Annotated in this window: 47 protein-coding genes and 1 pseudogene (2 of these 48 only partly in view); 17 read left to right on the top strand and 31 right to left on the bottom strand. The window is 71.2% G+C overall.

All coding sequences use genetic code 11. The features are described 5' to 3' along the window. Both ACIBO8_RS27155 and ACIBO8_RS27150 read right to left on the bottom strand, forming a co-directional pair. Positions 1 to 1,009, bottom strand: the 5' portion of a protein-coding gene (locus ACIBO8_RS27155) for an aspartate aminotransferase family protein (RefSeq protein WP_396118130.1). It extends 293 nt beyond the left edge of the window; the window shows 1,009 of its 1,302 coding nt (coding positions 1–1,009); the start codon lies at positions 1,007 to 1,009; its stop codon lies beyond the left edge, outside the window. A 16-nt stretch (positions 1,010 to 1,025) separates the two neighbouring features. Then, positions 1,026 to 2,402 (bottom strand): PLP-dependent aminotransferase family protein, encoded by a 1,377-nt coding sequence (locus ACIBO8_RS27150; protein WP_396118129.1) that lies wholly within the window; start codon positions 2,400 to 2,402, stop codon positions 1,026 to 1,028. Positions 2,403 to 2,640: 238 nt separating this feature from the next. Here ACIBO8_RS27150 and ACIBO8_RS27145 point away from each other — a divergent pair, with 238 nt between their 5' ends. Genes ACIBO8_RS27145 through ACIBO8_RS27110 form a run of 8 tightly spaced genes read left to right on the top strand, consistent with a single transcriptional unit; the run spans position 2,641 to position 10,873 of the window. After that, positions 2,641 to 3,480: a nitrilase-related carbon-nitrogen hydrolase gene (locus ACIBO8_RS27145; protein ID WP_396118128.1), complete on the top strand. Its 840-nt coding sequence runs from the start codon at positions 2,641 to 2,643 to the stop codon at positions 3,478 to 3,480. Then, on the top strand, positions 3,477 to 4,877 hold the full coding sequence (hydA, locus tag ACIBO8_RS27140) for a dihydropyrimidinase (RefSeq protein ID WP_396118127.1): 1,401 nt from the start codon (positions 3,477 to 3,479) through the stop codon (positions 4,875 to 4,877). The genes ACIBO8_RS27145 and hydA overlap by 4 nt, the downstream gene beginning before the upstream one ends. A gap of 8 nt (positions 4,878 to 4,885) precedes the next feature. Next, positions 4,886 to 6,370 (top strand): CoA-acylating methylmalonate-semialdehyde dehydrogenase, encoded by a 1,485-nt coding sequence (locus ACIBO8_RS27135; protein ID WP_396118126.1) that lies wholly within the window; start codon positions 4,886 to 4,888, stop codon positions 6,368 to 6,370. 4 nt (positions 6,371 to 6,374) lie between these two features. After that, positions 6,375 to 7,370, top strand: coding sequence for a TIGR03842 family LLM class F420-dependent oxidoreductase (locus tag ACIBO8_RS27130; protein WP_396118125.1), 996 nt, complete (start codon positions 6,375 to 6,377; stop codon positions 7,368 to 7,370). Next, positions 7,367 to 8,227, top strand: a complete 861-nt coding sequence (locus ACIBO8_RS27125) for an ABC transporter permease (protein WP_396118124.1) — start codon at positions 7,367 to 7,369, stop codon at positions 8,225 to 8,227. Before ACIBO8_RS27130 ends, ACIBO8_RS27125 begins: the two co-directional genes overlap by 4 nt. After that, a complete protein-coding gene (locus ACIBO8_RS27120; RefSeq protein ID WP_396118123.1) occupies positions 8,224 to 8,988 on the top strand; it encodes an ABC transporter ATP-binding protein in 765 nt (254 codons plus the stop codon). Before ACIBO8_RS27125 ends, ACIBO8_RS27120 begins: the two co-directional genes overlap by 4 nt. Beyond that, the gene (locus ACIBO8_RS27115) at positions 8,985 to 9,740 is read left to right on the top strand and encodes an ABC transporter permease (RefSeq protein ID WP_396118122.1); all 756 of its coding nucleotides are present in this window, start codon (positions 8,985 to 8,987) and stop codon (positions 9,738 to 9,740) included. Before ACIBO8_RS27120 ends, ACIBO8_RS27115 begins: the two co-directional genes overlap by 4 nt. Before the next feature lie 8 nt (positions 9,741 to 9,748). Then, positions 9,749 to 10,873: an ABC transporter substrate-binding protein gene (locus ACIBO8_RS27110; protein WP_396118121.1), complete on the top strand. Its 1,125-nt coding sequence runs from the start codon at positions 9,749 to 9,751 to the stop codon at positions 10,871 to 10,873. 10 nt (positions 10,874 to 10,883) lie between these two features. On the opposite strand, the gene ACIBO8_RS27105 is transcribed toward ACIBO8_RS27110, so the two are convergent. The 6 genes from ACIBO8_RS27105 to ACIBO8_RS27080 all read right to left on the bottom strand — a co-directional run bounded on the left by ACIBO8_RS27105 (position 10,884) and on the right by ACIBO8_RS27080 (position 19,044). After that, on the bottom strand, positions 10,884 to 11,861 hold the full coding sequence (locus tag ACIBO8_RS27105; protein ID WP_396118120.1) for an AraC family transcriptional regulator: 978 nt from the start codon (positions 11,859 to 11,861) through the stop codon (positions 10,884 to 10,886). A gap of 51 nt (positions 11,862 to 11,912) precedes the next feature. Further along, positions 11,913 to 12,476 carry a GAF domain-containing protein gene (locus tag ACIBO8_RS27100; protein WP_396118119.1) on the bottom strand — a complete coding sequence of 188 codons (564 nt, stop codon included), beginning with the start codon at positions 12,474 to 12,476 and terminating at the stop codon, positions 11,913 to 11,915. Between the two features lie 123 nt (positions 12,477 to 12,599). Continuing rightward, positions 12,600 to 13,367 (bottom strand): hypothetical protein, encoded by a 768-nt coding sequence (locus ACIBO8_RS27095; protein ID WP_396118118.1) that lies wholly within the window; start codon positions 13,365 to 13,367, stop codon positions 12,600 to 12,602. A gap of 89 nt (positions 13,368 to 13,456) precedes the next feature. After that, on the bottom strand, positions 13,457 to 15,538 hold the full coding sequence (locus ACIBO8_RS27090) for a PQQ-dependent sugar dehydrogenase (RefSeq protein WP_396118117.1): 2,082 nt from the start codon (positions 15,536 to 15,538) through the stop codon (positions 13,457 to 13,459). 9 nt (positions 15,539 to 15,547) lie between these two features. Then, a complete protein-coding gene (locus tag ACIBO8_RS27085; RefSeq protein ID WP_396118116.1) occupies positions 15,548 to 16,468 on the bottom strand; it encodes a sugar phosphate isomerase/epimerase family protein in 921 nt (306 codons plus the stop codon). 272 nt (positions 16,469 to 16,740) lie between these two features. Beyond that, positions 16,741 to 19,044 (bottom strand): putative bifunctional diguanylate cyclase/phosphodiesterase, encoded by a 2,304-nt coding sequence (locus tag ACIBO8_RS27080; RefSeq protein WP_396118115.1) that lies wholly within the window; start codon positions 19,042 to 19,044, stop codon positions 16,741 to 16,743. A 166-nt stretch (positions 19,045 to 19,210) separates the two neighbouring features. Here ACIBO8_RS27080 and ACIBO8_RS27075 point away from each other — a divergent pair, with 166 nt between their 5' ends. Beyond that, a complete protein-coding gene (locus ACIBO8_RS27075) occupies positions 19,211 to 19,837 on the top strand; it encodes an HAAS signaling domain-containing protein (RefSeq protein ID WP_396118114.1) in 627 nt (208 codons plus the stop codon). Here ACIBO8_RS27075 and ACIBO8_RS27070 read toward each other — a convergent pair. The 9 genes from ACIBO8_RS27070 to ACIBO8_RS27030 form a co-directional block, all read right to left on the bottom strand. Beyond that, positions 19,831 to 20,223 carry a hypothetical protein gene (locus ACIBO8_RS27070; protein ID WP_396118113.1) on the bottom strand — a complete coding sequence of 131 codons (393 nt, stop codon included), beginning with the start codon at positions 20,221 to 20,223 and terminating at the stop codon, positions 19,831 to 19,833. The two genes, ACIBO8_RS27075 and ACIBO8_RS27070, sit on opposite strands and share 7 nt — an antisense overlap. A 37-nt stretch (positions 20,224 to 20,260) precedes the next feature. Continuing rightward, positions 20,261 to 21,454 carry an ROK family protein gene (locus tag ACIBO8_RS27065; protein WP_396118222.1) on the bottom strand — a complete coding sequence of 398 codons (1,194 nt, stop codon included), beginning with the start codon at positions 21,452 to 21,454 and terminating at the stop codon, positions 20,261 to 20,263. A 103-nt stretch (positions 21,455 to 21,557) separates the two neighbouring features. Then, the gene (locus ACIBO8_RS27060; RefSeq protein ID WP_396118112.1) at positions 21,558 to 22,661 is read right to left on the bottom strand and encodes a substrate-binding domain-containing protein; all 1,104 of its coding nucleotides are present in this window, start codon (positions 22,659 to 22,661) and stop codon (positions 21,558 to 21,560) included. A 59-nt stretch (positions 22,662 to 22,720) separates the two neighbouring features. After that, positions 22,721 to 24,046, bottom strand: a complete 1,326-nt coding sequence (gene mmsB, locus ACIBO8_RS27055) for a multiple monosaccharide ABC transporter permease (RefSeq protein WP_396118111.1) — start codon at positions 24,044 to 24,046, stop codon at positions 22,721 to 22,723. Beyond that, positions 24,043 to 25,593 carry a multiple monosaccharide ABC transporter ATP-binding protein gene (gene mmsA / locus ACIBO8_RS27050; RefSeq protein WP_396118110.1) on the bottom strand — a complete coding sequence of 517 codons (1,551 nt, stop codon included), beginning with the start codon at positions 25,591 to 25,593 and terminating at the stop codon, positions 24,043 to 24,045. Before mmsA ends, mmsB begins: the two co-directional genes overlap by 4 nt. A 184-nt stretch (positions 25,594 to 25,777) precedes the next feature. Continuing rightward, a complete protein-coding gene (locus ACIBO8_RS27045) occupies positions 25,778 to 27,952 on the bottom strand; it encodes an MMPL family transporter (protein WP_396118109.1) in 2,175 nt (724 codons plus the stop codon). 8 nt (positions 27,953 to 27,960) lie between these two features. Then, entirely contained in the window at positions 27,961 to 28,503 is a 543-nt protein-coding gene (locus ACIBO8_RS27040) for a TetR/AcrR family transcriptional regulator (RefSeq protein ID WP_396118108.1), read from the bottom strand. Positions 28,504 to 28,548: 45 nt separating this feature from the next. Then, on the bottom strand, positions 28,549 to 29,463 hold the full coding sequence (locus ACIBO8_RS27035) for a phosphatase PAP2 family protein (RefSeq protein ID WP_396118107.1): 915 nt from the start codon (positions 29,461 to 29,463) through the stop codon (positions 28,549 to 28,551). A 131-nt stretch (positions 29,464 to 29,594) separates the two neighbouring features. Further along, a complete protein-coding gene (locus ACIBO8_RS27030) occupies positions 29,595 to 30,002 on the bottom strand; it encodes a MarR family winged helix-turn-helix transcriptional regulator (protein ID WP_396118106.1) in 408 nt (135 codons plus the stop codon). A gap of 77 nt (positions 30,003 to 30,079) precedes the next feature. On the opposite strand from ACIBO8_RS27030, the gene ACIBO8_RS27025 reads away from it, so the two are divergent. Next, positions 30,080 to 31,831 (top strand): ABC transporter ATP-binding protein, encoded by a 1,752-nt coding sequence (locus ACIBO8_RS27025; protein ID WP_396118105.1) that lies wholly within the window; start codon positions 30,080 to 30,082, stop codon positions 31,829 to 31,831. A 21-nt stretch (positions 31,832 to 31,852) separates the two neighbouring features. Here the strand turns inward: ACIBO8_RS27025 and ACIBO8_RS27020 are convergent. Together ACIBO8_RS27020 and ACIBO8_RS27015 are read right to left on the bottom strand one after the other, a co-directional pair. Next, a pseudogene (locus ACIBO8_RS27020) lies at positions 31,853 to 32,428 on the bottom strand (phosphatase PAP2 family protein); the annotation flags it as partial. A gap of 431 nt (positions 32,429 to 32,859) precedes the next feature. After that, on the bottom strand, positions 32,860 to 34,221 hold the full coding sequence (locus tag ACIBO8_RS27015) for an NAD(P)/FAD-dependent oxidoreductase (RefSeq protein WP_396118104.1): 1,362 nt from the start codon (positions 34,219 to 34,221) through the stop codon (positions 32,860 to 32,862). 139 nt (positions 34,222 to 34,360) lie between these two features. Between ACIBO8_RS27015 and ACIBO8_RS27010 the strand changes: the two genes are divergently transcribed. Then, positions 34,361 to 35,662 (top strand): ferric reductase-like transmembrane domain-containing protein, encoded by a 1,302-nt coding sequence (locus ACIBO8_RS27010; RefSeq protein ID WP_396118103.1) that lies wholly within the window; start codon positions 34,361 to 34,363, stop codon positions 35,660 to 35,662. Between the two features lies 1 nt (position 35,663). Here ACIBO8_RS27010 and ACIBO8_RS27005 read toward each other — a convergent pair whose 3' ends face one another. Next, positions 35,664 to 36,242: a hypothetical protein gene (locus ACIBO8_RS27005; RefSeq protein ID WP_396118101.1), complete on the bottom strand. Its 579-nt coding sequence runs from the start codon at positions 36,240 to 36,242 to the stop codon at positions 35,664 to 35,666. 91 nt (positions 36,243 to 36,333) lie between these two features. Here ACIBO8_RS27005 and ACIBO8_RS27000 point away from each other — a divergent pair, with 91 nt between their 5' ends. The 3 genes from ACIBO8_RS27000 to ACIBO8_RS26990 all read left to right on the top strand — a co-directional run bounded on the left by ACIBO8_RS27000 (position 36,334) and on the right by ACIBO8_RS26990 (position 38,561). Then, entirely contained in the window at positions 36,334 to 37,320 is a 987-nt protein-coding gene (locus ACIBO8_RS27000; protein WP_396118100.1) for an LLM class flavin-dependent oxidoreductase, read from the top strand. Positions 37,321 to 37,620: 300 nt separating this feature from the next. After that, positions 37,621 to 38,055: a hypothetical protein gene (locus tag ACIBO8_RS26995; protein ID WP_396118099.1), complete on the top strand. Its 435-nt coding sequence runs from the start codon at positions 37,621 to 37,623 to the stop codon at positions 38,053 to 38,055. A gap of 146 nt (positions 38,056 to 38,201) precedes the next feature. Continuing rightward, entirely contained in the window at positions 38,202 to 38,561 is a 360-nt protein-coding gene (locus ACIBO8_RS26990) for a response regulator (protein ID WP_396118098.1), read from the top strand. On the opposite strand, the gene pulA is transcribed toward ACIBO8_RS26990, so the two are convergent. The 3 genes from pulA to ACIBO8_RS26975 all read right to left on the bottom strand — a co-directional run bounded on the left by pulA (position 38,558) and on the right by ACIBO8_RS26975 (position 44,550). After that, on the bottom strand, positions 38,558 to 43,915 hold the full coding sequence (pulA, locus tag ACIBO8_RS26985) for a pullulanase-type alpha-1,6-glucosidase (protein ID WP_396118097.1): 5,358 nt from the start codon (positions 43,913 to 43,915) through the stop codon (positions 38,558 to 38,560). The two genes, ACIBO8_RS26990 and pulA, sit on opposite strands and share 4 nt — an antisense overlap. Positions 43,916 to 44,083: 168 nt before the next feature. Continuing rightward, positions 44,084 to 44,350, bottom strand: a complete 267-nt coding sequence (locus ACIBO8_RS26980) for a hypothetical protein (RefSeq protein WP_396118096.1) — start codon at positions 44,348 to 44,350, stop codon at positions 44,084 to 44,086. Positions 44,351 to 44,355: 5 nt separating this feature from the next. Beyond that, the gene (locus tag ACIBO8_RS26975) at positions 44,356 to 44,550 is read right to left on the bottom strand and encodes a hypothetical protein (protein ID WP_396118095.1); all 195 of its coding nucleotides are present in this window, start codon (positions 44,548 to 44,550) and stop codon (positions 44,356 to 44,358) included. Positions 44,551 to 44,874: 324 nt separating this feature from the next. On the opposite strand from ACIBO8_RS26975, the gene ACIBO8_RS26970 reads away from it, so the two are divergent. Next, positions 44,875 to 45,051, top strand: coding sequence for a hypothetical protein (locus ACIBO8_RS26970; protein ID WP_396118094.1), 177 nt, complete (start codon positions 44,875 to 44,877; stop codon positions 45,049 to 45,051). Positions 45,052 to 45,084: 33 nt separating this feature from the next. Here the strand turns inward: ACIBO8_RS26970 and ACIBO8_RS26965 are convergent, their stop codons facing one another. The 6 genes from ACIBO8_RS26965 to ACIBO8_RS26940 all read right to left on the bottom strand — a co-directional run bounded on the left by ACIBO8_RS26965 (position 45,085) and on the right by ACIBO8_RS26940 (position 53,853). After that, the gene (locus ACIBO8_RS26965; RefSeq protein ID WP_396118093.1) at positions 45,085 to 45,900 is read right to left on the bottom strand and encodes a siderophore-interacting protein; all 816 of its coding nucleotides are present in this window, start codon (positions 45,898 to 45,900) and stop codon (positions 45,085 to 45,087) included. 32 nt (positions 45,901 to 45,932) lie between these two features. Next, positions 45,933 to 46,523: a hypothetical protein gene (locus ACIBO8_RS26960; RefSeq protein WP_396118092.1), complete on the bottom strand. Its 591-nt coding sequence runs from the start codon at positions 46,521 to 46,523 to the stop codon at positions 45,933 to 45,935. Between the two features lie 32 nt (positions 46,524 to 46,555). Continuing rightward, the gene (locus tag ACIBO8_RS26955) at positions 46,556 to 49,753 is read right to left on the bottom strand and encodes a DUF4062 domain-containing protein (RefSeq protein ID WP_396118091.1); all 3,198 of its coding nucleotides are present in this window, start codon (positions 49,751 to 49,753) and stop codon (positions 46,556 to 46,558) included. Between the two features lie 281 nt (positions 49,754 to 50,034). After that, a complete protein-coding gene (locus ACIBO8_RS26950; protein WP_396118090.1) occupies positions 50,035 to 51,579 on the bottom strand; it encodes a glycoside hydrolase family 13 protein in 1,545 nt (514 codons plus the stop codon). Between the two features lie 6 nt (positions 51,580 to 51,585). After that, the gene (locus ACIBO8_RS26945; protein WP_396118089.1) at positions 51,586 to 52,770 is read right to left on the bottom strand and encodes a fatty acid desaturase family protein; all 1,185 of its coding nucleotides are present in this window, start codon (positions 52,768 to 52,770) and stop codon (positions 51,586 to 51,588) included. 9 nt (positions 52,771 to 52,779) lie between these two features. Next, entirely contained in the window at positions 52,780 to 53,853 is a 1,074-nt protein-coding gene (locus ACIBO8_RS26940; RefSeq protein WP_396118088.1) for a ferredoxin reductase, read from the bottom strand. A 110-nt stretch (positions 53,854 to 53,963) separates the two neighbouring features. Here ACIBO8_RS26940 and ACIBO8_RS26935 point away from each other — a divergent pair, with 110 nt between their 5' ends. Next, positions 53,964 to 55,151: a PucR family transcriptional regulator gene (locus ACIBO8_RS26935; RefSeq protein ID WP_396118087.1), complete on the top strand. Its 1,188-nt coding sequence runs from the start codon at positions 53,964 to 53,966 to the stop codon at positions 55,149 to 55,151. 7 nt (positions 55,152 to 55,158) lie between these two features. After that, positions 55,159 to 55,803 carry a nitroreductase family protein gene (locus ACIBO8_RS26930; protein WP_396118086.1) on the top strand — a complete coding sequence of 215 codons (645 nt, stop codon included), beginning with the start codon at positions 55,159 to 55,161 and terminating at the stop codon, positions 55,801 to 55,803. 2 nt (positions 55,804 to 55,805) lie between these two features. Here ACIBO8_RS26930 and ACIBO8_RS26925 read toward each other — a convergent pair whose 3' ends face one another. Beyond that, positions 55,806 to 57,056: an FAD-binding protein gene (locus ACIBO8_RS26925; RefSeq protein ID WP_396118085.1), complete on the bottom strand. Its 1,251-nt coding sequence runs from the start codon at positions 57,054 to 57,056 to the stop codon at positions 55,806 to 55,808. Positions 57,057 to 57,104: 48 nt separating this feature from the next. Beyond that, a protein-coding gene (locus ACIBO8_RS26920) for a YncE family protein (RefSeq protein ID WP_396118084.1) crosses the window boundary here: on the bottom strand, positions 57,105 to 57,671 show its end. 666 nt of this gene lie beyond the right edge of the window; 567 of the gene's 1,233 nt are visible here — the last part of the coding sequence; the start codon falls outside the window, past its right edge; its stop codon occupies positions 57,105 to 57,107.

The following is a 57,671-nucleotide window of genomic DNA, read 5'->3' as shown; positions in this document are numbered from 1 at the left end:
GCAGGATGGCGCCGACGCGCTTGGCGTGGTGCTGAAGGTCGTGCTCGAGGACGTAGTCCAGGACCGCGTTGCCGGCCGCCGTCGAGATCGGGTTGCCGCCGAAGGTCGAGAAGCTCGTCGCCGGTACGGCGTTGACAAGCTCCGCCCGGCCGACCACCCCGGCCAGCGCGAAGCCGTTGCCGATGCCCTTCGCGAAGGTGATGAGGTCGGGCTGCACGTCGTGCGCCTGATACCCCCAGAAGTGCTCGCCGGTACGCCCCCAGCCGGTCTGCACCTCGTCCGCGATGAGCAGGATGCCGTGGTTGTCCAGCTCCTTCTTCAAGGCGCCGAGCAGGCCGTCGGGGGCGTGCACGAAGCCGCCGACGCCCTGGATCGGCTCGGCGATCAGGGCCGCCACGTCGCCGGCCGTGGTGGTGGCGAGCACCTCGCGCAGGTCCTCGACGGCCGCCTCGATGTGCTCGGCGTCGGACAGGCCCGCCATGCGCCCGCGCAGCCGCTCGCCGGAGTGCAGCCAGCTGACCGACACCGGGCTCAGCCCGCTCGCCGACCAGCTGCGGTGTCCCGTGATCGCCATCGCAGCGAAGGAGCGGCCGTGGTAGCTGTTGCGGATCGCCAAGATCTGGTTGGAGCGGCGGTGGTTGGTGGCGAACAGCAGCGCCGCCTCGTTGGCCTCGGTGCCGGAGTTCGCGAAGAAGACCCGCGCGTCCGGGATGCCGGACACCTTGGCGATCTTCTCCGCCAGCTCGACCTGCTGCCGGATCAGATACAGCGTGGAGCTGTGCACGATGCCGGTGGCGAGCTGTCTCTCGACCGCCTCGCGCACCTCGGCGATGTCGTAACCCAGCATGGTGGTGAGCACGCCGCCGAAGAAGTCCAGATAGGTCCGGCCGGCGCTGTCGGTGACCCGGCGCCCGGAGCCGGAGACCAGCTCGATCGCCTCGTCGCCGTAGTAGGTCGTCACCCAGGAGGGCAGCACAGCCTTGTGCCGGGCGAGCAGGTCATCGGTCACGGGAAGCCTCCATGAGCTAGCGCCAGCCGCGAGGGTGCGGGCGGCTACGGGATCCGCTGCCGCGGGCACCGGCCCGGGCGGCGGCGGCGAAGATGTCGGCGAGCTCGGCGTGGCCGTCGCGGATCAGGCCGACGGTGATCCGGACGTGGTCGGCCCCGAGCGGCGTCACGGCGAAGGGCGCACCCGGTGCGACCGCGATGCCGTGCGCGGCCAGCGCGAGCATCGCCATCTGCTGGTCGTCGACGGTCATCCAGAGGTTGATGCCGTCGGCCGCGGTCGCGGTGACGTCCCGCGCCGCCAGCTCGGCCAGCATCGTGGCCCGCCGCTGGGCATAGACCTCCCGCGCGGCGGCGACCCGGGCCTCGGCCTCGGGCGAGGTCAGCAGGTCCAGCAGGACGGCCTGCAGCAGGCGGCTGGACCAGCCGGGGCCGAGCAGGCGCCGGTCCGCGACCGCGGTGATCACCGCGGCGGGGCCGCCGAGCGCCGCGAGCCGCAGGTCGGGCCCGTGGCTCTTGGAGAAACCGGCGACGTGCACGGTCCGGTGCGGCAGACGGGTGCCGAGGCTGACCGGCGGCCCGGTGGCGATGTCGCCCGCGTGGTCGTCCTCGACGATCGTGACCTGCGGGTACGCGGCCAGCTCGACGGCCAGCTCGGCGACCCGCCGCGCGGTGAGGCCGGCTCCGGTCGGGTTGTGCGCCCGCGGCTGCAGGAAGACCGCCACCGGGTCGTACGCCTTGAGCGCCGCGCCCAGCGCCTCGGGCCGCATGCCGTGCTCGTCCATCGGCACGCCGACCACCGTGGCGCCCGCGGCCTCGAGCAGGTCGAGCACCGGCGGGAAAGCGGGGTTCTCGACCAGCACGTGGTCGCCGAAACGGACCAGCGTGGCCGTCACCCGGTCCAGCGCGTCCAGGGCCCCGTCGACGACGGTCAGCTGTTCCGGCGGGTACGGCCACCGCTGCCGCAGGACGGTCTCCAGCGCGGGCAGCACCGGGGCCTCGAGGTAGCTGGTGGTGAGCCGGGCATCGCCGACCCGCGCGAGGGACGCGGTGAGCACGGGCAGCAGGTCGTAGTCGGGCACGCCGGTGGAGTAATCGCGGGCAACGTTGCCGAGGCCGTTGCCGAGCTGCGCGTACCGCAGGCGCCGGCGCGGCGGCACGGAGCCGATGACGAAGGAGCCAGACCGGCCGCGGGTCTCGATCGCGCCGGCCCGGGCGAGGCTGCGCCACGCCTCGCTCACGGTGGTGGGGCTGACGCCGAGCTGGCGGGCTACGTCGCGCACGGTGGGAAGCCGCGCGCCGCTGGGCAGCTCCCCCGCCGTGACGAGCCGGCTCACCCCAGCCGCGATCCCCCGGGCACTCCGGTCGTCGACGGCAGCGGTGATAAGCCCCAGCACCCCGTCCAACCTCCCCACCGCCGCCCACGACCGGGCTGAAGGCTCCCCATGTCTCCGAAAACAACTAGTAACAGGAGGGTCATTGTCCGCCCTCGGTTGTGTCATTAGTGTGCTCCATCATCGGCCCTGAATGTCAAGCCGGACGCTGGGGCGATGACACACGGTGGAGAGGCGATCACAATCGACGGGTGACCCACGCCACCGCCGCCGACACGGCCTACCGAGAGGGGTAGCAGGCATGAACGGTGTTGTCCGTGCCGCCCTCGTCCAGACCACCTGGACGGGCGACAAGGAATCGATGATCAAGGCTCACGAGGACTACGCCCGCGACGCCGCCGCCCAGGGCGCCAAGGTGATCTGCTTCCAGGAGCTCTTCTACGGCCCGTACTTCTGCCAGGTCCAGGACGCCGCCTACTACGAGTACGCGGAGTCGATCCCCGGCCCCACCACCGAACGCTTCCAGGCGCTGGCCGCCGAGCTGGGCATGGTGATGGTCCTGCCGATGTACGAGCAGGAGCAGCCCGGCGTCCTCTACAACACCGCCGCGGTGGTCGACGCCGACGGCTCGTACCTGGGCAAGTACCGCAAGCACCACATCCCGCAGGTGAACGGCTTCTGGGAGAAGTTCTACTTCCGCCCCGGCAATCTCGGCTACCCGGTGTTCGACACCGCGGTCGGCAAGGTCGGCGTGTACATCTGCTACGACCGGCACTTCCCCGAGGGCTGGCGGGCGCTGGGCCTCAACGGCGCGCAGATCGTCTTCAACCCGTCCGCCACGAGCCGGGGGCTGTCGTCGTACCTGTGGCAGCTGGAGCAGCCGGCCAGCGCCGTCGCCAACGAATACTTCATCGGCGCGATCAACCGGGTGGGCTTCGAGCCGCTGGGCGACAACGACTTCTACGGCCAGTCGTACTTCGTGGACCCGGAGGGCAAGTTCGTCGGCGACGTCGGCGACACCCACGAGGCCGAGCTGATCATCCGCGATCTCGACATGAGCCTGATCGAGACCGTCCGGAACCGGTGGCAGTTCTACCGGGACCGCCGGCCCGACAGCTACGAGGGGCTGGTGCGGCCGTGAGCTTCCTGATCAAGGGCGGGACGGTGGTGAGCCCCACCGGCCCGACCCCGGCGGACGTCCTCGTCGACGGCGAGAAGATCGTCGCCCTGTTCGCCCCCGGGACCGGCCCGGGCGACCTCGAGACCATGGACGCCACCGGCAAGTACGTCATCCCGGGCGGGATCGACGCGCACACCCACATGCAGATGCCGTTCGGCGGCACGGAGGCCAGCGACACCTTCGCCACGGGTACGCGCGCCGCGGCCTTCGGCGGCACCACCACCATCGTCGACTTCGCCATCCAGCGCTACGGCGAGGTCGTGCAGGACGGTCTCGCCGCCTGGCACGCCAAGACGGCCGGGAACTGCCACATCGACTACGGCTTCCACATGATCCTGGGCGGCGTCGACGACGAGTCGCTCAAGGCCATGGACCAGCTCGTCGCCGACGAGGGCATCACCAGCTTCAAGCTGTTCATGGCGTACCCGGGGGTGTTCTACAGCGACGACGGGCAGATCCTGCGGGCCATGCAGAAGGCGCGCGACAACGGCGCCATGATCATGATGCACGCGGAGAACGGGCCGGCCATCGACGTGCTCGTCAAGCAGGCGCTCGAGCGCGGCGAGACGGACCCGTACTACCACGGCGTGACCCGGCCGCAGGAGCTGGAGGCGGAGGCGACGAGCCGGGCCATCTGGCTGGCGAGCGTGGCCGCGGACTGCCCGCTGTACATCGTGCACCTGTCCGCCTCCAAGGCGCTGGAACAGGTCGCCGCGGCCCGCGACAAGGGGCGCAACGTGTTCGCCGAGACCTGCCCGCAGTACCTCTACCTGACGCTGGAGGACCAGCTCGGCGCGCCCGGCTTCGAGGGCGCCAAGTGGGTCTGCTCCACGCCGCTGCGCAGCAAGCACGAGAGCCACCGCGCGGATCTGTGGCGCGGGCTGCGTACCAATGATCTCGCCGTGGTCTCCACCGACCACTGTCCCTTCTGCATGAAGGACCAGAAGGAGATGGGGGTCGGCGACTTCTCGAAGATCCCCAACGGCATCGGCGGGGTCGAGCACCGCGTCGACCTGCTCTACCAGGGCGTGGTCGACGGCAAGCTGTCGCTGGGCCGCTGGGTCGAGACCATCGCGACGACCCCGGCGCGGATGTTCGGCATGTACCCGCGCAAGGGCGTCATCGCGCCCGGATCCGACGCCGACATCGTGCTCTACGACCCGTCCGGGCGCACCCGGATCGGCGTCGAGACGCACCACATGAACATGGACTACTCGGCGTGGGAGGGCTGGGAGATCGCCGGCAAGGTCGACACCGTCATCTCCCGCGGCGCCGTCATCGTGCAAGGCGACGAGTACAAGGGACGCGCCGGCCACGGCCGCTACGTCCCCCGCGGCCTGTCCGAATACCTGGTGTAGGAGACCGAGTGCGAGAGATCAAACACTGGATCGACGGTACGGCCGTCGACGGCACCAGCGGCCGGCAGCTGCCCGTCTGGGACCCGGCCACGGGCGAGCAGCAGGCGTACGTGGTGGCCGCGACCGCCGCGGAGACCGAGCGTGCCGTGGCGTCGGCGAAGCGGGCGTTCCCGGGCTGGCGGGCGGCGTCGCTGTCCCGCCGGGCCGAGGTGATGTTCCGCTTCCGCGAGCTGGTCGACGCCAACCGCAAGGAGATCGCCACCCTGGTCAGCGCCGAGCACGGCAAGACGGTGGCGGACGCGGCCGGCGAACTGGCCCGCGGCCTGGAGAACATCGAGTTCGCCGCGGGCGCGCCGCACCTGCTCAAGGGCGGCTACAGCGAGCAGGCCTCCACCGGCGTGGACGTCTACTCGATCCGCCAGCCGCTCGGGGTGGTCGCCGGCATCACGCCGTTCAACTTCCCCGCCATGGTCCCGATGTGGATGTTCTGCAACGCCCTGGTCTGCGGCAACACCTTCGTCCTCAAGCCCAGCGAGAAGGACCCGTCGGTGTCGCTGATGCTGGCGGACCTGCTGCGTCAGGCGGGCCTGCCGGACGGCGCGTTCAACGTCGTGCAGGGCGACCGCGAGGCCGTGGAGACGCTCATCGACCACCCGGACGTGCAGGCGCTGTCCTTCGTCGGTTCCACGCCCATCGCCCGGGCCGTCTACGAGCGCGGCACCAGGGCCGGAAAGCGGGTGCAGGCGCTCGGCGGCGCGAAGAACCACATGGTCGTGCTGCCGGACGCCGACATCGGGGCGGCGGCCGACGCGGCGGTCAGCGCCGGGTACGGCTCCGCGGGCGAGCGCTGCATGGCGGTGTCGGTCGTGGTCGCCGTCGGCGCGAGCGCGGACCCGCTGGTCGAGGCGATCAAGGAACGGGTCGCCCGGATCGCGGTGGGCCCGGCCAGTGACCCGAGCGCCGAGATGGGACCGCTGATCAGCCGCGAGCACCGCGACAAGGTGGCCGGCTACCTCGCCGAGCCCGGCCCGGCCGAGGTCGTCGTGGACGGCCGGGACGCGCCGATCAGCGACGGGCCCGGGTTCTTCCTCGGCGCCTCCCTGGTGGACAAGGTGCCGACCGACTCGCCGCTGTACACCGACGAGATCTTCGGACCGGTGCTGTCGGTGGTGCGGGTGGACACGTACGAGGAGGCCCTCGCCCTGGTCAACGACAACGAGTACGGCAACGGCACCGCCATCTTCACCCGCGACGGCGGCGCCGCCCGGCAGTTCCAGTACGACGTCGTGTGCGGGATGGTCGGCGTTAACGTGCCGGTGCCCGTACCGGTCGCCTACTACAGCTTCGGCGGCTGGAAGTCGTCGCTCTTCGGCGACCTGCACATGTACGGCCCCGAGGGCCTGCAGTTCTACACCCGGAGCAAGGTCGTCACCTCGCGCTGGCCCGACCCGGCCACCTCCGAGGTCGACCTGGGCTTCCCGAAGGTGCGGTGACGCGATGGACATCGGTGTGGTCCTGCAATGCGACCCGCCGTCGAGCGAGGTCGTGGAGCTGGCGAAGCGGGCCGAGGAGCTCGGCTACAGCCACGTGTGGACGTTCGACTCGCACGTGCTGTGGCAGGAGCCGTTCGTCATCTACAGCAGGATCCTCGGCGCGACCGACCGGGTCGTGGTCGGCCCGATGGTCACCAACCCCGGCACCCGCGACTGGACGGTGATCGCGTCGCAGTTCGCCACCCTCAACGAGATGTACGGCAACCGCACCATCTGCGGCATCGGCCGCGGCGACTCCGCGCTGCGGGTGCTGGGGCTGCAGCCGAACACGCTCGCCCAGCTGCGCGAGAGCATCGGCGTCATCCGGGGACTGGCCAACGGCGAGACGGTGACCGTACGCGACCGCGAGCTGCAGTTCGCCTGGGCGCCGCGGAGCCGGCTGGACGTGTGGGTCGCCGCGTACGGCCCGAAGGCGCTGGCCCTGACCGGCGAGGTGGGCGACGGCTACATCCTGCAGCTCGCCGACCCGGACATCGCGGCCTGGATGATCAAGGCGGTGCGGACCGCCGCGGAGAAGGCGGGCCGCGACCCGGCGGCCGTCAAGTTCTGCGTAGCGGCCCCGGCCTACGTCGGCGACGACCTGGCCCACCAGCGGGACCAGACCCGCTGGTTCGGCGGGATGGTCGGCAACCACGTCGCGGACATCGTCGCCCGCTACGGCGCGGACGGCGCGGTGCCGCAGGTGCTGACCGACTACATCAAGGACCGCCAGGGGTACGACTACGCCGAGCACGGCCGCGCCGGCAACTCGCACACCACGTTCGTGCCCGACGAGGTCGTGGACCGCTTCTGCATCCTCGGCCCGGTCGAGAACCACCTCGCCCGGCTGGAGCAGCTGCGGGAGCTCGGCGTCGACCAGTTCGCCCTGTATCTGCAGCACGACGACAAGGAGGGGACGCTGGAGGCGTACGGGAAGAACATCATCCCGGCGATCCCATGAGACGCGTCCTCAGCGCTCTCGTGGCGCTGCTCGTGGCCGTGGCCGTGTGGGAGGGCTACAAGGCGGTCGGCAACCCGGACGGAACCGTGCTGTTCGGCACCCGCGTCCTGCCCCGCGCCGACGACCTGTCCATGCCGCACGTCTGGGACATGCTGCGCCGGCTCGGCCGCCCGGAACTCACGGGCGGCCGGCCGGTCTGGCAGGTGGTGCTCGGCGCGGCCGCGTTCACGCTGGGCATCACCGCCGCGGGGTTCGTGGCCGGGGCGCTCGTCGGCCTGCTGCTGGCGGTGGCGATGCAGCGGTTCCGGATCGTCGAGCGGGGGCTGCTGCCGTACGTGATCCTGTCCCAGACCGTGCCACTGGTGGCGCTGGCGCCGCTGGTGGCGGGCTGGAGCGGCAATTTGTCCCTGGGGCCGTACCCGTGGGCGGATTGGATGACGGTCGCGGTGATCGCCGCGTACCTGAGCTTCTTCCCGGTTGCCGTCGGCATGCTGCGCGGCCTGCAGTCGCCGCAGGCGAGCGGGGTGGAGCTCATGCGCAGCTACGCCGCCGGCTGGTGGCGCACCCTGATCAAGCTCCGCCTTCCGGCGTCGCTGCCCTACCTGTTCCCGGCGCTGCGGCTCGCGGGTGCGGCCGCCGTCGTGGGCGCGGTGGTCGGCGAGATCTCCACCGGTACGCGCGGAGGCATCGGCCGCCTCGTCATCGAGTACTCGCGGGAGGCGACCAGCGATCCCGCGAAGGTCTACACCGCCATGCTCGGCGCGGCCCTGCTCGGCCTCGTCGTCGCCGGCCTGGTCAGCCTCCTGGAACTGCCGCTGATGCGGCACCGACGTCGAGTCCCGGTGGTGACGATGTGACTGCTGTGTCCGTCTCCGGTGTCACGAAGGTCTTCAACCCGGGCCGTCCCGACGAGGTCGCGGCGCTGTCCGACGTGGACCTCACGGTCGGCACGGGCGAGTTCGTGTCCCTCATCGGGCCGTCCGGCTGCGGCAAGAGCACGCTGCTGCGACTGATCGCCGACCTCCTCACGCCGACCGCCGGCGCCGTCTCCGTCGCCGGGCGGCCGGCCCGCCAGGCCCGGCTCGACCAGTCCTACGGGATCGCCTTCCAGCAGGCGGGCCTCTTCGAATGGCGTACGGTACGGCGCAACGTCGAACTGCCCCTGGAACTACGCAAGCAGTCCCGGGCCGCCCGGCGGGCCCGCGCCTCGCAGATGCTCGCGCTGGTCGGGCTCGCCGATTTCGCCGACCACTACCCCGCCCAGCTCTCCGGCGGCATGCAACAGCGCGTCGCCATCGCCCGGGCCCTGGCCGTCCAGCCACCGCTGCTGCTGATGGACGAGCCGTTCGGTGCCCTCGACGAGATGACCCGCGAGCGCCTGCAGACCGAGCTGCTGAGCATCTGCGCGCAGACCGGCACCAGCACCGTGTTCGTCACGCACTCCATCGCGGAGGCCGTCTTCCTGTCCCACCGCGTGGTGGTCATGTCACCGCGCCCGGGCCGGATCACCGGAATCATCGACATCGACCTGCCGTCCCGTGACGAGGCGGTACGCCAGTCCCCCGACTTCTTCTCGTTCGTGACCCTGGTCCGCAAGACCCTGCGCGGTTCGCCGTGAAGCGCATCCTGCCCCCGGTGATCGTCGGCATCGCCGCCCTCGTCGCCTGGGAGCTGACCGTCTCGCTGGGCCGGATCGCGCCGTTCATCCTGCCCGCGCCGTCCGCGATCGGGCACGAGCTCGTCGCGCAGCGCGCCAACATCCTCTCCGCCGGCGCGGCCAGCGGCCTCAACGCGCTGATCGGGCTGCTCTGGGGCACGGCGGCCGGCCTGCTCGCCGCCATGGCGGCGAGCCGCTTCCGGCTGCTGTCCGACCTGTCCCTGCCGGTGGCGGCGGTGCTCAACGCGCTGCCGATCATCGCGCTCGCACCCATCCTCAACAACATGTTCGAGTCGACCTCCAACGTGCCGCGCCGCCTGGTAGCCGGGATCATCGTGTTCTTCCCGGTCTTCATCAACACCCTGCGCGGACTGCGGGAGGTGGACCCCACCCACCGCGAGCTGATGACCAGCTACGCGGCCGGGGGCTGGACGTTCACCCGGCTGGTCCGGCTGCCCGGCGCGCTGCCCTTCGTCTTCACCGGCCTGCGACAGGCGTCCTCGCTGGCCGTGATCGCCGCGGTCGTCGCCGAGTACTTCGGCGGCCTGCAGAACGGGCTCGGCTCCCGGATCACCTCCGCCGCCGCGTTCACCGCGTACCCCCGTGCCTGGGCCTTCGTGGTCGGCGCCTGCCTGCTCGGACTGGTCTTCTACCTCACCACGCTCCTGCTGGAGCGTCTCGCGATGCCCTGGAAAACCCGCTTGCTCAGTTAGGAGCCGTCGTGCGCCGTTTCCTGGTCCCGGTTCTCGCCTCCCTTCTCCTGCTCCCCGCGTGCGGCACCGCCGACACTTCCGCCACCCCGGCCGCCTCGGGCGGCGTCACCCCGATCAAGCTCCAGCTGCAGTGGTTCTACCAGGCCCAGTTCGCCGGCTACATCGCCGCGGTGGACCAGGGCTTCTACAAGGAACAGGGCCTCGACGTGCAGCTGCTGGAGGGTGGCGTCGACATCGTCCCGCAGACCGTGCTCGCCCAGGGCAAGGCCGACTACGCCGTCGCCTGGGTGCCCAAGGCCCTCGCCTCCCGCGAGCAGGGCGCCGCCATCACCGATGTCGCCCAGATCTTCGCCCGCTCGGGCACCTACCAGGTGGCGTGGAAGGACAGCGGCATCACCGGCCCTGCCGATTTCAAAGGCAAGAAGGTCGGCAACTGGGGCTTCGGCAACGAGTTCGAGCTCTTCGCCGGCATGACCAAGGCCGGCCTCGACCCCGGCAAGGACGTCACCCTCGTCCAGCAGCAGTTCGACATGCAGGCGCTGCTGAAGAAGGAGATCGACGCCGCCCAGGCCATGAGCTACAACGAGTACGCCCAGCTGCTCGAGGCGAAGAACCCGGCCACCGGCAAGCTCTACACCGCCGACGACTTCACGGTCATCGACTGGAAGACCAACGGCTCGGCCATGCTGCAGGACGCGGTGTGGGCGAACACGGCCAAGCTCAGCGATCCGGCGTACCAGCAGCAGACGGTGAAGTTCCTGGCCGGCACCGTCAAGGGCTGGGCGTACTGCCGCGACAACCCGGAATCCTGCCGCGACATGGTGGTGGCCAAGGGTTCCAAGCTCGGCAAGAGTCACCAGCTCTGGCAGATGAACGAGGTCAACAAGCTCATCTGGCCGTCGGCCGGCGGGATCGGCCTGATCAACGACGCGGACTGGAAGCAGACCGTCGACCTGTCCATGACCACGAAGAACCAGACCGGGGACACGGTGCTGACCAAGCAGCCGGAGGGCAACGCGTACAGCAACGACTACATCCGCCAGGCGCTGGACCGGGCCAAGGCCGCGGGGGTGGACGTGACCGGGGCGGGCTTCCAGGCCAAGACGGTGACCCTGAACCAGGGCGGCGCCTGACGACCCCGGCTCACGCCCTCCGAAGGGTGTCGGACGGCGTGCCGTGGAACCGGGCCTGGTACGCGGCCGCGAACCGCCCCATGTGAGCGAACCCCCACCGCTGGGCGACGGCGGTCACCGTGGTCAGGCCTGGATCGGCGGCGCACAGGTCGTCGTGCGCCCGCGCCAGCCGGACGTCCCGCACGTATGTCATCGGGGTGCAGCCGAGGTAACGCCGGAAACCCGCCTGCAGGGTACGCACACTGACGCCGGCGACCTGGGCCAGGCCGGCCACGGTGAACGGATGCCCGGGATGCGCCTGGACCGCCTCGACGGCCCGCCGCACCGCTGGGGGCCGGTACGCCACCGCCGGCCGGGCAAGGGCCTCACGATCGGGGTGGTCCACGGCCAGCAGCAGCCCGACGGTCAGCGTCTCGACCAGGCGCCCGGCGATCAGCGGCTGGTCGAGCAGGCCGGACGCGGTTCGGAACTCGCCCGCCACCAGGCGGACCAGGGCCGCCCAGCCGTGACCCGGGCCGGCTCCGATGTCGAGCCCGGGGGGCAGCTGAAGCGGGCCGCGGACCGTCGTGCCGAGCACGGTCCTCAGCTGACTCTCCAAAGCCTCCTGTTCGATCTTGACGACGATCTGGCGGCAGTCCGCCGACCAACGGTCGATGACGATGTCCTCGGTGACCCGGGAGACCACCGCGCGGCTTCCGGCGCTGACGAGATCCCTGCCGCCCTGGCGTGCCTCCATGTGACCGCACTGCGGCACACCGATCTGGTAGGCGTCGGGGCTGTCGTAGCCCAGGGTGACCTCCGCGCCGTACCGCGCGTCGCAGAAGGTCAGCGGGCCGAGCCGGAGCACGTGGAAACGGGCGGCGAGGCGTCCGGAGCGGTTCAGGGGCCGCAGGAACTTCCGGGGGAAGAAGTGCTCGCCACCGAACGCCCGTACCTGTTCCACATCGTCGGAGCGCAGCGAGAAGCGCTGCACCGTCAGGCCATCCACCGGATCACGTCCTTCCCACGCCCGGGGCACACATCGAAGGTAGCGACGACGTCAGCCGTCGGCGACCGGTGTGCCGTTGCCCAGCGGCGAGGAGGCACGGGTGTGGGAAAGAACGGTGGCGCAGACGTCGGCCACGGCGCTCACGAAGACGCGCTCGACGGCGGTGAAGCAATGGGCGGCGTTGTCATGGATCAGCCCGACGGCGCCGATCGGGACGCCCCGCAGCAGGAGCGGCGCGCCTGCGAAGGCAAAGCCCCACAGTGCACCCCCGACGGGGTAGGCGAGCCGGATCTCCCGGGGCGACGTCAGCCAGACCGGCCTTCCCCGGAGGATCACGTCGGTGAGGGGATAGCGCGATCCCACCGGAAGAACGCCGACGTCGTGCACCGGATCGCCGGCACCGGGAAGGAGTGTCACGTCGATCAGGTCGCGATCCCGCATCGTGCCGAGGACCGCGCTGTCGGCCCCGGTCGCCGCCGCGGCCTGGATCAGGGCGAGCTTCAGAACGCCGGCATCGGCGGGCGATGTGGCTGCCGCGTGCAACAGCATGTGCAGCCGGCTCAGCAGACCCGCGGCACCCAGGTCGTCGTTCGCAATCCGGTCTCGCCTGTTCATCGGAAATTTCGCCCTCCCGGCGCGATGGTGCCCGAGCCGCCCGGGAGACTGCCACCGCCGGCGGCGCCGTCGGTTCGCGGAACGCAGCCGCTTGTCCGGAACACGCAAGGAGTGCCGCCGTCGCTACATGGAGGTGAGGCGGGCGGCCAGGGCCACGGCGGTGAGGTCACCCTCGCGCAGCCGGGCGGCGGCCTCCGCCTCGCCCAGGCCGGCGAGGCGTTCGGCCGCCGTGCTGATCAGGCGGTCGTCGCCGCTGAGGAGCTTGCGGGCCAGGTGGGCCTGGACCGGGTTGAGTTCGGCGTACGCGCACTTGTCCAGCGCCGCGACGGTGTCTTCGTCGAGGGTGCCGGCGAGGGCGCGTTCCGTCACGATGCGCAGCAGCCAGGAGGGCCACCAGCTGTAGCGGCCGATCAGGTGGCCCGCGCGTACGGCGTCCCGCGGCGTCCGGCCGCCCTCGAGCAGGCGCAGCGTGAGCGGGACGTCGAAGCGCTCCAGGCGCAGCGCCGTGACGAAGAGACGCTGGAGTTTGGCGACGCCGACCACGGACTCCATCGCGGCGGCTGCCTCGCCGTACTGGCCTCGCAGAGCCGACAGGACGGCGGCCGCCTCCTCGGTGGCGATCGCCGAGCCGGTCGAGCTCTCCTCGATGCGGGCCACGGTGTGTGCCAGCCGCTCGGTGGCCTGCCGGGCGGACTCCTGCCGCTCCTCGCTCGCGGGCCGCTCCAGGTAGCGCACCACCGTGTCGACCGCGAGCTCGACCTCCCGGCGCAGCAGGTGGGCCTTGATGTGCGGCGAGATCAACTCGCCGAGCCCCTCGACCAGGTACGCCCGGTCGAAACGGTCGGACTCTTCGAGAAATCCTGCCCACCACGATGCCCGGTGCCGCTCCACCCTCCCAGGGTCGCCGATCGGCGGCCCGGATGCGGGCCAAACGCGGGAGGTCACCCGGCCGGGCCCGGTGCGGGCCCGGCCGGGGCCGGTCACTCCTGCGACGGGGTCAGGACCACCGTCGCCGAGCCGCTCTGCGGCGGGGTGCCGGAGTCCGTGTACTCGGCCACGAAGACGGCGGTCAGGTTGTCCGCCCCGGAGTGGCCGCCGTCGATGAACGTGGTGATCGAGCCGGTGCAGCCGGACGCCGTGGAGAGCGGGTGCCCGTGCTGGTCGTGGCCCAGGATGTAGGTCACCGTCACCCTCGAGCAGTCGACCGGCTGGTCGTCGGTCACCGAGACCTGGAACGTGACGGTGTCACCGAACTCGAACGGCTGGTCCTCGGTGGGCGTGACGAAGCTGACCTGGGGGGCCAGCGTGCCGACCGGCAGGATCACCTCGGCGGAGGCCCAGCGGCCGGTCGGGTCGGTGACCTTCAGCGTGGGCCGGTAGTTGCCGTTCTCGGTGAACGTGTGGACGGCGTTCGGCTGCCGGGAGTCGACGATGCCGTCGGCGTCGAAGTCCCAGGCGTAGCGCAGGCTGTCGCCGTCGGGGTCGGTGGTGCCGGCGCTGGAGAAGGTCACCGTCAGGGGCGCCTCCCCGCGCGTCGGCGTCGCCGTGATCTTCGGGATGGGCGTGCGGTTGCCACGGACGTAGTCGATGCGGGCGAGCTGTGCCTCCGGGTTCTCCGAGAAGTAGCCGTCGCCGTACTCGAGGACGTAGAGGGCGCCGTCGGGACCGAACTCGAGGTCCATCGGGTTGTCGAAGACGATCGACGGCAGCACCGGCTTGATCGAGGTCACCTCGTTCGCCGGCCCGAGTGTGAACTCCTTGACGTAGTCGCGGGTCCATTCGAAGAAGAGCGGTTTGCCGTCGTAGTACTCCGGCCACTTGGTCGCCGACGGGTTCGCCGCGTCGTAGTCGTACGCCGGTCCGCCCATCGGGCCGATGCCGCCGGTGCCCAGCTCGGGGAACTCGGCGCTGGCGTCGTACGTGTAGATGACCTCGGCCTTCTCCACCGGGGGAAGCTCCCGCTTGCCGGTGTTGTGCGGGGAGTCGTTCACCGGCGCCGCGCAGTTGAACGGCGCGCCGGAGGTCTGGGTGGCGAAGTCGTAGTCGACGTAGGGCAGGTCCGGCGCCACGCAGTACGGCCACCCGTAGTTCGCGGGCTTGTCGATGGCCGCCCAGCGCCCCTGCCCGGCGGGCCCGCGCCGCGGGTTCGGGTCGTGGGCGTCCGGCGAGTAGTCACCGACGTAGATGACGCCGGTCCGCTTGTCCACGGCGAAGCGGAACGGGTTGCGCAGCCCCATCGCGTAGATCTCCGGCCGGGTGTACGCCGTACCGGGCTTGAAGAGGTTGCCGTTCGGGATGCGGTAGCCGCCGTTCCCGTCCACCTTGATGCGCAGGATCTTGCCGCGCAGGTCGTTGGTGTTCGCGGCGGAGCGCTGCGCGTCGAAGGCCGGGTTGCGGTTCGCCCGCTCGTCCAGGGGTGCGTAGCCGTCGGACGCGAACGGGTTGGTGTCGTCGCCGGTGGACAGGTAGAGGTTGCCGGCGCCGTCGAAGTCGATCTTGCCACCGACGTGGCAGCACATGCCGCGGTCCGTGGGTACGTCGAGGATCTTCTGCTCGGTGCCCAGCGCGAGCGTGTTGCCGTTCAGCTTGAAGCGCGACAGCCGCATCACGCCCTTGAACGGCGCGAAGTCCGCCGCCGTGCCCTCGGTGGGCGCGTCGCCCTCGTTGACCGTCGGCGTCGCCGGGTTGTCGACGGGCGTGTTCAGCCGCGGCGAGTAGTAGAGGTAGACCCATTTGTTCGCCGCGAAGTTCGGATCGATCGCGACGCCCTGCACGCCTTCCTCGTCGTGCTGGTAGACGGGGATCGTGGCGGCGAGCACGTTGCGGCCGCTCTTCGGGTCGTTGATGCGTACCTCGCCCTTGCGGGCGGTGTGCAGCACGCGCCGGTCCGGCAGGACGGCCAGGGCGATCGGCTCGCCCGGGAAGTCGTCGAGGGTCACCTTCTGGAAGTCGGAGTCGGGCGGCGGCGCGGCCGCCGATGCGGCGGAGGCCGGCTGCGGCGGTGCCATCAGGGCGGTCGCGACGAGGGCGAATGCGGGTACGGCGGCGCTGATTCGCTTCATCGGTCTCCCTCAGAACCGCAGGCCGGCGAGGTAGTCGTAGCCGACCTCCGCGGTGACCAGCGCGTCGGCCGGGGTGCGCGGCGGGCTGCCGGCGTCGTCACGCTCCACGATGTACTCGACGAGCCCGGCCTCGCGGGAGTGCTCGAAGATGCGGGCGAAGTCGATGAGCCCGGCGCCCGGGTCGGCGAAGCTGCCGGAGGGGGCCAGGTCCTTGACGTGCACCTGGCGGATCCTGCCCCGGTTCTGGTGAATCAGGTCGACCGGGTCGTGCGCGCCGCGGAAGGCCCAGAAGAGGTCGACCTCGAGGTGCACCAGCCCGGGATCGGTCTCGCCGGTCAGGATGTCGTATCCCGTCCGGGTCCCACCGTCCTGGCGGGCGAACTCGTTGTGGTGGTTGTGATAGCCGAAGTCCAGCCCGTGCTCACGCGCGAGCGCGCCGGCCTTGTCGAGGTCGCGGGCGAAGGCCTGGTAGACGGCGCTGTCCCGGATGGGCTGGCCGTCGGCCCCGGCCCCGAAGAAGGGGTGGACGATGTACCTGTTGCCGACGATCTCCGCGTCCTCGAGGGCGCGCTCCCAGACGGCGGCGTCGAACGGCTGCGGGATCGCGACGTGCCCGGAGGTGGCGCGCAGCCCGGCACGGTCCAGCGCGGCACGGAACTCCGCGGCCGTACGCCCGACGAAGCCGGCGTGCTCGACGCGGGTGTAGCCGATCTCGGCCAGCGCGGCGAGGGTGCCGTCGAGGTCGATGGCGAGCTGGTTGCGCAGCGTGTAGAGCTGCACGCTGATCTTGTCGCGCGGGATCCGGTTCGGGCGGCGGCGCGGGGCAGCCTCGGCGGGCGAGGCGGCGATCGCGCCGGTGCCGATCGCCGCGGCGCCCGCCGCGGCGGCGCTCAGTAGGTGTCGGCGGCTGACGGTGGACTCGTTCTGCATCGCTTGCACTGCCTCCCGGTCGGTGGTGCGGGATTGACGTGGGCACGCGGAAGCGGCCGATCGGGCAGTGGCCCCCCGGCCACGTGCCACGCCGGAGCACGTTGTTGCATTGAAGTCGTTCGAAGACTGATGGTAATCACAGGTTTCGCTGTCGTGGCGAAAAGAATCTTCGAAATATGCAAAAGTTTCGCCGCCACGACGAATAAGTCCCCGTCAAAGCCATCGAGCCCGACCATGCGGACATGGCGGGCATTCGACGGGGAAGAGGGGCGTCAGCCCGCGGCGAGTGCCCCGCGCTGCCGGACCAGCAGGGCGGTCAGGTCCCCGGCGGACATCGGCCGCGCCAGGTGGTATCCCTGTCCCTGGGTGTAGCCCAGGGCGCGCAGCTGCTCCGCCTGAGCCTCGTTCTCGATCCCCTCCGCCACCGCGTCGAGCCGCAGCGCACCCGCGAGCTGGATCACGGCACGCGCGACCGCCTGACGCGCGTCGCGCGCCTCCGGACCGGCGTCGTCGATCTCCAGGCCGTCCACGAACGACTTGTCGAGCTTCACGATGGCTGCGGGGAACGCCCGCAGCAGGCTCAGCGACGACTCACCGGTGCCGAAGTCGTCCAGCGCCAGCCGTACGCCGGCGCGGTGCAGCTCGTGCAGGCTCTGCGAGACCTGGCTGCCGCGCAGGACCGCGGACTCGGTCAGCTCCAGCACCAGGCGGCCGGTGGACAGCCCCGTCTCCCCCACCACGGCGAGCACCTCGGCGGCGAAGTCCGGGTCGTGCAGCTGCCGCGCGGACACGTTCACGGCCGCCTTCTGCGGCGCGTCCGGGCCGAACTCCGCCGTCCACGCCGCCGTCTGCCGGCACGCCTCGCGCAGCACGTACCGGCCCAGCTCGATGATGAGGCCGGTGCGCTCGGCGACCGGCACGAACGCGCCCGGCATGATGAGCCCGCGCTCGGGGTGGTTCCAGCGCACCAGCGCCTCGACGCCCACCAGCTTGCCGGTGTCGAGCTGCATGATCGGCTGGTAGACGACCTCCAGCTCGTGCTCCTCGATCGCGCGCCGCAGCTCACCACCGAGGCGCATGTTCGCCAGCACCGGCTCGGCCATGCCCGGCAGGTAGCGCACGCAGGCGGCCTTGCCCCGCTCCTTGGCGGCGTACATGGCGACGTCCGCCTCGCGCAGCACGGTGTCCACCGAGGCACCCGGCTCGGCGGTCGCGATGCCGATGCTGGCCTGGACCATGAGCCGGTGCGCCCCGATCGGCTCGGTCAGGGCGTCCAGGATCCGCTGGGCCACGGTCTCGCCCAGCGTCGCACCGCCGAGCAGCAGCACCGCGAACTCGTCGCCGCCGATCCGCACCGGCAGTCCGGTGCCGGCCTGCGCGCGCAGCATGTCGGCAACCGCCACCAGCAGCTGGTCGCCGACGTCGTGGCCGAGCGAGTCGTTGACGGTCTTGAAGTCGTCGAGGTCCACGAGCAGGACCGTGGCGCTCTCCCCGCCGGCGAGCGCCGCCTGCAGACGGGCCCGGAACATGGCCCGGTTCGCCAGGCCGGTCAGGCCGTCGTGGCTCGCCTCGTGCTGCAGCCGCTCCTCCTGGGCCCGGATGTCGCGCAGGAGCCGGGCGTTGTCGCGGAAGGCCAGGAACTGCCGCACCACCACCAGGACGCTCACCAGCACCGCGGCCACCAGCACGACCCGGTCGGTCCAGCGCATCTCCCCCGCAGCCAGGGCGAGCAGCGGCAGGTCCACCGCGGCGACCGCCAGATAGGGCAGCAGCGGCGAGGAGCGGCGCGACACCCGGCCCCGGCCGAGGGTCGCCTTCCACTGCGTGCGGACGGCCAGCACCATCAGCAGTGGCGCCAGCGGCAGCACGATCGCCTGCGACGGTGGACCGCCCGCGTCACCGTACGTGGTGGCGAGCACCGCCACGCCGGCCGCGGTGAGGCCCATGGTCGCCACCAGGCGCAGCGCCGTCCGGTCCACCGGCCCGTCGCCCAGGTACGACACCTTGGTCATACCGCCGACGGACATCACGAACGCGAGCCCGATGAGGGCGAGGGTCTGCGGGCTCCACGGGTCGGCGGCCGTGAGCATCGGGGCCAGCCCGAAGTGCCAGAGCAGCGTCGAGCAACCGAGGAAGGCGATGGTGCGGTCGAGGTTCATCCGCCGGCGCTCCCCGCGACCGGTGGCGCCCACCGGCACCCGGGCGACGGCCCACATGGTGAGCCCGAAACCGAGCGCGACGCAGACGGCCGAGGTGATCGTCATGTCCGGCGTGTCGTCACCCACCGTGTTGCGGACCGCGTTGACCGCCATGAGCAGGTAACCGGAAGTCATGAACAGGGTGCCGACCAGCAGGCCGCGCCAGAAGCGGCGCGCCACGGGATCCGGGCGGACGACCAGCCACAGTCGCAACAGCGCCACCGCGGCGACGGCCCCGCCGAGCGGCATGGCCAGGTAGGCGATCCAGACCGGCCCGGCGCCGACGGTCGCCCAGATCGCGAACCAGACCGAGCTGACGAGGGCAAGGCCGGCGGCGATCACCACGTAGCGCAGGGGTGCGCGCCTGTCCTCGGCCATGACGAGTCGATCGGCTGTCGCGCTCGGCGGGTTAGGAAAACCGGCGGGGGTCGGCCGAAAGGCAGAGGGCCGCCGGGCGCAAGGCCGGTCCCGGGTCGGATGTGCCACCGGTACGGGTACGGCGATGCTGGCTGCACCGTGCCGGCCGAGCTCTCAGGGGGAAACGATGACGTCCGGGCCGTACACTTCCGACGCCACACCGCTGGCGCACACGGACGCGCTCGTCCTCGACTACCTCGCGGCGCTCTGGGCGGCCACCGAGGACCTCGACCCGGACCTGCGCGACGAGCTGATGACCACCGTCGCCGACTACATCGCCCTGCGCCGCTCGGCGGGTGGCACGCCGGCCGAGGATCCCGCTCAGATCCTGCGCCGGCTCGGGTCACCGGAGTCGCTCGCGGCCGCGGCACGGCGCGGCCGGATGCCCGCCCATCTGCGGCGACCCGTCCCGGCGCCCGCCGTGCCGACGGCGCCCTCCGCCGGCGCCGAGTACGCCGGCCTCGCCCTGCTGACCGCCGGGGCGATCGTGCTGCCGGTGCTGGGCCCGTTCGCCGGGATGCTGCTGATCTCCGGATCGCCCCGGTGGAGCGCCCCGCACAAGACGGCCGCGTGGGTGCTGGCGGCCGGTCCGGCGCTGCTCGGTTTCGCCCTGGTGGTGCTGGGCGTCCTGTTCGGCGGGGGCCCGGACTCGCTCGTGGTGGCGTACCTGATGATGCTCGCCGGGGGTTTCGTCGCCGCGCTGACGCTCCTGCCGGGTCTCACCGCCCGCCGGCACTACCCGCAGGGTTACTGAGGTCCGCGCAGGGCGGCGCGCGCCAGCATGGCGATCGACAGCGCCGCGTGGGCGGTGAGGACACCGAGCAACGGGTACGTCCCCGACAGGAAGCCCACGGCGAGCGCCCCCACGACCCCGGCCGTCACCGCCAGCCCGCCGCCGACCAGGGCCTGGGTGAGGCCGTGGACCCCGCGGGCCACCGCGGCGAACCCGGCCACCGCCGCCAGGAAGGCGACGAGCAGCGCGACCTGACTGCCCGGCGTGCCGAAGACCGCCTCCCGGCCGACCTGCGGCAGGCCGGAGCAGAGCGCGGCCACCACGGGAAGCTCGGCCAGCGGGGGCAGCAGCCAGGGCAGCTGCGCCGCCCAGCGCCCACCCGCCGTGCCGGCCGGGGATTCCACCATGCTCGCCTCCGTCGTCGTCCCGGTGCCCAGTCTCCTCCTACCCGGCAACACCGCCGTTGAGCGGGTCGGTGAGCAGATTCTCGAACGCGATCTCCGCCGCGCCGATCAGGGGCGCGTCCGGGCCGAGGGCTCCGGGGCGCAGCTGCAGGTGCTCGCGGGACGCGGGCAGGGCCATGGCGTCGAGCCGCCGGCGTACGGTCGGGGCGCCCGCCGCGTACACCTCGCGCAGGGTTCCCCCGAAGACCACGACGTCCGGGTTGAAGACGTTGACGAGGTTGGCCACGCCGAAGCCCAGCCAGTCCGCGACCCCGCGCAGGGCGCTGCGCGCGACGGTGTCGCCCATCGCGGCCGCGCGCAGCACCGTCAGCAGGTCCGTGCCGGCCGGGGCCCCGGCACGGCGCAGCAGGGCCGCCACCCCGGCCTCGGTCTCCCAGCAGCCCCGGGAGCCGCAGTCGCACCGGTGGCCGTGCGGGTTGACCACCATGTGCCCCACCTTGCCGCTGCGTCCGCCGTGGCCGGTCACCAGGCGGCCACCGGTCACGATGCCGGCGGTGATGCCCGGGTCGCCGTGCAGGTAGACGAGGTCGTCGATACCGGCCGCGACGCCACGGGTGTGCTCGGCCAGGGCGGCGAGGTCGGCCAGGTCGCCGGTCACGAAGCCCGGGGCCGGCGCGCCGAGGACGGAGCCGAGGGCGGCGGGGATCGTCTCGTCGGCGCCGCGGGTGGAGTCGGCGACCGCGACGGCGCCGCCGGCACACACCGTGTCCGCGCCCGGATCCTGCTCCATCGCCCGGATGAGGCGGGCGAGGTCGCCGACGGTGTCGGGCAGCGCGGCGCCCGGCACGCGGGAGGCCTCGCGCCGGTCGAGGATGTGGCCGCCGAGGCCGACGCGGGCGGCGCGCAGCCGCCCCGGCTCGATGCTGACCGCGTGCGCGTAGACCCGCTCCGAGCGGGGGCTGACCACCAGCGACGGCCGCCCGGCCCGGCCGGCGGTGGCCGGCACCTCCTCGGTGACCAGCCCGGCGGTGACGAGGTCGGCGGCCAGCGCGCCGATGGTGCTGCGGTTGAGGCCGAGCCGGCTGGTCAGCTCGGCTCGGGAGGTGGGTCCGTGCACGTGGACGTAGCGCAGGACGGCGCCGAGGTTCTGCCGGCGGATCTCCTCCTGCCCGGCGCCCGGGGACGGCGAGGCGGGCGGCTGCCGGTCGGGCGGCTCGGCGGGTCCGGCGCGCAGGCCGCGCCGCAACGGTGCGACCACGACAGGCTCCTTGGTGGATGGGCGCAGACGGCGAAGGGTCCCCGGAAGCGACGCTCCGGGGACCCAAGGCCGTGCAGACTTACTTGGTGAGCGGCGCGAGCTTCGGGTCGTTCGCGTACGCCTCGGCGGCGTTGTCCTTGGTCACGGCGACCGGCGGCAGCAGGAACGTCGGGACGACCTTGGAGCCGTTGTTGTAGGACTTGGTGTCGTTGATCTGCGGGTCCTGACCGGCCTGGAGCGACTTGACCATGTTGATGGTCTCCTTCACCAGGTTCCGGGTGTCCTTGTTGATCGTCATGTACTGCTCGCCCTGCATGATCGACTTGACCGACTCGACCTCGGAGTCCTGACCGGTCACGACCGGGACGGGCTTGTTGCGGCTCTTGATCGACTGGATGATCGCGCGGGCCAGGGTGTCGTTCGGCGACAGGACGCCGTCGAGCTCCTTGCTGCCGTAGGTCGAGGTCAGCAGCTGGTCCATGCGGGCCTGTGCGCCCTCGGCCTTCCAGCCCTGGATGGCGGTCTGCTTGACGTCGGTCTGCTTCGAGCCGACGACGACGTCGCCCTTGTCGATCTCCGGCTGCAGCACGGACATCGCGCCCTTGAAGAAGACACCGGCGTTGTTGTCGTCCGGCGAGCCGGAGAACAGCTCGATGGTGTACGGGCCCTTCGGCTTCTTCTTCTTCATGCCGTCCAGCAGGGCCTGGCCCTGGAGCTGACCGACCTTGTAGTTGTCGAACGCGACGTAGTAGTCGAGGTCCGGCGTGTTGAGGATCAGGCGGTCGTACGCGATGACCTTCGCGCCGGCCTTGTGCGCCGCGGCGACCTGGGTCGACAGCTGGGCGGCGTCGGTCGCGCCGATGACGATGACCTTGGCACCCTTGGTGGTCATGGCGGTGATCTGAGCCTGCTGGTCGGCGACCGTGGTGGACGCGCCGGCGTACTGCACGTCGCTCTGGAAGCCGGCCTCCTTCAGGCCGTTGGTGAACAGGTCACCGGCGAGGACCCAGTTCTCCGAGGTCTTCGCGGGCAGCGCCACACCGATGAGGGAGTTGGCGGCGAAGCCCTTGGTCGAGCCGCCGGTCGAGCCGCTCTCGTTGTCGTCGCGGCCGGAGCCGCAGGCCGTCAGGGCCAGCATCGCGATGGCGCCGACCGCCACCGACTTGCCGAAGAAGTTGCGCATGGGGGGTTGTAGCCCTTCTTTTGTGGAGGTGTAGCGGGTGAGAGGGGGTCGGTGGGCCGTCAGCCGGCCACCGTCGTCGTAGCGGGCTGGCTGCCCGCTTCGGACGATGAAGCCGGCAGGGACGTGTCCTCCCGGCGGAACGGGCGAGTGATGCTCCCGATGATCGAGAACCGGCCCTGGCTCTTGTTGTAGACGTCCAGGGCGACGGCGAGCAGCAGGACCAGGCCCTTGATGATCTGGACCCGGTCGGTGCCGACGCCGAGCAGCTGCAGGCCGTTGTTGAGCACGGCCATGACCAGACCACCGACGATGGAGCCGGAGATCGTGCCGATACCACCGGAGACCGCCGCGCCGCCGATGAAGACGGCCGCGATCGCGTCGAGCTCCCAGTTGAGGCCGTCCTGCGGGCCGGAGGCCCCGGAGCGGGCCACGAAGATCATGCCGGCCAGCGCGGCCAGGATCGACATGTTCATCATGACGAAGAAGTTGACCCGCCGGAGCTTCACGCCGGAGAGCTCGGCCGCCCGGGAGTTGCCGCCGACCGCGTAGATGTGCCGGCCGCCCGCGGTGTTGCGGGTGTAGAAGCCGTACACGATCACCAGCACGACCAGGATCAGGCCGGAGATGGGGAAGCTGGTGCCGACCCGGCCGCCGCCGAACCGCAGGGTGAGGAAGATCAGGACGCCGACCATGATGGCCATGCGGATGACCGACACCCACATCGGCGCCGGCTCGGCGTTCATCTCCTTGCGGGTACGCCGGGCCTGCAGCTCCCGCCAGACCACGGCGACGCACGCGGCGAGGCCCAGCAGCAGGGTCAGGTTGTTGTAGCCGGTGTCCGGGCCGATCTCCGGCAGGAAGCCGCCGCCCATCTTCTGGAAGCCCTCGGGCACCGGGATCGTGTCGGCGTTGCCGACGAACTGGTTGGCGCCGCGGAACAGCAGCATGCCGGCCAGCGTCACGATGAACGCCGGGACGCCGACGTACGCGACCCAGAAGCCCTGCCAGGCGCCGATGGCGGCACCGATGCCGAGGCCGAAGAGGATCGCCACCGGCCAGGGCAGCGACCAGTCCGCCATGGACTTGGCCACGAGGATGCCGACGAAGGCGGCGACCGAGCCGACCGACAGGTCGATGTGGCCGGCCACGATCACCATCAGCATGCCGATGGCGAGGATCAGGATGTAGGAGTTCTGCTGGAACAGCGCGATGAGGTTGTCCGGCCGCAGGGTCAGGCCGTCGCCGAAGCCGACCCCGAGGTCGCGCGCGGTCAGGAACTGGAACAGCAGGACGATCGCCACGAGGGTGAAGATCATCCCGAACTGGCGGGCGTTGGAGGTCGTGCCTCCGAACAGGTTCTTCTGAAGGTCCTTGAATCGGCTCATCGGATCTGCATCTTCTTCGTCGAGGTCATCTGCTTCATGAGGTTCTCCGGGTCCGCGTCCTTGCGGGCGATGTCGCCCGTGATCTGGCCTTCGAACACGGTGTAGATGCGGTCGCAGAGCCCGATCAGTTCGGGCAGCTCCGAGGAGATGACGATGACGCCCTTACCCTGGCTGGCGAGCCGCTGGATGATGCCGTAGATCTCGTACTTCGCACCCACGTCGATGCCCCGGGTGGGCTCGTCGAGGATCAGCAGGTCGGGGTCCGTGAACATCCACTTCGCCAGGACGACCTTCTGCTGGTTGCCGCCGGAGAGCTTGGAGACGCCCTCGTCCACGGTGGGCGCCTTGGTCCGCAGCTCCTTGCGGTACGCCTCCGCGGCCTGGTACTCCGCGACCTCGTCGATCACGCCGCGCTTGGTGATCTTCGAGAGCTTGGCGGCGACCGTCGACGTCTTGATGTCGTCGAGCAGGTTGAGGCCGATCGCCTTGCGGTCCTCGCTCACGTACGCCAGGCCGTGGTGGATCGCGTCGGCGACCGACTTGAGCTGGATCTCCTCGCCGTCCTTGAAGATCTTGCCGCCGAGGTAGACCCCGTACGAGCGGCCGAAGATGCTCATCGCCAGCTCGGTGCGCCCGGCGCCCATGAGGCCCGCGAAGCCGACGATCTCGCCGCGGCGTACGTGGAAGCTCGAGCCCTTGCAGACCAGCCGCTCGGTGGAGATGGGGTGCCGGATCGTCCAGTCCCGCACCTCGAAGAAGGTCTCGCCGATCTTCGGGGTGTGGTCGGGGAAGCGGCTGCCCAGCTCCCGGCCGACCATGCCGCGCACGATCCGGTCCTCGTCGACGCCGTCCCGCTTGATGTTCAGCGTCTCGACCGTCTTGCCGTCGCGCAGAATGGTGATCTCGTCGGCGATCGCCTCGATCTCGTTGAGCTTGTGCGAGATCATGATCGAGGTGACCCCGCGCTCGCGGAAGCCGCGCAGCAGGTCGAGCAGGTGCTGGGAGTCGGCCTCGTTCAGCGCCGCGGTGGGCTCGTCGAGGATGAGCAGCTTGACGTCCTTGGCGAACGCCTTGGCGATCTCCACGAGCTGCTGCTTGCCGACGCCGATGTCCTTGATCAGCGTGTCCGGGTCCTCGCTGAGGCCGACCCGGGCCATCAGGTCCAGCGCCTGGCGCTGCGCCGCCTTCCAGTCGATCGCACCCCGCTTGCGCGGCTCGTTGCCGAGGAAGATGTTCTCGGTGATCGACATGTCGGGGATGAGCGCCAGCTCCTGGTGGATGATGACGATGCCCGCGTGCTCGCTCTGCCGGATGTCGGAAAAGCGCACCTCAGAGCCTTGGTAAACGATGTCACCCGAGTAGCTTCCGTGCGGGTAGACACCGCTGAGCACCTTCATCAGCGTGGACTTGCCGGCGCCGTTCTCGCCGCAGATGGCGTGGATCTCGCCGGCCCGGACCACCAGGTTGACGTCGGAGAGCGCCTTGACGCCGGGGAACTCCTTGGTGATGGAACGCATCTCCAGGAGGATGGGGGCGGATGTCGTCATCGCACGCACCACCTCGCGAACGTCATGGATGCCTCCGGAGGGGTCGGGTCTTCCGATGTTTTGTTGCCGACGGCAACCTATTCCCCTCTGAAGTTGGCTCGCAAGTCTCGAGATCCACCGGTCAGGTAACAATCCGGCAATGAAGAGGCGGGCTGCCGTAACGGCAGCCCGCCTCTTACGCGGTTCAGACGGTGACCGGAACCTTCTCGGATGCCTGGTCAAGCTGCTTTCTGAGCTTTTCACCCTCGATGTCGACGTTGGGCAGCAGCCGGTTCAGCCAGCCCGGCAGCCACCACGCTGAGCGACCGAGCAGGGAGATCACCGCCGGCACGACGGTCATCCGGACGACGAACGCGTCGATCGCGACGCCGACCGCGAGCGCGAAGCCCATGGACTTGATGACGGGATCGTCCAGCAGGACGAAGCCGGCGAAGACGGACGTCATGATGAGCGCGGCGGCCGTGACCACCCGGGCGCCGTGGCCCATGCCGCTGATCGTCGCCTCCTGCGGCCCCTCGCCGTGCACGAAGTCCTCGCGCATCCGCGACACCAGGAACACCTCGTAGTCCATCGCGAGGCCGAACAGGATGCCGATGAGCAGGATCGGCAGGAAGCTGATCAGCGGCCCCGGTGTGGAGAGCCCGACGAGGTTCGCCAGGTGCCCCTCCTGGAACACGAGCACGGTGATGCCGAAGGTCGCCCCGACGGTGAGCAGGAAGCCGAGCGCCGCCTTCAGCGGGACCAGCAGCGAGCGGAAGACGAGCATCAGCAGCAGGACCGACAGGCCGACGACCAGCAGCAGATAGACCGGCATGGCCGCGGAGAGCTTGTCGGACACGTCGATGCCGATCGCGGTCTGCCCGGTCAGCGCGACGTCGGCGCCGGGCAGGTCGCGGGTCCGCTCGCGGACCGTCTGGACGAGGGTCTCGGTGGCCTCGTCGGTGGGGCCGGTGGCCGGGATGATGCCGAGCAGGGCGGTCCGCTTGTCCTGGCTGAGGTTCGGCGGGGTGACCGCGAGCAGGTTCGGCGTACCCTTCAGCGCCTGGTCGACCTCGCCGACCGCGGCGGTGGTCCGCTGCGGGGAGTCGCTGGAGACGACCAGGGCGAGGCGGCCGGTGAAGCCCGGCCCGAAGCCCGCGGTGATGAGGTCGGCGGCCTCGCGTGCCGGCGTGCCCTCGGCGGCCGTGCTCGCGTCCGGCAGCGCGACCCGCATGCCGGCCGCGGGCAGCGCCAGCGCGCCCAGGCCGAGGATGCCGACCAGGATCACGGGTACGCGCAGCCGCGTCACGATCCGCGCCCAGCGGAAGCCGAAGCCCTCCTTCTGCGCGGTGTGCCCGGCCCGGCCGTTGCGCAGCCGCCGGGGCAGCACCTTCGCGCCGGCGAAACCGAGCAGCGCGGGCAGCAGGGTGACCGCCACCAGCACCGCCACGGCGACCGTACCGGCCGCGGCCAGGCCCATCACGGTGAGGAACGGGATGTCGACGACCGTCAGCCCGGCGAGCGCGATGATCACCGTGACACCGGCGAAGACGACGGCGGAACCGGCCGTACCGACCGCCCGCGCGGCGGCCTCCTCCGGCTCGATGCCCTCCACCAGGTGCTGACGGTGGCGGGAGGTGATGAACAGCGAATAGTCGATGCCGACCGCGAGGCCGAGCATCAGTGCCAGCACCGGGGCGGTGCTGGTGAGCGAGACGACGCTGCTGAGGGCGTACAGGCCGGCCATGCCGGCGCCGACGCCGATGAGCGCGTTGACCATCGTCATCCCGGCCGCCACCAGGGAGCCGAACGTGACGACGAGGACCACGAGCGCGATGATCACGCCGATGGACTCCGTGCCGCCGACCTCCGGCTCCGCGTTCATCACCTCACCGCCGTGCTCGACACGCAGCCCGGCGGCCTCGGCGGCGGCGCCGCTGTGCTCGTACGCAGTGCGCTGGTCCTTGGTGACCTTGTCCGCGCGCTCGGCGAACTGGACCTGGACCAGTGCGTAACGACCGTCGCGGGACAGCGCCTGCACCTGGAACGGGTCGACCGCCCCGATCACGCCGGGCAGGGTCGCGGCCTCCTTGACCACGCCCTGCACGGCGCCCTTCAGCTGCGGCTCCGCGAGCGTGCGGCCCGGCGGCGCCGCCACCACGATGGTGCCGGTCGCGCCGCTCGCCTCCGGGAATTCCTGCCGCAGGGCGTCGATCGCCCGCTGCGACTCGGTGCCCGGCATGGTGAAGTCGCTCGAGGTCGGCCCCTTGAACGCGAGCGCCGCCCCGCCGAGCGCGGCCAGCAGCACCAGCCACAGGACGATCACCGTCCTGCGGTGGCGGAACGAGACCCGGCCGAGCCGGTACAGCAGGGTTGCCATGTCAGTCCTTAGTGGTCGGGCGAGGTGATCAGGGCACGCCGGGCGACGCCCACGAGGGCCGGCCGGAGCTCGGCCGGGTCGCGCTCCTCCTCGATGGCGATGGAGACGATCCCGGCGAGCACCACCTCGGCCGCGATGCACGCGGCGGTGTCGGTGGAGCGCCCGGCGAACGCGGCGCAGAGGGCGTCGGTGAGCGGCAGCAGGTCGGCGAAGGCCGGCTCCTGGAGGAACTGCGGGATGCCGCCGTAGATGAGCTTGGCCTCCCGCCGGTGCCGCAGGACCAGGTCGACGAACCCGTCGATGGCGGCCGACTGGGCGGCCGCGTCGTCGAGCGGCGCGAGGCGTGCCATCAGGTCGGCGAGCTCCTGCGCGGCCGGCGCGGTGAGCGTGGCCAGGATCGCGTCCTTGCTGGCGAAGTGGTACAGCAGCGTGGCCTTGGAACAGCCCACCGCGGCGGCGATGTCCTGCAGTGAGGTGCCTTTGTAGCCGAAATGGGCGAACTGCTCGGCGGCGACGCGGAGAATCTCGTCGCGGGTGCTGACGCGTGCCATGGGAACCAGCATGCCTGACCGATCGGTCAGAGGCTGGCCGATCGGTCAGGAAAGTGGCTCACCTAACACGGAGATCGAATGCTGCTCCACAGCCGGGCGGCGCGGGGAAGGCACGAGATCCACGCCGGATCGTGGCTGTTCCAGCACCCAGGAGGCACGCGCGCCGCTGCGGGGACGCGGGATCTCGGCCACCGGCGCCGGCGCCGACGGGGCCGGTGCCGGGGCGACCTGCGGCCCGGGCAGGACCACCAGCACCACGGTCAGCAGCGTGACCGCGACGATCGCGTCCAGCCAGTAGTGGTTGCCGGTCGCCACGACGACGAGCAGGGTGATCAGCGGGTGGGCCAGCCAGAGCCAGCGCCGCCGCCCGGTGGTCGCCGCGATGAGGGCGATCGCCACGGCGAGGGCCCAGCCGACGTGCAGGGACGGCATGGCCGCGTACTGGTTGCTCACCGTGTCGGTGGCCGGCGCGCCGTAGACCGACGGCCCGTACGTGCGGCCGGTGTCGAGCAGGCCGGCGATCGCCGCCATCCGGGGCGGGGCGAGCGGCACGACGAGGTGCACGGCGAGGGCGATGGCGGTGAGGCAGGCGAGCGTACGGCGCATCCACCGGTACACGGCGGGGCGGCGGACGTACAGCCAGACCAGCGCGAGAGCGGTGGCCGGGAAGTGGACGTACGCGTAGTAGCAGTTGGCCGCCCGGACCAGGAACCGATGGTCGATCATCGCGCCCTGCACCACCGACTCGGCCGGCAGGTGCAGCGCCCGCTCGAGGTTCCAGATCCGCGTGGCGTTGGCCATCGCCTCGCCCACGTGCCCGGTCGCCAGCATGCGACCGGCCTCGTACGCGATGAAGAGACCCGCCACCAGAAGCAGTTCGCGCACCGCGGCGCGCGCGGCGAGCCGGCGACCCGCGCCGGCGTGTTCTGCCACCGCCACGGTGGCCCCCCGTTCTGGCACCGGACGCCCCGTCCTCGGCACGACGACGGGCGGCGCTGAGGGAGATCTTGGACCCCCGGCCATCCGCGCGTCACGCCCCGGACGCCCGGATGTGACCAGTCGCTCACCCTGTCCGGGGATGCGGTAGAACGTCAATCCCGCAGTTTGCGCAGGATGCGGGTCAGTTCGGCCCGGTCCGCGGCGCTCAGCGCACCGAAGAACCGTTCGGTCTCCGCCTTGCGCGCGGCTTTGATGCGGTCCCCGGTCGCGCGGCCCGCCTCGGTCAGCGCCACGAGCGTCGCCCGGCGGTCGGCCGGGTCGGCCCCCCGCTCCACGAGTCCCCGGTGTTCCAGGTCGTCGACCACCTCGGTCGCGGAGCGCGCCGCGATGCGCAGGTGCTCCGCCAGCGCGCCCGGCCGCAGCGGGCCGTGGCGCAGCAGCACCGCGAGGGCGCGGCCGTGGGACGGGGAGATGTTGAGCGGCTCGAGGGTCTCGCGGTTGAGGTGCCGCAGGCGCCGGGCGACGGCCCAGAAGAGCTCCGAGAGGGTGCTGTCCTCCACGGGAATACCGTACCAGCGGTTGCGGTTGTTCCCTCATGTTGAGGTAACCTCAGCAAAGCTCCGGAAGAAGGACGCACTTGGAATCCGCTGACAAAGCCCGGGCGAGCGACGTCTCGCTCCGCCGGATCGGCCGGCTGTTCACCGCCCACCGAGGGCAGCTCGCCCTCGTCGTCGCCATCATCGTCGCCTCGTCGGTGATCTCGATGGCCTCCCCGTTCCTGCTGCGCGCGGTCATCGACGTCGCGCTCCCCCACCAGAACCTCACGCTGCTCGCCTGGCTGGTCGCCGGCATGGTCGCCGTCGCCGCCCTGACCTCCGCGCTCGGCGTGGTCCAGACGTGGATCTCGACCACCGTCGGCCAGCGGGTCATGCACCGGCTGCGCACCGACGTGTTCCGCCACCTGCACCGGCAGTCCGTCGGGTTCTTCACCCGTACGCGCACCGGCGAGGTGCAGTCGCGCATCACCAACGACATCGGCGGCATGCAGTCCGTCGTCACCTCGACCGCCACCTCGGTCGCCTCCAACCTCACCACCGCCGTGGCGACCGCGGTGGCCATGGCCGCCCTCTCCTGGCAGCTGTCGCTGGTGTCGCTCGTCGTGCTGCCGCCGGCGATCTACCTGACCCGACGGGTCGCCCGCATGCGCCGCAGGATCACCGCGGAGCGCCAGCGGGAGCTCGCCGACCTCAACGTCATCGTCGAGGAGGGCCTGTCCATCAGCGGCGTGCTGCTCAGCAAGACCATGGGTACGGGCCCCGCCCTCGTCGAGCGCTTCACCGCGTCCTCGGCGCGGCTGATCGACCTCGAACTGCGCTCGGAGCTCGCCGGCCGGTGGCGGATGGCGTCGATGAGCATCCTGTTCGCCGCGATCCCCGCGGTCATCTACCTCAGCGCGGGCCTGCCGTTCACCGCCGGCACGCTCAGCATCGGCACCCTCGTCGCGTTCACCGCGCTGCAGTCCGGCATCTTCCGCCCGCTGATGGGCCTGCTCGGTGTCGGCGTCTCGCTGACCAGCTCCCTGGCCCTGTTCGCACGCATCTTCGAGTACCTCGACCTCCCCGTGGAGGTGGACGACCCCGAGCACCCTGTCGCCGTCGACCCGGCCCGGGTCCGCGGGCACCTGCGCTTCGAGGACGTCACGTACGCGTATCCGGGCAGCGGGACCGCCGCGGTCGCCGGGGTGACCCTCGACGTTCCGGCCGGCAGCTCCCTGGCACTGGTCGGCGAGACCGGCTCGGGCAAGAGCACCCTGGCCGCCCTCGTCGCCCGGCTGCACGACCCGGACGCCGGCCGCGTCACCGTCGACGGCGTGGACCTGCGCGACATGCGCCTGGCCGACCTCGCCCGGATCGTCGGCGTCGTCAGCCAGGAGACCTACCTGCTGCACACCACCGTGCGCGAGAACCTGCGGTACGCCCGCCCCGGGGCCACCGACGAGCAGATCGAGCAGGCCGCCCGCGCCGCGCAGGTGCACGACCTGATCAGCGCCCTGCCGGACGGCTACGACACCGTCGTCGGCTCACGGGGACACCGGTTCTCCGGCGGCGAGAAGCAGCGCATCGCCATCGCCCGGACGCTGCTGCGGGATCCGCGCATCCTGGTGCTCGACGAAGCGACCAGCGCCCTGGACACGGAGACCGAGCGTGCCGTGCAGCGCGCCTTCGACGAGCTGGCGCGGGGGCGCACCACGATCACCGTCGCCCACCGGCTGTCGACCGTACGCGGCGCCGACCGGATCGCGGTGGTCGACCACGGCCGGATCCTCGAGTCCGGCACCCACGACGACCTGCTCTCCGAGGGCGGCCGGTACGCGGCGCTGGCGGCGTGAGGCGACCAGCATGCCGACGGTGACCACGGCCACGCCGGCGACCGCGTCCAGCACCCAGTGGTTCGCGGTGCCGACCACCACGACCGCGGTGATCGCGGCGTAGAGGCCGCCGGCGAGGCGCAGCAGCGGGCCCCGCATCACCCAGGCGACCCAGAAGGCCCAGCCCACGTGCAGCGACGGCATCGCCGCGAGCTCGTTCGTGAGGTGGCCGAGCCCGGCCGGTGCCGACGCGTGGCCGGACCACCAGCCGAGGTCGGCGGTGCTCGCCAGGGTGTCGACGTAGCCGGTCGGCATCAGCCGCGGCGGCGCGGTCGGCATCAGGACGTAGCCGGCCAGGCCGATCGCGGAGGCGAGCACCAGCCCGTTGCGAGCCGCCGGATAGCGCTCCGGCCGGCGCCGGTAGAGCCACACCAGCACCAGCGGCGTCACCAGGTAGTGCAGCGCGGCGTACCAGAAGGACATGGCGGCCGCGGCCCAGGGCGCGGCCGCCACCGCGTGGTTGAGACCGGCCTCCAGGTCGAGGCCCACCAACCGCTCGGCGGCCAGCAGGGCCGCGGCGCGGTCCTGCGCCGCCCCGAGGTGCGGATCGGCGAGCATCCGAGCCGCGCTGTACGCCCCGAAGAGCCCCAGCAGCAGCCCTGCCTCGCGCCATCCTCGTCGTGACACGTTTCCTCCCCCGTCGGCGAATCGAGGGAATCCTGGCGTGTACGGCCCCTTGCGCGAATCTGGCGCTCGGCTGAATCAGATCTTTCCCGGCCTCCGCCTTTCGGCCGGTGCGCTCGACTGATCGTGACGGGACGGTCACAGCTGATCCGCATGAAGCGCTCAGTGCCGTGACAGAGCGTGGCCCGGCCATCCGTTCATGACGATGATGACCACCGCCGCTCCCGACGGCCGGGCCGGGCAGAGCGTCACCGCCGCCGAGCTGGGCGGCCACCTGCCCGGCGGCACCGCCGTGGTGGCGCTGGGCGTGGCCCTCCCTGCGCCGCAAGCGGGGCGCCGACGTCCGGGCGACCGGGACGGGCTGGCTACTTCCGGCCGTCTGAGCCGGCCGCCACCCTCCGGCGCTCGAACGGGTCGCCGTACTCGCGGACCGCGGCCCGGGCGTACGCCTGCTGGAAGGTCGCCACCCGCTCGGATCGTCCCCGGCCCAGGAAGCTGACGAACCAGTGCAGCACGGCGGTGACCCTGTTCTTGAAACCGACCAGGTAGAGCAGGTGGACGGCGAGCCACATCAGCCAGCCGAGGAAGCCGGACACGTGCACCTTGCCGACGCTGGCGACCGCGTGGAAGCGCGAGATGGTCGCCATGCTGCCCTTGTCGAAGTACGAGAACTTCTGGCCGGTCTCCTTGCCGGCCAGCCGCCGCTTGATCTGGCCGGCGGCGTGCCGTCCGCTCTGGATCGCGACCTGCGCGACGCCCGGCAGGTCGTCCAGCGCCATCATGTCGCCCACCGCGAAGATCTCCGGGTGCCCGGGCAGGGTGCAGTCCGGCGCCACCTTGATCCGGCCGGCCCGGTCGGTCGCCACGCCGGTCGCCTCCGCCAGCTTGCGGGCCAGCGGCGGGGCGGCGACACCGGCCGCCCACATCTTCGTCATCGACTCGATGCGCTCGTGCCCGCGCGGGCTCTCGACCTCGATGCCGGTCGCGTCCACGCCGACCACCTTGGTCTCCAGCTCCACCTCGACGCCGAGCAGGTGCAGCTGGCGCAGCGCGCGGGTGGAGAGCCGGTCGCCGAAGGTCTTCAGCACGGCGTCCACCGCGTCGACGAGGATGATCCGGGCCTTCCTCGGATCGATGTGCTTGTACTGGCCCGGCAGATTGCGGTGGGCCAGCTCGGCGATCTGGCCCGCCATCTCGACGCCGGTCGGGCCGGCGCCGACGACCACGAAGGTCATCCAGCGCTCCCGCTCGGCCGGATCCTCCTGCAGGTCGGCCAGCTCGAACGCGCCGAAGATGCGGGCGCGCAGCTCCAGCGCGTCGTCGATGCTCTTCATGCCGGGGGCGTAGTCGGCGAACTGGTCGTTGCCGAAGTACGACTGGGAGGCGCCAGCGCCGACGATCAGCGTGTCGTAGTCGACGGTGTAGTGGATGCCGGGCGCCTCGACGGAGACCTTCTTCGCCTCGACGTCGACGTCGGTGACCCAGCCGAGCTTGACGTCGACGTTGTCCTGGCGCTTGAGGATCTCGCGGATCGGCGGCGCGATCTCGCCCTCGGACAGGATGCCGGTCGCCACCTGGTAGAGCAGCGGCTGGAACAGGTGATAGGCCGTGCCGTTGATGAGCGTGATGTCGACGTCGGCCTTGCGCAGCGCCTTGGCGGCGAAGAGGCCGCCGAAGCCGGCTCCGACGATCACCACGCGGTGCCTGCGAGCAGTGCTTCCAGCCATTTTTCCGCCGCCTCCGCTGGTCGGTTCGTCCTCCGCGTACGGTATCAACGCGCTGATGCCCCCGTGCCTTGCCCGTTTTCCCGGCGCAAGGATCGTGTGAGCAGTCACATCCTGGCCTGCCGGGCGCATGATGGTCCGCATGCGGACCGTTCAGCTGTTCTGGGGTGCGGTAATCCTCAACGTCGCCGTCGTCTGGGCGCTGTTCTTCACCGTGGCCCCCGAGCCGAAGAACGCGATCCACGGCATCGGCCTGGTCCTCGGGCTGCACGCGGCGCTGCTGATGATCCTGCAGCTGACGCTCGTGGCCCGGCTGCCGTGGCTGGACCGGCGGATCGGTATGGACCGGCTCACCTCGTGGCACCGATGGACCGGATTCACGCTCTTCTGGGTCGTGCTGCTGCACCCGATGTTCGTGATCGCCGGCTACGCGATCGCCGGCCACTCGACGGCATGGCAGCAGTTCCTCAACCTCGCCGGCATGACCGGCTCGCTGGTCGGCATCGTCGCGCTGGTCGTCGTCGTGGTCGCCGCCGGGGTGTCGATCCGGTACGCCCGCCGCCGCCTGCAGTACGAGACCTGGCACGCCGTGCACTTCTTCCTGTACGCGGCCGTGGCCCTCGTCCTGATCCACCAGCTGTTCGAGTTCTCGGCGTTCACCGCGTCGCCGGTCGCCAAGGCGTACTGGTGGGCGTTGTGGGTGTTCGCGATCGGCTCCCTGCTCGTGGGCCGGGTGGCGGTGCCGCTGTGGCGCAACGCCCGGCACCAGTTCCGGGTCGCCGCGGTGGTGCCCGAGTCCGACGACGTCGTCTCCGTCCACGTACGCGGCCGGCACCTCGACAAGCTGCCGGCCCGCGCCGGGCAGTTCTTCATCTGGCGGTTCCCCGGGTACGCCCGCTGGTGGCAGGCGAACCCGTTCTCGCTGTCGGCCGCCCCGGACGGGCGCTCGCTGCGCCTGACCGCGAAGGCCGTCGGCGGCGCCAGCGCGGCCCTGCGCCACATCCCGGTCGGGACGCGCGTCTTCGCCGAGGGCCCGTACGGCGCGTTCACGTCCCTGCGCCGTACGCGCGAGAAGACGCTGCTGATCGCGGGCGGCGTGGGCGTCACGCCGATCCGCGCACTCCTCGAGGAGCTGCCGGGCGACGTCGTGGTGCTCTACCGGGTGCACCGCCGCGAGGACGCGGTGCTCCTGCCCGAGCTGGAGGCGCTGGCCCGGGACCGGGGTGCGCGGATCGAGCTGCTGACCGGGCGTACCGGTGCCGGCGACCCGCCGTTCGTCCCCTTCGACCCGCAGAACCTGGCGGCCAAGGTTCCCGACGTCACCGACCGCGACGTGTACGTCTGCGGCCCGCCCGCGATGACCGACGCGGTGATCCGGGCACTGCGGGCCCTGAAGGTGCCCCGCCGCCAGGTGCACGCGGAACGCTTCAGCCTGGCGGCGTGACTCAGGAGCAGCTGTGCTCCCAGTGCCATCCGATGAAGGTGTGGCGCAGTGTCACGCTCTGGCGGCAGGTCATCGTCCCGTCCGGCGCGACCGTGACCGACGTGTCGTGAACGTTGTGGTACCAGCGGCCGGTCGGGTCGAAGATGCCCCGATAGCCGAACTCGGCATGCGTACTCACGGTGGAACCGGTGGTCCGGGTCACGTTCTCGACCGTCCACCCGGCATCCCACGGCTCCCGGTTCACATGCGTGTCGTACGTGGACGACTCCGCGTCCGTACGCGTGGTCAGCGAGGTCATCAGGATGTTGCAGCAGTCGTACATCTCGGAGGAGGTCCGGTAGCTCCGGTCCGCGGCGACGGGGGCGACCTCGACGCTCTCGTACCGCAGCCGGCAATCGGCGCCTACGACGACGTCGCGCCGGGCCTGCTGCCCGTCGGCCGGGACCGGCAGGGTGTCGGTGATCCGGAGCTGCCCGCAGTCGCGCGGGGCCCGCTCGCTCGCGGCCGCCGGAGCCGCACCGGCCAGCAGACCCGCCAGGGCGACAGCCGCCGCTCCGATGGCCGGAATCGAACGACGCATCCCATCCTCCTCATGTGAACCGTTTTCGGGTGAGGGGGTGGATTCGATCACATTGCCCGGTCGCTCCTCACGGCTGGGCTAAAGTTCCGGCATGACGCTGCCGCCACTGTCCATCCTGGAGGTCGCACCGGCGGAGCACGGCCGCACCGCCCGGGAGACGCTGGCTGTCACCGCCGCGGCGGTCCGGCGGGCCGACGAGCTCGGGCTGCGCCGTGCCTGGTTCGCCGAGCACCACGGCGCTCCCCTGATCAGCAGCGTGGCGCCTCCGGTGCTCGTCGCGCACGCGGCGGCCACGACCTCCCGGATCCGGGTGGGTTCCGGCGGCGTTCTCCTGCCCAACCACTCGCCGCGCGCGGTCGCCGAGCAGTTCGCGACGCTGGACGCCCTGCATCCCGGCCGGATCGACCTGGGCATCGGCCGCGGCCCGGGCACCTTCGACGCGGGGGTGATCGCCGCGCTGCAACGCGGTGCCCCACCCACGACCGACGACGGCTACCGCGCGGGGATCGTCGAGCTGCTCGGTTATCTGTCCGGCGAGAACGGGCCGGCGCTGCTGCCGGGCTACGGTTCCACGATCCAGCCGTGGCTGCTGTCGTCGAGCACGGCGGGTGCCGCGCTCGCCGGGCAGCTCGGCCTTCCGGTCGCGTTCGCGCACCACATCCGCCCGCAGAACACCGCCGAGGCGCTGGAGCGTTACCGCGAGGCGTTCCGGCCGTCGCACTGGGCCGACCGCCCGTGGGTGATGATCGCCGTGGAGACCATCTGCGCGGACACCGATGCCGAGGCGGCCGTGCTCGCCCGCCCCCTGGACCTGGTGAAGGCCGGCCTGTTCGCCGGGCGGGCGGACCAGCCGCTGCTCCCGCCCGCCGAGGCGGCCCACGTGACGCTGCCGGAGGACGTGCAGGAGCGCCTGCGGGCGTACCACGCCCAGCAGGCGCAGGGCTCACCGGAGACCGTCACGGCGCGACTGGCGGCACTCGCCGCCGCGACCGGCGCCGACGAGATCATGCTGTCCACGACCATCTACGACGGCGCGGCGCGGCAGCGTTCGGTCGAACTGCTGGCGAAGCACGCGTAGTCCCGGGCGTCTCACATCGGCCCTATCTCCTCGTCGGACGGTCCCGTCGGCACGGTCACTGATCGTGATTGACGTCACTCGATGAGTGGTCGACTCGGTCGCTGTCACAGCCCGTGAGCTGGGCTTGACGCACCGGCGAAGGTGCATGGCACTTCCTTCAGAGCCTGGCTCCCATTTGACCGGTCGCCCGGGGATGTCATTGGATCTTGCACGCACCGTCAGGTGGGCACAACCCACAGCGAGGGTGCCTCGCACCATCCACCCTCCGCCCGACCGGCGGAGATCATCCGGAGGATCGACATGAAGTCTCTTGCCGCACGCACTCTCGGCATCATCGCCATGGCCGGCTTCGGCCTCGCGGCCACCGCCGCGCCCGCAGCCGCTGCCGCCGGCAACACGTTCGAGCTCGCCACCGGCAGCGTCAGCGCCTACGGCACGTACGACCGCATGATGGGCATCCCCGAGCAGCCGGTCGCCCCGATCCGCATCAGCGGCACGCTCGCCGTCAACTCCACCAAGTGCGGCGTCGTCCAGGTCGCGTACAACGGCCCCGCGGACGCCATCGAGTGGCGTACGTTCGCCCACCTCTGCGGCAAGGGCAAGACCAACTACACCACCACCGCGAACCTGCTGTTCGGCGGCTTCCAGCCGCAGGTGCGGGTCTGCAAGGGCACCACGGTGGTCAAGGCGGAGCGGGGCAGCTCCTGCGACACCTTCACCCCGGCCGCCGACTGAGCGGGCCAGTGCCGGCCGGGCCGCCACCGTTCGCGGTGCGGCCCGGCCCCGGGCCGCACAATTTCGACCGGATCGGCTCCCTCTCGGATAGCGACTAATACACTACGCGGAGTAGTTGTGGTGACGGAACGCGACGAAAGGACGCCATGGCCTTCATCGTGGTGGTCGATGACGACGAGGACGTGCGGGAGCTGATGAAGACGAGCCTGCGCGGCGGCGGCCACGAGATCGTCGCGGCCGCCGACGCGTCCGAGGCCCTGGTCACCATCCGCGACCGCCGGCCGGATCTGATCGTCACCGACTTTCAGATGCCCGGCATGACCGGCCTCGAACTGGCGCAGCTGGTCCGAGCCGAACAGGCCACCGCCGAGGTCCCGATCATCCTGCTGACCGCGGTCGCGAAGTACAAGGACTTCAACTCGGTGGATCGATGGCTCGACAAGCCGTTCAGCCCCGCTTCGCTACGGCACCATGCCGAGGCGTTACTTCGCCGCACCATGTCCTAGTTCTCCACGAACACCGCCACCGATCTCGCCGGGACGGTGAACGTACCGGTCGCCGAGGCGAACGATGCCGTGCGCAATGCCGGATCCGCCGCCGTCCGTTGCACCGGGTGCAGCGCCACATCCGCCCCGCGCAGGGCGGTGACCGTCTGCGTCGCGGCCGCCGGGGTGGCGTTGAAGACGACCGTCACGGACTTCCAGCGCTTGTCCAAACCTCGTCCGTCCAGCTTCATGGTGATCACGCCGGGGGTCTCGGCCGCGCCGGCCACCGGGAACGACAGGCGCTTCTGCACCGCGGCGGCGTCCGGCAGGCCGAAGACGGGCGACGAGCGGCGGATCGTCAGCAGCTCACGGTAGGTGGCGTCGGCCAGGCCGATCGCCGCGCAGTCCGGCTTCAGCGCCGGATCGGCCAGCAGCGGCTTCGCGTACGGCCACTTGGACTCGTTGTCGGCGGCCGGGGGCAGGCCGCGGCCGAAGCCGTTGCCCTTGGTGCAGTCCCATGCGATGCGGTTGAACCAGTCCCCGGAGTTGAACGAGTTGCGGTCCAGCGATTTCGAGCGCAGCCGTTCGCTGCCGGCCGTCACGAAGCCGACGCCCTGGCCCAGGGCCGTGGTGGCCAGCGCCAGCGCCTGCATGCGGGCGCGGTCGGTGGCCGAGGTGCCCTGCGGCAGCTTGTACGCGAGCGCGTCGTACAGGATCTCGTTGTCGTGCGCGTCCACGTACGTGATCGCCTCGACCGGCCGGGCCGTGTAACCCGCCGGCGAGCCGTTGTAGTCGACCTGCGCGCCGGTCTTGACCGTGCCGTCGGAGGCGGTGAACGAGTACGCCGCCAGGTTGCCGCTGAGCCCGACCTTGATCAGGTCCTGGTAGTGCAGCAGCCGCGCCTTCTGCTCGGCGGCCGTACCGTTGACCGGGTCGCCGTTGGGGTCGGTGAACAACCCGGAGCCGAAGCCCTGGACGCGGGGATTCTCGTCGAACGGGCCGCCGCCACGGACGGCGTCGCGCAGCCGGTCGTTGAAGGTGCCGATGCCGGTACCGGCCATGTTCGCCTGGGTCGCCTGCACGAAGCGCGCGTTGCCGCCCACCTCACCGAAGTCCCAGCCCTCGCCGTACACGTAGATGTTCTTGCCGTCGACGCCGTCGCGGGCGACGGTGAGCTTGTCGAGCGCGGCCCGCACGGCCAGGATGTTCGCCTTCGGGTGGTGGCCCATCAGGTCGAAGCGGAACCCGTCGACCTTGTACGCCTTGGCCCACGTGACGACGGAGTCGACGACGAGCTTGCCCATCATCGCGTTCTCCGGCGCGGTGTTGGCGCAGCAGGTGGAGTTGGCGACCGTGCCGTCCTCGAGCAACCGCTGGTAGTAGCCGGGCACGATCTGGTCGAGCACGGAATGCGGGTCGGTGCCGGCGGCGGAGGTGTGGTTGTAGACGACATCCATGACCACGCGCAGCCCGGTGCCGTTGAGCGCCGCGACCATCTGCCGGAATTCCTTGGTGCGGGCGGCACCCTCGGGGTTCGTGGCGTAGCTGCCCTCGGGCGTCGTGTAGTGCAGCGGGTCGTAGCCCCAGTTGTAGCCGTCGGCGTCCGCCACGGCCATCACGCACTTCTGCTGCTCGGCGGAGTCCGGCGGGAGGGCGGCCAGATCACAGGCGGGCTGCTTCTGGTCGGCGCGCTTCTCCGGGACGGTCGCGAAGTCGAACACCGGCAGCAGGTGCACGTGGGTCGTCCCCGCCTGCGCCAGCTGCTTCAGGTGCTTCATCCCGGCGGAGTTCGGATCGGTGAACGCCGCGTACGTGCCCTGCTCGGAGAAGTCGCGGACGGACAGCTCCGAGATCTGGATCTTGCCAGGTGCCGGCTTGCGCAGCCGGTTCCAGCCCGCGGGGGCCAGCGCCGGGTCGCTCAGGTCGGCGATCAGGCTGTGCGTGGAGTTCGCCGACAGGGCGAGCGAGTACGGGTCGGTGACACTGGCCGTGACCACCTTGCGGACGGCGGGCTGCCACGCGGTCACCCGGTAGCGGTAGTACTTGCCCTTCCACTCCCCCGGCCCGGCCACCGACCACACGCCGGTACGCGAGTCCCGCGCCATCGGCACCACCCGGGCGGACGCCGACGGGCTGTCGAAGAGCTCGAGCTGCACGGACTGCGCGGTCGGCGCCCACACCGACAGCCGCGTCCGGGCGCCCTCGAACACCGGGCCGAGTTTCGCGCTCGTCGCCGCGGCGTACACGTCGTCGAGCACGCCCGCCGTCTGCACCCCGGTCGCCGAGAGCAGCTTGCCGTGCGCGTCGCGCTCGGTGACCGCGACCTGCCCCTTGAGGATCTCGCGGACGTCGGTGCCGCGGGGCAGCGTGAACGCGCCGTACTGCCACAGGTGCGGGAACTTCTGCCGCTGCGCCTCGGTCAGGCCGTTGCGCTGGGCGCGCAACCGGATGCTGTGCTCGGGCGCCTGGGGATCGAGCCCGCCCGCGGGTGCCCAGATCAGGTCGTAGATGCGGCCGTCGGTGCCCGCGCCGACCGGTTCCAGGGTGGTGCCGGTGCCCGTCTTCCACGCGATCGTCGAGCGGTCCAGCCACACCGCGGCGGACTTGGTCAGGTCCACGGTGCCGCCACCGCCCGTCTTGCGCACCACGGGCAGCAACCGATCGGGTACGCCGGCCAGCAGCCACACCTCCCGCCCGGCGGACGCGAAGTCGAGCCGCTGGTCGTCCGGGAGATCCTTGGTGTCGCCCTTGTGGATGATGTAGTTCAGCCCGGTGGCCCCCGCGGCGAGCGGCACCTTGAACGTCACGCCGAAGGAATCGGTCGCGGCGGGCGCCAGGGGCGAGGACCAGTCGGTCGGGTTCGCGGCGCCGTCCCACACGTGCAGACCCCAGCCGCTGTAGTCACCGTCGGCGCGCCGGTAGTGGATGACCGCCGTGTTCTCGTCCTGCTGCACCGGTGGCGCTTCGGTGCCGATCGCCGGGTCGCCCTGCTTCAACCAGACCTCCGGATTCACCGTCGGATCGAAGAAGCGGTCGGCGGCGACGTCCTTGGTGCCGTTCTTGTCGACCACGATGAAGCCCACGTTCTTGGCGCCGGGCTTCAGTTTCACCCAGGCGAAGCGACCGTACGCGTCGACGCCGGCGAACGGCTGGCCCTGCGGCCAGGTGGTCTGCGCGGACTCGTCGATGTCACCGAAGGCGTACAGCCCCCAGTCGTCGTAGTCGCCGGCGGGACGCTGGTAGTGCACCACCGCGTAGCCGGGGCCCGCGGTGACGACCGGGGTGCCCACCTTGATCCCGCTGGTCGTGGTGGCGGTCCGCCCGCGGCCGTCGCGCACGGTGGCCCGGTACGTCACCGGCGTCGCGCCGGCCAGCCCGGTCAGGTCGTGGTAGATCCGGTACGGGGCGGTGTCGGCGGTGCCGAGGGTCCGCCAGCGGCCGTCGCCCACCTTCGCCTCGAACGTGACGGTGGCCAGCGGGTCCCCGGTCACCGAGGCCGTCAGTTCCGTACGCGTGGGCACGTACGCTCCCGCCTCGGGCGCGGTGATGTGCACGGCCGGTGCCGCGGCGGGTGCACGAATCGTCCGGGCGGCGCGGTAGACGACCGACGACAGGGCCGGGACGGTGACGGTCAGCTTGCCGTCGGCGCCGGTGGTGTTCGCGCCGGCGCCACCGTAGATCCCCTGCCACGACGAGTCCGGCGTCCAGGTGTCGAGGGTGACCGTCTGCGCGGTGGTCGCGTTGTTGGCCGCGATCACGTACTCCTGCCGCTCGGCGCGGTCGATGCGGGAGGCGGCGTAGATGCCGGGGCCGTCCGCGGCGTACCGGGTGACCTGCTGGCCGTCGCGCAGCGCGGGGTGCGCCTTACGCAGCGCGCCCAGCGTGGCGATCGTCCGGTAGATCGGGTGCCGGGGGTTGTAGTTCGCCTGTGCGTGGGTGCGGTCGGTGCCGATCAGGTCGTCGTCGAGGTAGTCCGGCGTCTTGCTGGCGAACATGTCCTGCCGGGCGTCCTTGTCGCCGCCCGGGCCGGTGAAGCCCTGCTCGTCGCCGGAGTAGATCACCGGCTGGCCCCGGGTGAGGAACATGAGCTCGTGGGCGAGCTGGTCGCGGCGCAGCTGGGCGGCGGGGTCGGCCTCCGCGGCGGCGATGAACGAGCCGATGCGGCCCATGTCGTGGTTGCCGAGGAACGTCGGCAGCCGGTCCGCGGAGGCGTCGTCGGTCGTGTAGAGGTCGTCCTTGGTGTAGAGCTCGGACAGGGCCTTGGCGGAGCCACCGTCGGCCGTGAAGGTCTTCGCCGCGGCCTGGAAGGAGAAGTCGAGGGTGGCCGGCAGGCCGCCGCGGCGCACGTACGTCGACTCGACCTCCTGGTCGGCGCTGTAGACCTCGCCGAACATGAAGAACCCGGGCTTGCCGGCCTTCTTCGCGGCGGCCTCGATGCCCGACGAGAACTGTGGCCAGAAGTCCAGGTCGGAGTGTTTGACGGTGTCGAGGCGGTAGCCGTCGATGCCGGTGCTGCCGATCCAGTCCGCGTAGATCTTCGTCATGCCGCGGACCACCTCGGGCCGCTCGGTCCACAGGTCGTCGAGACCGAAGAAGTCGCCGTACTCGCTGTTCTCCCCGACGAACGTCGAGTCGCCCCGGTTGTGGTACATCGTCGGGTCGTTGAGCCAGCCCGGCACCTTGACGTGCTTCTCCTGGGCCCCGATCACCGGCGTGTACGGGAACGACTTGGTGTTCACAGCCGGGAAGGCGCGGCTGCCGTCGGCATAGTTGCGGTCCTCGAAGGTACGCCCCTGCGCGTCCTTGTACGGCTTGGTCGCCTTGTCGATGTAGGTGTACTTGTTCTCGGCGTACTTGATGACGTCCGCGGTGTGGTTGACGATGATGTCGAGGTAGATCTTCATGCCCCGCCGGTGCGCGAGCTTGACCAGGCGCTCGAGGTCGGCGTTGGTGCCGAAGTGCGGGTCGACCTGGGTGAAGTCGGTGATCCAGTAGCCGTGGTAGCCGGCCGAGATGTCGGTGCCGCTGCCCTGCACGGGCTTGTTCTTGAAGACCGGCGCGAGCCAGATGGCGGTCGTCCCGAGGCCCTGGATGTAGTCGAGGCGGTTGATCACGCCCTTGAGGTCGCCGCCGTGGTAGAAGCCCTTGTCGCCTGCGTCGTAGCCGGTCGACAGCCGGTCGCCGGTCAGGCCGCCGCGGTCGTTGCGGGTGTCGCCGTTGGCGAAGCGGTCCGGCAGGACGAAGTAGAACTGCTCGTTGGCGGCGGTGGCGGCGGGCCGGTCGAAGCCCCAGTCGGCCGCCGGCGGGGCCGCCTGGGCGGGCGCGGGAACCCACACGCCGAGGACGAGCAGTACGGCGAGCAGCAGCCTGCTCACCCGCGAGATCTCCACATCGAGGCCTTCCTATGGGCGGGGACGACGCACGCTAACCTCCGGTCGTTCATCGATGCAAGACCTTGCAAGCGCTGTCATGCCATTACATCGAATCGCGCAAGAAACACTGCGGACATATCCGGCAACGCTCACCGGAGCTCAGCTTGTTGCTCAGCGCCGGGCAAAGTAGAAGGCGACCACGCCACCGAGCAACGTGCCCAGCGTCGCGATCACCGTCCCGAAGAATCCGGTCACGTCCTCCAGCGATTCCGGGCGCCAGAATGCGACACAGGTGACCAGTCCGATGATGAGCACCACGCAGACGGCGAAGATCCACAGCAGCATGCCGGCGACTTCACGGACATGGACGGCGGGCGGCGGTTTCGGCGGAGGGTTCGACGCGCAGGACGGTTCACCCTCGTCCTCGGCGAGATCCATCGTCGTCATGGCAGAAGCCCCTTCTGCGTCGGCTCGCCCTCGCACGCGTGCAGATCGATCTCGGTGTGGCGATCCCCGTGGAAATACAGCGACGGCGCCAGAATCAGCGGGCCGTCCGGCAGGTCCGCAGCGGGCGACGGTTCGTCGTCGAGGTCGAGGCAGCAATTCGCCTCATCCGGAAGTTCTGCACCACCGATCACATCATTACCATTCGTTGCATGGCGCGAGAAGCGTGATATATGGCCGTGATCGTAGCCATCGGGCAATTCCGCGCGTGCAACTTTCCGCTGCTACGGTGGCGTCGGCTCAAAGCTGGCTCCGAACCAGCTCGCACGATGTTCTCAGGCTGGCCGGAAACCAGCCGAACAGAGGATCATGACGCGGCGCCGCGTCATGTTTGCTGATAGAGCGGCACGTCAGAGGGGGACGGAACCGTGGCCAGATATGGAACTGAAGAAGACACCGGAGCGATGACCATGCCCCCGCACTCATCCCCCGCGACGCCGCCCTCGACAAAGGTGACGGTGAAGCTCAACGCGCGCTCGATGGCGGCGCTGGAACGCGCCAGCGAGCTCGTCGACCTCAACAAAACCGACACGATCAACCGGGCGATCCAGTTCTACGCCACCATGCTGGCCCGCTCGGAGGACGGCATCGTCACGGTGCTGAACAACGGTCAGTACGAACGTTTCCACATGTAGGCGCCCCGGCAGTGGACCGGCCGCACGGCCGGTCTACTGCCCCTGCTCCGCCTCGACCTGCTGGTTCCACTCCCGCTTGCTCGACTGCCAGCCGTCCTCGTTCAGGCCCCGGCGCCAGTATCCGGAAATCGACAGCCGGGCCGCCGGGATCTGCTTCTCCACCCGCAGCAGCCGGCGCAGCTCCTTGACGAAACCCGCCTCGCCGTGGACGAACGCCTGCACGTCCCCGGCGGGCCACTCCAGGTCGCGCACGGCTGCGACCAGCGCCTCGCCGACCGGCCGCCCGCCGCGGTGCAGCCAGGTGACCCCGGCGTCCAGCTTCTGCTCCTCGGCGGCATCGGCGACCTCGACGAAGGCGTGCACGCGCGCGCCCGCCGGCATCCGCTCCAGCGCGGCGGCGATGGCGGGCAGTGCGCTCTCGTCCCCGGCGAGCAGGTGCCAGCCGGCGGCCGGGTCGGGGGCGTAACCACCGCCGGGCCCCGTGAATCGCACCACGTCACCGGGCCGCGCCGAGGCCGCCCACGGACCCGCGATGCCCTCGTCGCCGTGCACCACGAAGTCGAGCCAGAGCTCCGGGACCTCGGGATCCCAGCGCCGCACCGTGTACGTCCGCACGGCCGGCCACGCGTCCAGCGGCATCGTCTCGCGGATGGCCCCCATGTCGAACGGCTCCGGGTAGGCGACGCCCGGGCGCGGGAAGAGCACCTTGACGTAGTGGTCGGTGAATTCCCCGGCCTGCACCTCCCGCAGTCCGTCGCCGCCCACCACGATGCGCACCATGTGCGGGGTGAGCTGCTCGACCCGGGTGACGACTCCGGTCCGCGCGGGGCGGGCTGGTCTGTTCGGCATGCTGGTAAGGCTACCCTTATCGATCGAGGACCTCACCGGCCGGCCGGAGGATCCGGCACCACGGTGACCTCGAGGTGGTCGTCGGCGAACGTCGGTGGCCGCGTGCTCATCCGCTTGCGCACCGCGAAGCGCAACCGCCCGCTCCGCCGGTAGAGCAGGAACGCCTCGATCGCCAGCCATGCGGCGGTGAGGTACAACGTCACCCGGCCGTACAGGTCCGGGGTGCCGGCGCCCATCATGGCGGCCGTGGTCACCACCAGCACCACCCGGGCCGCCCGGGCCCACAGCACCCCGGTGAACCCGGCAATCAAGATCGCGATCGCGAGGACCCGCCAGGCCAGCCACAACGCGTCCCCGCTCACCGGCAGGCCGCCGGCGTGAGCGGCGAGGAAGTCGTGGACCGGGTACGTCACGAAGGGCGAGAGGCGGATCGCGATCAGCCACGGGATCTCGACGAGGTCCCATGTCATCCGGCCGCTCAGGACCAGCCCCACAGCGAGCAGGCCGATCGCCAGAGGGAAGACGACGAACAGCAGCACCGCCGTACCGGCGATGCCCCGGAGGATGTTGAGCCAGGCCGGGCGGTCCTCCGCCTTGCCCAGAAACCTCTTGATCACGCCCACGGCCGGTCATCCTGGCAGACCGCCGCAACCGGTCAGTCGTCGCCGAAGTACGACTGATGCGGATCGAGGTCCAGGTCGGCGTCCCAGGCCCCGTTCGTCGCGTCGAGCTGGTCGAGCTCGTCGATGACCTCTTCCTCCCACGGCAGCGGGCGATCCCGCGCCGGGTCGTACGCGGGCAGCCGCGGCGGCTCACCACCGAGAACGGTCAGCAGGGCGGCAGCCTGGTCCAGGTCGTGGCGGTACGCATACGGCTCGCCGTCGGCCCACGCCTCCCGGTATGCGGCAAGGGCGTGGACGCGCGCCCGCTCCCGGTCACCGACCGCCTGCCACAGCTCCGCCAGCGGCAGGTGCGCCGGGGCCCGTACGCCGGCCAGACGCTCGGCCACCTCCCGGGCCGCGGGCTCGCCGTGCCGCGCCCGGGCCACCGCCAGCCAGGTCTCCGCGGCGACGTCGCTCACGCCGACCTCGTGCGCCATCCGCACCGCTTCATGAAAACTCTCCGCGGCCGACTCCCACTCCCCACGGCTCAGCAGCCAGCGTCCGCGCAGCGAGAGGACCTTGCGGATGGTGAACCGGTTGTGGCCCGTCGCGCACTCCCTGGCCGCCACGGCGAGATGGTGCTCGGTGAGGCCACCCCGGTAGAACAGGTAGCGCGCGTAGTAGGCCTCGGCGTCACCTCGTTGATAGAGCAGGCTGGAACGCGGCCGGACCATCCCCTCGAGGGTCCGCCACAGGGAGGCGGCGGCGTCCCACTGACCGAACTCGCTCAGGTCGTCGAAGAAATCCAGCCGGGCACAGTAGAGGTATTCCTCGTCGAAGCCGCGCTCGGCCAGCGCGATCGCCCGTCGCCGCCAGTAGTACGCCTTCGCGGTCCGGTTCAGATCGTGCAGATCCGCGGCGATGTTGCCCAGCCCCACCTGCACGAACTTCCGGTGCTTGGCCGCCACGTCGACCTTCAGCGCTGCCACGTCGACCTCCAGGGCCTGCGCGGTCTCGCCCATCTGCGAGAAGGCGGTGCTCACGTCGCTGGCCACGGCGCTGAAGGCCCGGCCGGGAAGGTTCCGCGCCGGAGACGTCCAGTCGCTTCCGAAGAACGGCCGCAGCAGGCCCAGCACCTCGCCGCTCGCCTCCAGGTTGTAGACCAGCGCCTGCGAGAGGTTGTCCTTGTACGCCCGGTACGCGTCGCGCAGCCGGCCCATCCGCAGCAGGGTCCGCACCACGGTCAGCCCGTCGCGCAGATCCTCCAGCGAGTCGGCCTGGTCGTACGGGTGTTCCTGGCGGCCGAAGTGGTCGACGACGCGCTGGCCGAAGCGGTCCCGCTCGTCCGGGCGCAGCCGGCCGGCGGCGATGCCCCGGATCACCGGGTGCAGGTCGTACCGGCCCACCTGCCGGTCGTACTGCAGCAGGCCGCGCCGCTCCAGGTCGCGGACGGTCTCGGCGAGATGCGCGTCGGCCCCCGGACGCAGGCGCTGCCATGCCGCATGCGCCTCGAGGCTCCGGTCGCGCCGGCCGAGCTGGGCGGCGTGCCGATCCTGCTGCGCCCGGCGCTCCTCCTCCGACAGCAGCGGCCACAGGAACTCCTCCTCCGGCGGCGCGACAGGCTCGATCTCCGGCTCGGGAGGCAGATGCGGGTTGAGTGCGCTCAGCGTCGGGTAGTCGGCCGCCTCGGACAGCAACGCCAACGTGGACAACAGCTGCCGGCTCGTGTCCGGAAGCGCCACCAGGGCGGCCTCCAGGATGTGGTTGCGCTTCTGGATCAGATCCAGCTCGGCCAGGTCCAGTTCGCCGCCGTGGCGGGGGTCGGTCGCCCAGGCGTCGAAGTTCCCGCGGTCCGGCAGGTAATCGTTCACCAGACCGGCCACGATGCCGGTCACCAGCGGGTGGCAGTCGCAGTGGCGTTGCAGGTACGCCTGCATCAACGGCGAGTCGCCACGCACCCCGCACGCCCGCAGCAGCCCCTCGGCGTCGGCGGGCCGCAGGCCGGGCAGGCGCTCGTGCAGTACCCCGGGGATCGGCTGGTTCGCCCGGTTGAGCAGGATCCGGGGCACCAGCCGGGAGGTGACGAGGATCTTCGAGGGCGACGCCGCGGCCAGGCGGCGCAGGAGCTCGTCGTCGTCGGGCCGGATGGCGTCGCGCGGGTCCCGGTGGGCCACCTCGTCCGAGCCGCCCGCCTGCTCGTCGGCGACCTGGGCCGCGTCGTAGCGGTGGTAGGCCACGAGGACCCGTTCCAGGCCGTCCAGAACCAGCAGCCAGGGGCGCGCCTGGAGATGGCGCAGGAGCAGCTCGCTGAGCTCCCGCTGCTTGGTCTTGTGCAGCTCGGCGAGCGGCCGGCCGGTCATGTAGGCGAGGGCGCGGCGGCAGAAGTCCGCCATGACCGCGCCCTTCTCGTAGAAGGAGTACCAGAACTGCCCGGCCCAGTCCGGCCGGGCGGCGCCGGCGTAGCCGGTGGTCCACTCCCAGGTGAGCATGCTCTTACCGGTGCCACCGATGGCCTCGATGAGCATGATCGGATGCGCCTCCGCCGGGGCCGCCCAGTCCCGCAGCGTCTGGAGCTGCGCGGCCCGGCCGACGAACGCGTGCGAGCCGATGTACGGCGGTTCCGCGTAGAAGGCCGGGGCCACCGGGATGCCGTCGGCCTGGCCGGCCGGGACCCCGGCCGCGGACGGTGCGGGGGCCGGGCCGGTCGGCGGCCGGGTGTCCAGATACCGGCGCAGCTCCGCGACGGACTGGGTGGCCGCCACGGCGAACTCGGAGAGGCTGTTGAACTCGGCGTAGACGCACTCCTCCGGCGAGGCGGAGGTCGCCTGCTTCACCGACTCCCGGAAGGCCTCGAGCTTGCGGACCTTCTCGGGGTCCCGTTCCAGGGCCCCGAGCTTCACCTCGTGGTCGTCGCCCATGATGAAGATCAGCATCGGCCGGTCGAGCCGCCGCGCTTCGCGGAACTCGAGCTCCGTCAGCGACAGCCGTTCGGGATTGCGCTCGGACTCCGGGATCTCGCCGTAGCGGTGGCTCACGATGCCGACGTACGCGGCGGCGTCCCGCACCTTCTGCAACGACGCGTCGACGACCGTGGTGGCCGGCAGCGCCGCGTCCTGTTCCATCGCCACGGCGTGCAGCCCCTGCCCCTCCACCGCCTTGATGAGGACGGCGCGATGCTGCTGCAGGAACCGGAAGGTGCTGGACACCACCACACCCAGGTAGCGGCGGGGCGCGAACTGTTCGTGGCTCATCGTCCACGTAGGGGATCAGGTCCCGGCACCCGGGCGCAACCGCGGTTCCGCTGTTTCAGCCTTCGAAGTGGTCTTTGATCTGCGGCGAGTCGAACGTGAGGGTGGCACCGGTCCGGGGGCGACCATCAGCACGCCTCCAGCCAGGTGATCACCTTCTTGATTCCCGTCACTTCTCCTCCAGGTTCTTCCCACGTCCGTGAGCAGATTTCACTGTCGCGGCCGGCGGGAGGCGGCACGAGGTACCGAGGAGAAATTCGACCGGCACTTGCCGGAGTGGACGGTCAGCAGCGACGCAGCCAGGCCGCGGTGTCCGGCGGCAGCAGCCCGTCGTCCGTGAGAGGTCCGCTGGTCAGCGCCACACTCCCGGCCGGCAGCGGCACGGCCCGGTCGCCCATGGCGACGGCCAGGACCATGGCCTTTCCCCGTACGGCGACCAGCAGGTCGCCGCCCTGCACGGACCACTCGACGGGATCGTCGGCGCCGAGGATGCCGTCGGCGTGCCACCGTCGGCGCAGGGCCAGCGCCGCCCGGCAGAGGACGAGCGTCTCCGGCTCCGCCTCGACCGCGTGATCGCCCCACCCCGGCGGCACGGGCAGCCATGGCGGCGCCGAGCCGCCCGGCGAGAAGCCGAAGGCACCGGCCGGGTCGCGGTGCCACGGCAGCGGTACGCGGCAGCCGTCCCGGCTGATCCCGGACCGGGCCCACGCCGGGTCCTGCCGCGCCGCCGGCGGGACGTCCACCTCGGGCAGTCCCAGTTCCTGCCCCTGGTAGAGGTACGCGGCGCCGGGCAGGGCAAGGATCGTCAGGAGGGCCGCGCGGGCCCGGGCGGCGTTGCCGTAGCGGGTGGGCGTACGCACGACGTCGTGGTTCTCCACCACCCACGTCACGTCGCCGTGGGCGAGCAACCGGCCGCCGATTTCCCGCCACCGCCCGGCGTCCCAGGGCGCCGTGACGAAAGCGAAGGCGAAGGCCTGGTGCAGCTCGTCGGCGCGGACGTAGCGCGCGGCCCGCTCGGGCTCGAGGTTCACCTCGCCGATCAGCGCCCGCGGCGGCTCGTACGAGTCCGCGATCGTGCGCCATCGCCGGTAGACGTCGTGCACCTCGTCGCGGTCGCAGGCGAGCGGGTTGCCTCGCAGGCGCATGGGCGGCACGGCGTCCGGGTCGGGCAGGTCGGGCAGCCCGTCGGCCTTGTAGAGCCCGTGGGCGACGTCGATGCGCAGCCCGTCCACGCCCCGGCCGAACCAGAAGCGCAGCACGCCGTCGAAGAACTCGGCCGTACGCGGGTCACGCCAGTTCCAGTCGGGCTGCTCCGGCGCGTACAGGTGGAGGTACCACTGGCCGGGCCGCCCGTCGGCCTCCTGGACCCGGGTCCAGGCCGGGCCGCCGAAGACGCTCGGCCAGTTGTTGGGCGGCTGGTCCCCGCCGGGACCGCGGCCGTCGGCGAAGTGGAACCGCGCCCGCTCGGCGCTGCCGGGCCCGGCCGCCAGCGCGGCGCGGAACAGCGGGTGCTCGGCCGAGCAGTGGTTGGGCACCAGGTCGACGACGACCCGCAGGCCCCGGGCGTGCGCCTCGGTGAGCAACGCGTCGAACGCGGCGAGGTCGCCGAACAGCGGGTCGACGTCGCGGTAGTCGCTGACGTCGTACCCGTGGTCGGCCTGGGGTGAGCGCTGGAAGGGCGTCAGCCAGACCGCGCCGGCACCCAGGCCGGCGACGTACCCGAGCCGGGCTGTGACGCCCGGGAGGTCGCCGACCCCGTCACCGTCGGAGTCGGCGAACGACCGTGGGTAGATCTGGTAGACGACGGCGTCGCGCCACCAGCGGTCCACGGACCGTCAGGAGCCGGCCGGCTTGGGCTGCGCGCGCTGCCAGCGGGGTGCCGGCTTGTTCGCGGGATCGACCTTCTTGCGCGGCGGCCGGACCGATGCGGGGCCGCGGTTCGGCAGCGAGAGCCGGAGGACCTTCGCCCAGGCGGAGGCGACCTGCTTCGGCATCGGGCCGGTCACGTACTTGAGGTCGTACTTCTCGAACAGGGCCCGCACCTTGGGGGCGATCTCCGCGTAGCGGTTGCTGGGCAGGTCGGGGAAGAGGTGGTGCTCGATCTGGTGCGACAGGTTGCCGGTCATGATGTGCATCAGCTTGCTGCCGCTGATGTTCGCCGAGCCCAGCATCTGGCGCAGGTACCACTCGCCGCGGGTCTCGCCCTCGATCGAGGTGCGCTCGAAGGTCTCCACGCCCTCGGGGAAGTGGCCGCACATGATGACCGAGTGCGTCCACAGGTTGCGGATGATGTTGGCCGTCGCGTTCGCGGCGATGGTGTGCAGGAACGACGGGCCGGACAGCGCCGGGTGCACCACGTAGTCCTTGAGCATCTGCTTGCCGATCTTGCGGCGGACCTCCTTGAGACGGGCCCGGAACTCCGGCGAGCGGCGGCGCTTCTTGGACTTGAGGTTGCGGCCCAGCTCCAGGTCGTACGCGGCGATGCCGTACTCGAAGAAGACGGCGTTGACGAAGTTCCACAGCGGCTGGCCGAGGTAGACGGGGTGCCACGGCTGATCCTCGTCGACGCGCATGATGCCGTACCCGAGGTCGTTGTCCTTGCCGACCACGTTGGTGTACGTGTGGTGCAGCTCGTTGTGCGAGTGCTGCCACTGCTTGGCCGGCGTGGCGCTGTCCCACTCCCAGGTGGTGGAGTGGATCTTCGGGTCGCGCATCCAGTCCCACTGGCCGTGCAGGATGTTGTGGCCGATCTCCATGTTCTCGAGGATCTTCGAGATCGAGAGGCCGGCGGTGCCGAGCAGCCAGGCCGGCGGGAACAGCGAGAAGAGCAGGACCGCGCGGCTGCCGATCTCGAGACGCCGCTGCACCGCGATCACCCGCCGGATGTACGCGGCGTCGCGCTCGCCGCGGCTTTCCACCACCTCGTCACGGATCGCGTCGAGCTCGATGCCGATCTGTTCGATGTCCTCGGGCGTGAGGTGAGCGATCGGGTTGACGGCCTTGCGCTGCAGAATGGTCACGGTGGTTCCTTACAGATCGATCCGGCACGGGCCGGCGGCGGTGTTGATGCAGGTCTGAACGAGGATGGAGTCGCCCGGCTCGGCGACGGTGAGGGAGTCGTCGCGCAGGTCGCGGACCGCGCCCTCGCGCAGCGGCAGCACGCACTTGAAGCAGATGCCCATGCGGCAGCCGGAGGGCATCAGGACCCCCGCGGCCTCGCCGGCCTCGAGCAGCGGTTGTCCGCCGCCGGCCTCGACCGTCTTCCCGGCACGGGTGAAGGTCACCGGACCGCCCCCGGCGCCGTCCACGACCACCGCGGGCCGGAACCGCTCGGTGCGCAGACGCTCCCGGGCGCCGGCCTGGTCCCAGTGCTCCTCGAGGTCGTCGAGCAGTTCGTTGGGCCCGCACGCCCAGGTCTCCCGCTCGAACAGGTCGGGCACCAGCTCGTCGAGGTCGGCCGGCTTGATCCGGCCGTCGGTCCGGGTGTGCCGCTCGATCAGGCGGATCCGTCCCTGGGCGGCCAGCGCCCGCAGGTCCGCGCCGAAGACCGCATCCTCGGCGGTGCGCGCCGAGTGCACGACGACCACATCGTTGAGCTGGTGCAGGTGGCTGCGCAGCATTCCCATCACTGGCGTGATGCCGCTGCCGGCCGTGATGAACAGGACCTTCGCGGGGACGGCGGACGGCAGGGTGAACTCACCCGCCGGCACGTCGAGGTGCAGGACCTGCCCCCGCTTCGCACGACGGACGAGCTGGGTGCTGACGACGCCGCCGGGGATCGCGTTGACGGTGACGGTGAACCGGTCGTCGCCGCGCCGGGGCGCGCTGGTGACCGAGTACGAGCGCCAGAGCCTTACGCCGTCGACGTCGACGCCGAGCCGGACGTACTGTCCGGGGGTGTGCGGCCGCCAGCCCCGGCCCGCCCGCAGCGTCAGCGTGACGCTGTTCGCGGTCTCGGGGCGAACGGCGAGGATCTTGGCGCGCAGCACCGAGGCGTTGCGGAGCGGGGCGACCTGGTCGAGGTAGTCGGCCGGGACGAGCGGTGTCGTGATCAGTTCGACGACCCGCCAGGCCCCGGACCGCAGGGAATGCGTGACGGTCATGACTCCAGACTGCTGTGTTCCGAGAACGAATGCCTGACCTACCGAAGTGAATCTTTGGGGAGTTATTGTTCGCAGAAGACAAGACGCCGCCGTCAAACCTGGGAGCCGTCATGGACGAGACGCTGCCCGACGTACGCGATTTCCGCCTCTCCGCGGAGCTGGTGGCACCCCTGCGGAAAGGACTGCCGGACGTCGCCGTGCAGACGATCACGGCGATCACCGCGGAGGTCCCGGCGTACAAGAAGGCCTTCGCCGGCGAGATGGGCGCCAAGATCGAGAAGGCGGTCCAGGCGGCCCTCAACACGTTCCTGAACCTGGTCTCCCGGGCGCCGGGCTCCGACTCGCGCTCCCCGCTGGCCCCGGCGCTGCAGGCGGCGTACGCCCTGGGCCGCGGCGAGGCGCGCTCCGGGCGCAGCCTCGACGCGCTGCTCGCGGCGTACCGGGTGGGCGCCCGCGTCTCCTGGCGCGAGCTCGCCGCGATCAGCGTCGCCGCCGGCCAGCCGGCGCCCACCATCGCCCACTTCGCCGAGCTGGTCTTCGCCTACATCGACGAGCTCTCCGCGGCGAGCGTGTCCGGTCACGCCGACGAACTGGCCAAGTCCGGCCGGGCCCGCCGGCGCCACCTCGAGCTGCTGGCCCAGACCCTGGCCGCCGGGGAGCCCGCGCACGTGGCGACCGCCGCAGCGGAGCGCGCGGAGTGGGCGCCGCCGCAGACCCTGACCGCGGTGCTGGTGCCCGAGCGCGCCGCCCGGCCCGTGGCCGACCTGCTCGACCCGCGCACCCTGCAGGTCGCGGAGGCGGGCCCGGACCTGCCCGAGACCTCGCTGCTGCTGGTGCCGGACGCGCACGGCCCGTCCCGCGCCCACCTCCTGCGCCTGCTGACCGGCCGGGGCGCGATCGCCGGCCCGGCCCGCCCGTGGCTACGCGTCCGCGAGTCGCTCGCCCGGGCCGTCCGGGTGTCGCGCCTCGGGCTGGGGGGCTCCGGAACGGCCGCCGTCGACACCGAGGACCACCTGCTGACCCTGGTCGTCACCGCGGACTGTGAGGCGCTGGCGGATCTGCGCGAGCGGGCCCTGGCGCCGCTGGCCGAGGAGCGGGAGGCGACCGCGGCCAAGCTGGTGGAGACGCTGCGCAGCTGGCTGCTGCACCAGGGCCGCCGCGAGGACGTGGCCGCGGAGCTCTTCGTGCACCCGCAGACCGTCCGCTACCGCATGTCCCGCCTCCGCGAGCTGTACGGCGACCGCCTCCGCGACCCCCAGTGGCTGCTCCTGCTGACCGTGGCCCTGGCCGAGGCATAATGCCCGCATGCCCGAACTGACCGCCGATCAGGTGCTGACCACGACCCGCTCCGTCCGCAAGCGCCTGGACCTCACCCGGGACGTGCCGCTCTCCCTCGTCCGGGAATGCCTCGAGATCGCCCTGCAGGCACCGAGCGGATCGAACCGGCAGTCATGGCACTGGATCGTCGTCACCGACGCGCAGCGGCGCGCCGCCCTGGGCGAGCTGTACCGCAAGGCGGTGCAGGACTACCTGGCCTCCGAGGGCGCAGCCGGCAAGCTGTTCGCCGACGACGACACCCGGGCCCCGGTGCAGCAGCGGGTCGGCGACAGCGTCGCCTACCTGGGCGACCGGCTCGGCGAGGTTCCGGTGCACGTGATTCCCTGCCTGCGCACCGGCCGCGACCGGCTTCCCGAGGGGAATCAGGCCGGGCTGTGGGGCTCGCTGCTCCCGGCCGCCTGGAGCTTCATGCTGGCGGCGCGCACCCGCGGCCTCGGCACCGCGTGGACCACGCTGCACCTGGCCTACGAGCGCGAGGCCGCCGAGATCCTGGGTCTTCCCGCCGGCGTGCACCAGGGAGCGCTGATCCCCACCGCGTACTACACGGGCGACACCTTCCGCCCGGCGGCACGGCAGCCGCTCGACGAGGTCCTGCACATCGACGGCTGGTGACCCTAGTCGAGCAGGGCGTCGAGCCAGGGATTCCGGAAGATCCGGTTCGGGTCGTACTCACCGGCCAGGGCCACGAAGTCGCGGAAGCGATCGTACTGGGCGCGTACCGATTCCGGGGTCGTGGTGTAGACCTTGCCCCAGTGCGGGCGGGCGTCGAAGGGTGCCAGTGCCTGCTCCAGCTTCGCCACGACGGGAAGGACGGCCTCGGTGTCGGCGATCCAGGTGAAGTGCAGGGCGAACGTGTCGCGGTGGTAGTTGGGGCTCAGCCACAGGTCGTCGGCCGCGATCGTGCGTAGCTCGCACGTCTGCAGCACCGGGGCGACGTCCGCGGCGATGGCCTGCACCGCGTCGATCGCCTCCAGGGCGCGCTCGCGGGCGACGTGGTACTCCGACTGGAGTTCCTCGCCGCTGCTGGGGGTGAACTCCATGCGGAAGTGCGGCAGCCGGGTGTGCCACGGTCCCGGTTCGCCGGACTGGTCGGTGCTGTTCAGCGCCGGCATGCCGGGCACCGGGTGGCGGGGGCCGTCCGCGCGGCGGGCGCCGTACCAGTCGCCGGCCGGTACGGGGTCCCGGCGCTTGAGCCACGCCATGCTGATGTCCGGTCCGCTCCAGTCGGTGAAGAGGCTGACGCTGTACCCGTCGGCGAGCATCTCCGGCAGGTGCTCCTCGATCGACGCGCGAGGGACGCCGTCGTAGACGTACTGGCGGATCTCGTACGCGGGCTCGACGTCCAGGGTCAGCGCCGTGATCACCCCGAGGGCGCCGAGGTGCACCACCGCACCGGCGAAGGTGTCGCCGTCGGTGTCGCGGCGCAGCGTGACGAGCTCGCCGTCGCCGCGGATCAGTTCGATGCCCGAGACGGCGGTGGCGAGGTTGGCGTGGCGGCCGCCGGACCCGTGGGTCGCGGTGGCGATCGCGCCCGCCACCGAGATGTGCGGGAGCGACGCCGTGTTGTGCAGCGCCAGACCCTCGGCGTCCAGGCGGCTGAAGAGCTCGCCGTAGCGGATGCCGCCGTCGACCCGGACCGTCCTGCGGTCCGGGGCGATCTCGGCGAACCGCGGCAGGCCGGTCAGGGAGACCAGGTCGCCCGTGGTGTCGGCCATCCGGTTGAAGGAGTGGCCGCTGCCCAGCACCTTGACCGGGTTGCCGGCCGCGACCAGCTCCTGCACCTGCTCGACGGTGGACGGCCGGCGCAGCCGCCGCGCGCCGAAGACGATGTTCCCCGCCCAGTTGGTCACCCGCTCATCGCTCATGGGTTCAGCACATCACGGATGCATCGGGAGGGACATCGCTCCGCGAGATCAAGATGCGCGGGGCGGCGTCCAGGTGGTCGCGACGTGGCCGATGCGTACCCGCTGGGGGTGGTCCCCGACCGGGACCGTCGCGACCCGCTTGCCGGTCGCGAAGCTGATCGCCGTCACCTGGTCGGCGCCGGACTCGGAGATCACGCAGTCCAGCCCGTCGCCGCTGACCGTCGCCCAGTACGGCTTGCTGGCCGAGACCAGCTCGCCCTGCGCCAGCGTCGCCCGGTCGACGATCGTGGCGTAGTCGTCCATGGTGCCGGCCACGCAGAGCTTGCCGCCGTCCGGGCTGATCGAGAGGCCGTGGTGGCGCGAGTCGTTGACCCAGGTGGTGCGGTCCTCGTTGGTGGCCGGGTTCTTGGGCAGCTCCTTGACGCGGGTGATGCGGTCGCCCGGCACGTCGTACTCGACGATCCCGTTGAAGAAGGAGACCTGGAAGTACAGCTTCTTCTCGTCGGGGGTGAAGACGGCCGGCCGGACGGCGTCGGACAGGTCGGAGCGGCCGAACGCGTCGAGGCGGGGACGCATGTCGATCGTGCGTACCGTCTGGAAGGTCTTGGCGTCGGC

Origin of the sequence: Actinoplanes sp. NPDC049681 (assembly GCF_044465265.1) — a bacterium.
Classification (GTDB): Bacteria; Actinomycetota; Actinomycetes; order Mycobacteriales; family Micromonosporaceae; genus Actinoplanes.
This window is presented reverse-complemented; position numbering and strand designations above follow the sequence as displayed.

Excerpts from the sequence above, each read along its gene's own strand:
- ACIBO8_RS27145 (WP_396118128.1), top strand. The coding sequence starts at position 2,641 with ATGAACGGTGTTGTCCGTGCCGCCCTCGTCCAGACCACCTGGACGGGC.
- ACIBO8_RS27130 (WP_396118125.1), top strand. The coding sequence starts at position 6,375 with ATGGACATCGGTGTGGTCCTGCAATGCGACCCGCCGTCGAGCGAGGTC.
- ACIBO8_RS27125 (WP_396118124.1), top strand. The coding sequence starts at position 7,367 with ATGAGACGCGTCCTCAGCGCTCTCGTGGCGCTGCTCGTGGCCGTGGCC.
- ACIBO8_RS27100 (WP_396118119.1), bottom strand. The coding sequence starts at position 12,476 with ATGAACAGGCGAGACCGGATTGCGAACGACGACCTGGGTGCCGCGGGT.
- ACIBO8_RS27090 (WP_396118117.1), bottom strand. The coding sequence starts at position 15,538 with ATGAAGCGAATCAGCGCCGCCGTACCCGCATTCGCCCTCGTCGCGACC.
- ACIBO8_RS27085 (WP_396118116.1), bottom strand. The coding sequence starts at position 16,468 with ATGCAGAACGAGTCCACCGTCAGCCGCCGACACCTACTGAGCGCCGCC.
- ACIBO8_RS27080 (WP_396118115.1), bottom strand. The coding sequence starts at position 19,044 with ATGGCCGAGGACAGGCGCGCACCCCTGCGCTACGTGGTGATCGCCGCC.
- ACIBO8_RS27075 (WP_396118114.1), top strand. The coding sequence starts at position 19,211 with ATGACGTCCGGGCCGTACACTTCCGACGCCACACCGCTGGCGCACACG.
- ACIBO8_RS27070 (WP_396118113.1), bottom strand. The coding sequence starts at position 20,223 with ATGGTGGAATCCCCGGCCGGCACGGCGGGTGGGCGCTGGGCGGCGCAG.
- ACIBO8_RS27060 (WP_396118112.1), bottom strand. The coding sequence starts at position 22,661 with ATGCGCAACTTCTTCGGCAAGTCGGTGGCGGTCGGCGCCATCGCGATG.
- mmsB (WP_396118111.1), bottom strand. The coding sequence starts at position 24,046 with ATGAGCCGATTCAAGGACCTTCAGAAGAACCTGTTCGGAGGCACGACC.
- mmsA (WP_396118110.1), bottom strand. The coding sequence starts at position 25,593 with ATGACGACATCCGCCCCCATCCTCCTGGAGATGCGTTCCATCACCAAG.
- ACIBO8_RS27045 (WP_396118109.1), bottom strand. The coding sequence starts at position 27,952 with ATGGCAACCCTGCTGTACCGGCTCGGCCGGGTCTCGTTCCGCCACCGC.
- ACIBO8_RS27040 (WP_396118108.1), bottom strand. The coding sequence starts at position 28,503 with ATGGCACGCGTCAGCACCCGCGACGAGATTCTCCGCGTCGCCGCCGAG.
- ACIBO8_RS27015 (WP_396118104.1), bottom strand. The coding sequence starts at position 34,221 with ATGGCTGGAAGCACTGCTCGCAGGCACCGCGTGGTGATCGTCGGAGCC.
- ACIBO8_RS27010 (WP_396118103.1), top strand. The coding sequence starts at position 34,361 with ATGCGGACCGTTCAGCTGTTCTGGGGTGCGGTAATCCTCAACGTCGCC.
- ACIBO8_RS27005 (WP_396118101.1), bottom strand. The coding sequence starts at position 36,242 with ATGCGTCGTTCGATTCCGGCCATCGGAGCGGCGGCTGTCGCCCTGGCG.
- ACIBO8_RS27000 (WP_396118100.1), top strand. The coding sequence starts at position 36,334 with ATGACGCTGCCGCCACTGTCCATCCTGGAGGTCGCACCGGCGGAGCAC.
- ACIBO8_RS26995 (WP_396118099.1), top strand. The coding sequence starts at position 37,621 with ATGAAGTCTCTTGCCGCACGCACTCTCGGCATCATCGCCATGGCCGGC.
- ACIBO8_RS26990 (WP_396118098.1), top strand. The coding sequence starts at position 38,202 with ATGGCCTTCATCGTGGTGGTCGATGACGACGAGGACGTGCGGGAGCTG.
- ACIBO8_RS26980 (WP_396118096.1), bottom strand. The coding sequence starts at position 44,350 with ATGGATCTCGCCGAGGACGAGGGTGAACCGTCCTGCGCGTCGAACCCT.
- ACIBO8_RS26965 (WP_396118093.1), bottom strand. The coding sequence starts at position 45,900 with ATGCCGAACAGACCAGCCCGCCCCGCGCGGACCGGAGTCGTCACCCGG.
- ACIBO8_RS26955 (WP_396118091.1), bottom strand. The coding sequence starts at position 49,753 with ATGAGCCACGAACAGTTCGCGCCCCGCCGCTACCTGGGTGTGGTGGTG.
- ACIBO8_RS26940 (WP_396118088.1), bottom strand. The coding sequence starts at position 53,853 with ATGACCGTCACGCATTCCCTGCGGTCCGGGGCCTGGCGGGTCGTCGAA.
- ACIBO8_RS26935 (WP_396118087.1), top strand. The coding sequence starts at position 53,964 with ATGGACGAGACGCTGCCCGACGTACGCGATTTCCGCCTCTCCGCGGAG.
- ACIBO8_RS26930 (WP_396118086.1), top strand. The coding sequence starts at position 55,159 with ATGCCCGAACTGACCGCCGATCAGGTGCTGACCACGACCCGCTCCGTC.
- ACIBO8_RS26925 (WP_396118085.1), bottom strand. The coding sequence starts at position 57,056 with ATGAGCGATGAGCGGGTGACCAACTGGGCGGGGAACATCGTCTTCGGC.